The organism is Myroides fluvii (assembly GCF_009792295.1).
Classification (GTDB): domain Bacteria; phylum Bacteroidota; class Bacteroidia; order Flavobacteriales; family Flavobacteriaceae; genus Flavobacterium; species Flavobacterium fluvii_A.
This window is the reverse complement of record NZ_CP039934.1, coordinates 738,530-796,200: the sequence shown is the minus strand read 5'-3', so window position 1 is coordinate 796,200 and position 57,671 is coordinate 738,530. Positions and strand designations below refer to the sequence as shown.

At 36.4% G+C, this 57,671-nt stretch carries 41 protein-coding genes, 8 tRNA genes and 1 pseudogene (2 of these 50 running past the window's edge); 17 read left to right on the top strand and 33 right to left on the bottom strand.

Going from position 1 to position 57,671, the window contains the following annotated elements:
* From FBR08_RS03760 to clpX, 5 genes are all read left to right on the top strand, one after another.
* On the top strand, nucleotides 1–1,222 hold the 3' portion of the coding sequence (locus tag FBR08_RS03760; RefSeq protein WP_158961479.1) for an SGNH/GDSL hydrolase family protein. The gene continues 398 nt to the left of window position 1, outside the view; only the last 1,222 of its 1,620 coding nucleotides appear in the window; its start codon lies beyond the left edge, outside the window; it ends in the stop codon at nucleotides 1,220–1,222.
* Nucleotides 1,223–1,234: 12 nt separating this feature from the next.
* Nucleotides 1,235–1,591 carry a phage holin family protein gene (locus FBR08_RS03755; RefSeq protein ID WP_158961478.1) on the top strand — a complete coding sequence of 119 codons (357 nt, stop codon included), beginning with the start codon at nucleotides 1,235–1,237 and terminating at the stop codon, nucleotides 1,589–1,591.
* Between the two features lie 98 nt (nucleotides 1,592–1,689).
* Nucleotides 1,690–3,015: a trigger factor gene (gene tig, locus FBR08_RS03750; RefSeq protein WP_158961477.1), complete on the top strand. Its 1,326-nt coding sequence runs from the start codon at nucleotides 1,690–1,692 to the stop codon at nucleotides 3,013–3,015.
* Nucleotides 3,016–3,098: 83 nt separating this feature from the next.
* Complete coding sequence (clpP, locus tag FBR08_RS03745; protein ID WP_158961476.1) at nucleotides 3,099–3,758, top strand: ATP-dependent Clp endopeptidase proteolytic subunit ClpP; 660 nt, start codon at nucleotides 3,099–3,101, stop codon at nucleotides 3,756–3,758.
* A gap of 4 nt (nucleotides 3,759–3,762) precedes the next feature.
* A complete protein-coding gene (gene clpX / locus FBR08_RS03740; RefSeq protein ID WP_158961475.1) occupies nucleotides 3,763–5,004 on the top strand; it encodes an ATP-dependent Clp protease ATP-binding subunit ClpX in 1,242 nt (413 codons plus the stop codon).
* Nucleotides 5,005–5,153: 149 nt separating this feature from the next.
* Here clpX and FBR08_RS03735 read toward each other — a convergent pair.
* From FBR08_RS03735 to FBR08_RS03720, 4 genes are all read right to left on the bottom strand, one after another.
* Nucleotides 5,154–5,239, bottom strand: a tRNA-Leu gene (locus FBR08_RS03735).
* Nucleotides 5,240–5,400: 161 nt separating this feature from the next.
* Complete coding sequence (locus tag FBR08_RS03730) at nucleotides 5,401–5,754, bottom strand: hypothetical protein (RefSeq protein ID WP_158961474.1); 354 nt, start codon at nucleotides 5,752–5,754, stop codon at nucleotides 5,401–5,403.
* A 92-nt stretch (nucleotides 5,755–5,846) separates the two neighbouring features.
* Nucleotides 5,847–5,932 (bottom strand) — tRNA-Leu (locus FBR08_RS03725).
* A gap of 13 nt (nucleotides 5,933–5,945) precedes the next feature.
* A tRNA-Gly gene (locus FBR08_RS03720) sits at nucleotides 5,946–6,021 on the bottom strand.
* A gap of 446 nt (nucleotides 6,022–6,467) precedes the next feature.
* Between FBR08_RS03720 and FBR08_RS03715 the strand changes: the two genes are divergently transcribed.
* Nucleotides 6,468–10,919 carry an MBG domain-containing protein gene (locus tag FBR08_RS03715; RefSeq protein ID WP_158961473.1) on the top strand — a complete coding sequence of 1,484 codons (4,452 nt, stop codon included), beginning with the start codon at nucleotides 6,468–6,470 and terminating at the stop codon, nucleotides 10,917–10,919.
* A gap of 109 nt (nucleotides 10,920–11,028) precedes the next feature.
* On the opposite strand, the gene FBR08_RS03710 is transcribed toward FBR08_RS03715, so the two are convergent.
* The 7 genes from FBR08_RS03710 to FBR08_RS03680 form a co-directional block, all read right to left on the bottom strand.
* Nucleotides 11,029–12,420 carry a RagB/SusD family nutrient uptake outer membrane protein gene (locus FBR08_RS03710; RefSeq protein ID WP_158961472.1) on the bottom strand — a complete coding sequence of 464 codons (1,392 nt, stop codon included), beginning with the start codon at nucleotides 12,418–12,420 and terminating at the stop codon, nucleotides 11,029–11,031.
* Nucleotides 12,421–12,430: 10 nt separating this feature from the next.
* Nucleotides 12,431–15,547: a SusC/RagA family TonB-linked outer membrane protein gene (locus FBR08_RS03705; protein ID WP_158961471.1), complete on the bottom strand. Its 3,117-nt coding sequence runs from the start codon at nucleotides 15,545–15,547 to the stop codon at nucleotides 12,431–12,433.
* A gap of 568 nt (nucleotides 15,548–16,115) precedes the next feature.
* Nucleotides 16,116–16,934: a hypothetical protein gene (locus FBR08_RS03700; RefSeq protein WP_158961470.1), complete on the bottom strand. Its 819-nt coding sequence runs from the start codon at nucleotides 16,932–16,934 to the stop codon at nucleotides 16,116–16,118.
* 145 nt (nucleotides 16,935–17,079) lie between these two features.
* Nucleotides 17,080–17,165 (bottom strand) — tRNA-Leu (locus tag FBR08_RS03695).
* A gap of 16 nt (nucleotides 17,166–17,181) precedes the next feature.
* Nucleotides 17,182–17,254, bottom strand: a tRNA-Gly gene (locus tag FBR08_RS03690).
* 209 nt (nucleotides 17,255–17,463) lie between these two features.
* Nucleotides 17,464–20,064 carry a DNA mismatch repair protein MutS gene (gene mutS, locus FBR08_RS03685; protein ID WP_158961469.1) on the bottom strand — a complete coding sequence of 867 codons (2,601 nt, stop codon included), beginning with the start codon at nucleotides 20,062–20,064 and terminating at the stop codon, nucleotides 17,464–17,466.
* A 78-nt stretch (nucleotides 20,065–20,142) separates the two neighbouring features.
* On the bottom strand, nucleotides 20,143–20,655 hold the full coding sequence (locus FBR08_RS03680; RefSeq protein WP_158961468.1) for an FUSC family protein: 513 nt from the start codon (nucleotides 20,653–20,655) through the stop codon (nucleotides 20,143–20,145).
* Nucleotides 20,656–20,851: 196 nt separating this feature from the next.
* Here FBR08_RS03680 and FBR08_RS03675 point away from each other — a divergent pair, with 196 nt between their 5' ends.
* On the top strand, nucleotides 20,852–21,379 hold the full coding sequence (locus FBR08_RS03675) for an RNA methyltransferase (RefSeq protein ID WP_158961467.1): 528 nt from the start codon (nucleotides 20,852–20,854) through the stop codon (nucleotides 21,377–21,379).
* A 37-nt stretch (nucleotides 21,380–21,416) separates the two neighbouring features.
* Here the strand turns inward: FBR08_RS03675 and folK are convergent, their stop codons facing one another.
* A complete protein-coding gene (gene folK / locus FBR08_RS03670; protein ID WP_158961466.1) occupies nucleotides 21,417–22,553 on the bottom strand; it encodes a 2-amino-4-hydroxy-6-hydroxymethyldihydropteridine diphosphokinase in 1,137 nt (378 codons plus the stop codon).
* A gap of 126 nt (nucleotides 22,554–22,679) precedes the next feature.
* On the opposite strand from folK, the gene sppA reads away from it, so the two are divergent.
* The 4 genes and pseudogenes from sppA to FBR08_RS03650 all read left to right on the top strand — a co-directional run bounded on the left by sppA (nucleotide 22,680) and on the right by FBR08_RS03650 (nucleotide 28,248).
* Nucleotides 22,680–24,440, top strand: coding sequence for a signal peptide peptidase SppA (gene sppA, locus FBR08_RS03665; RefSeq protein ID WP_158961465.1), 1,761 nt, complete (start codon nucleotides 22,680–22,682; stop codon nucleotides 24,438–24,440).
* A gap of 89 nt (nucleotides 24,441–24,529) precedes the next feature.
* Nucleotides 24,530–27,175: an AsmA-like C-terminal region-containing protein gene (locus tag FBR08_RS03660; RefSeq protein WP_158961464.1), complete on the top strand. Its 2,646-nt coding sequence runs from the start codon at nucleotides 24,530–24,532 to the stop codon at nucleotides 27,173–27,175.
* Between the two features lie 145 nt (nucleotides 27,176–27,320).
* Nucleotides 27,321–27,929, top strand: a pseudogene (locus FBR08_RS03655) (DUF6088 family protein).
* Nucleotides 27,930–28,050: 121 nt separating this feature from the next.
* Nucleotides 28,051–28,248 carry a hypothetical protein gene (locus FBR08_RS03650; RefSeq protein WP_158961463.1) on the top strand — a complete coding sequence of 66 codons (198 nt, stop codon included), beginning with the start codon at nucleotides 28,051–28,053 and terminating at the stop codon, nucleotides 28,246–28,248.
* Nucleotides 28,249–28,308: 60 nt separating this feature from the next.
* Here FBR08_RS03650 and FBR08_RS03645 read toward each other — a convergent pair whose 3' ends face one another.
* Nucleotides 28,309–29,106 carry a DUF2797 domain-containing protein gene (locus tag FBR08_RS03645; RefSeq protein ID WP_158961462.1) on the bottom strand — a complete coding sequence of 266 codons (798 nt, stop codon included), beginning with the start codon at nucleotides 29,104–29,106 and terminating at the stop codon, nucleotides 28,309–28,311.
* Nucleotides 29,107–29,214: 108 nt separating this feature from the next.
* Between FBR08_RS03645 and FBR08_RS03640 the strand changes: the two genes are divergently transcribed.
* Entirely contained in the window at nucleotides 29,215–30,729 is a 1,515-nt protein-coding gene (locus FBR08_RS03640; protein ID WP_158961461.1) for a GH3 auxin-responsive promoter family protein, read from the top strand.
* 65 nt (nucleotides 30,730–30,794) lie between these two features.
* On the opposite strand, the gene FBR08_RS03635 is transcribed toward FBR08_RS03640, so the two are convergent.
* The 3 genes from FBR08_RS03635 to FBR08_RS03625 all read right to left on the bottom strand — a co-directional run bounded on the left by FBR08_RS03635 (nucleotide 30,795) and on the right by FBR08_RS03625 (nucleotide 35,275).
* Nucleotides 30,795–31,022 carry a hypothetical protein gene (locus tag FBR08_RS03635; protein WP_158961460.1) on the bottom strand — a complete coding sequence of 76 codons (228 nt, stop codon included), beginning with the start codon at nucleotides 31,020–31,022 and terminating at the stop codon, nucleotides 30,795–30,797.
* A 127-nt stretch (nucleotides 31,023–31,149) separates the two neighbouring features.
* On the bottom strand, nucleotides 31,150–33,306 hold the full coding sequence (locus FBR08_RS03630; RefSeq protein ID WP_158961459.1) for a S46 family peptidase: 2,157 nt from the start codon (nucleotides 33,304–33,306) through the stop codon (nucleotides 31,150–31,152).
* A gap of 724 nt (nucleotides 33,307–34,030) precedes the next feature.
* Nucleotides 34,031–35,275 carry a 3-deoxy-D-manno-octulosonic acid transferase gene (locus FBR08_RS03625; RefSeq protein WP_158961458.1) on the bottom strand — a complete coding sequence of 415 codons (1,245 nt, stop codon included), beginning with the start codon at nucleotides 35,273–35,275 and terminating at the stop codon, nucleotides 34,031–34,033.
* Between the two features lie 162 nt (nucleotides 35,276–35,437).
* Here FBR08_RS03625 and FBR08_RS03620 point away from each other — a divergent pair, with 162 nt between their 5' ends.
* Nucleotides 35,438–36,568 (top strand): DegT/DnrJ/EryC1/StrS family aminotransferase, encoded by a 1,131-nt coding sequence (locus tag FBR08_RS03620; protein ID WP_158961457.1) that lies wholly within the window; start codon nucleotides 35,438–35,440, stop codon nucleotides 36,566–36,568.
* Between the two features lie 50 nt (nucleotides 36,569–36,618).
* On the opposite strand, the gene FBR08_RS03615 is transcribed toward FBR08_RS03620, so the two are convergent.
* The 7 genes from FBR08_RS03615 to FBR08_RS03585 form a co-directional block, all read right to left on the bottom strand.
* Nucleotides 36,619–37,800: a multidrug effflux MFS transporter gene (locus tag FBR08_RS03615; protein ID WP_158961456.1), complete on the bottom strand. Its 1,182-nt coding sequence runs from the start codon at nucleotides 37,798–37,800 to the stop codon at nucleotides 36,619–36,621.
* A gap of 72 nt (nucleotides 37,801–37,872) precedes the next feature.
* A complete protein-coding gene (gene fabD / locus FBR08_RS03610) occupies nucleotides 37,873–38,745 on the bottom strand; it encodes an ACP S-malonyltransferase (protein ID WP_158961455.1) in 873 nt (290 codons plus the stop codon).
* A 106-nt stretch (nucleotides 38,746–38,851) separates the two neighbouring features.
* A complete protein-coding gene (locus FBR08_RS03605) occupies nucleotides 38,852–40,945 on the bottom strand; it encodes a peptidylprolyl isomerase (protein ID WP_158961454.1) in 2,094 nt (697 codons plus the stop codon).
* A 289-nt stretch (nucleotides 40,946–41,234) separates the two neighbouring features.
* Nucleotides 41,235–41,435: a hypothetical protein gene (locus tag FBR08_RS03600; protein ID WP_158961453.1), complete on the bottom strand. Its 201-nt coding sequence runs from the start codon at nucleotides 41,433–41,435 to the stop codon at nucleotides 41,235–41,237.
* Between the two features lie 3 nt (nucleotides 41,436–41,438).
* Complete coding sequence (lptC, locus tag FBR08_RS03595) at nucleotides 41,439–41,996, bottom strand: LPS export ABC transporter periplasmic protein LptC (protein ID WP_158961452.1); 558 nt, start codon at nucleotides 41,994–41,996, stop codon at nucleotides 41,439–41,441.
* 12 nt (nucleotides 41,997–42,008) lie between these two features.
* The gene (locus FBR08_RS03590; RefSeq protein ID WP_158961451.1) at nucleotides 42,009–43,274 is read right to left on the bottom strand and encodes a hypothetical protein; all 1,266 of its coding nucleotides are present in this window, start codon (nucleotides 43,272–43,274) and stop codon (nucleotides 42,009–42,011) included.
* On the bottom strand, nucleotides 43,252–44,001 hold the full coding sequence (locus FBR08_RS03585; protein WP_158961450.1) for a type III pantothenate kinase: 750 nt from the start codon (nucleotides 43,999–44,001) through the stop codon (nucleotides 43,252–43,254). Before FBR08_RS03585 ends, FBR08_RS03590 begins: the two co-directional genes overlap by 23 nt.
* A 127-nt stretch (nucleotides 44,002–44,128) precedes the next feature.
* Between FBR08_RS03585 and FBR08_RS03580 the strand changes: the two genes are divergently transcribed.
* From FBR08_RS03580 to FBR08_RS03570, 3 genes are all read left to right on the top strand, one after another.
* A tRNA-Phe gene (locus tag FBR08_RS03580) sits at nucleotides 44,129–44,201 on the top strand.
* A gap of 33 nt (nucleotides 44,202–44,234) precedes the next feature.
* A tRNA-Phe gene (locus FBR08_RS03575) sits at nucleotides 44,235–44,307 on the top strand.
* Nucleotides 44,308–44,334: 27 nt separating this feature from the next.
* A tRNA-Phe gene (locus FBR08_RS03570) sits at nucleotides 44,335–44,407 on the top strand.
* 91 nt (nucleotides 44,408–44,498) lie between these two features.
* Here FBR08_RS03570 and FBR08_RS03565 read toward each other — a convergent pair.
* The 7 genes from FBR08_RS03565 to purH are packed head-to-tail and all read right to left on the bottom strand — an operon-like array spanning nucleotide 44,499 to nucleotide 52,102.
* A complete protein-coding gene (locus FBR08_RS03565) occupies nucleotides 44,499–44,984 on the bottom strand; it encodes a hypothetical protein (RefSeq protein WP_158961449.1) in 486 nt (161 codons plus the stop codon).
* Nucleotides 44,985–45,024: 40 nt separating this feature from the next.
* The gene (gene rodA / locus FBR08_RS03560) at nucleotides 45,025–46,278 is read right to left on the bottom strand and encodes a rod shape-determining protein RodA (protein ID WP_158961448.1); all 1,254 of its coding nucleotides are present in this window, start codon (nucleotides 46,276–46,278) and stop codon (nucleotides 45,025–45,027) included.
* Entirely contained in the window at nucleotides 46,275–48,140 is a 1,866-nt protein-coding gene (gene mrdA, locus FBR08_RS03555; protein WP_158961447.1) for a penicillin-binding protein 2, read from the bottom strand. Before mrdA ends, rodA begins: the two co-directional genes overlap by 4 nt.
* Nucleotides 48,137–48,658, bottom strand: coding sequence for a rod shape-determining protein MreD (locus FBR08_RS03550; RefSeq protein ID WP_158961446.1), 522 nt, complete (start codon nucleotides 48,656–48,658; stop codon nucleotides 48,137–48,139). The genes mrdA and FBR08_RS03550 overlap by 4 nt, the downstream gene beginning before the upstream one ends.
* Nucleotides 48,651–49,484 carry a rod shape-determining protein MreC gene (gene mreC, locus FBR08_RS03545; protein WP_158961445.1) on the bottom strand — a complete coding sequence of 278 codons (834 nt, stop codon included), beginning with the start codon at nucleotides 49,482–49,484 and terminating at the stop codon, nucleotides 48,651–48,653. The genes FBR08_RS03550 and mreC overlap by 8 nt, the downstream gene beginning before the upstream one ends.
* Nucleotides 49,485–49,492: 8 nt before the next feature.
* The gene (locus FBR08_RS03540; protein WP_158961444.1) at nucleotides 49,493–50,521 is read right to left on the bottom strand and encodes a rod shape-determining protein; all 1,029 of its coding nucleotides are present in this window, start codon (nucleotides 50,519–50,521) and stop codon (nucleotides 49,493–49,495) included.
* A gap of 54 nt (nucleotides 50,522–50,575) precedes the next feature.
* Nucleotides 50,576–52,102, bottom strand: coding sequence for a bifunctional phosphoribosylaminoimidazolecarboxamide formyltransferase/IMP cyclohydrolase (gene purH / locus FBR08_RS03535; RefSeq protein WP_158961443.1), 1,527 nt, complete (start codon nucleotides 52,100–52,102; stop codon nucleotides 50,576–50,578).
* Between the two features lie 180 nt (nucleotides 52,103–52,282).
* Here purH and FBR08_RS03530 point away from each other — a divergent pair, with 180 nt between their 5' ends.
* On the top strand, nucleotides 52,283–53,533 hold the full coding sequence (locus FBR08_RS03530) for an ABC transporter permease (RefSeq protein ID WP_158961442.1): 1,251 nt from the start codon (nucleotides 52,283–52,285) through the stop codon (nucleotides 53,531–53,533).
* 589 nt (nucleotides 53,534–54,122) lie between these two features.
* Here FBR08_RS03530 and accD read toward each other — a convergent pair.
* The 3 genes in view from accD to tamL are tightly spaced (at most 46 nt apart) and all read right to left on the bottom strand, a layout consistent with a single transcriptional unit that may run on beyond the window.
* Nucleotides 54,123–54,977, bottom strand: a complete 855-nt coding sequence (gene accD / locus FBR08_RS03525; protein WP_158961441.1) for an acetyl-CoA carboxylase, carboxyltransferase subunit beta — start codon at nucleotides 54,975–54,977, stop codon at nucleotides 54,123–54,125.
* Between the two features lie 46 nt (nucleotides 54,978–55,023).
* Complete coding sequence (gene fbaA / locus FBR08_RS03520; protein WP_158961440.1) at nucleotides 55,024–56,091, bottom strand: class II fructose-bisphosphate aldolase; 1,068 nt, start codon at nucleotides 56,089–56,091, stop codon at nucleotides 55,024–55,026.
* Between the two features lie 46 nt (nucleotides 56,092–56,137).
* Nucleotides 56,138–57,671, bottom strand: the 3' portion of a protein-coding gene (gene tamL / locus FBR08_RS03515; protein WP_449406767.1) for a translocation and assembly module lipoprotein TamL. 1,031 nt of this gene lie beyond the right edge of the window; the window shows 1,534 of its 2,565 coding nt (coding positions 1,032–2,565); its start codon lies beyond the right edge, outside the window — the gene reads right to left on this strand; the stop codon is at nucleotides 56,138–56,140.

Below are 57,671 nucleotides of genomic sequence, written 5' to 3'. Positions count from 1 at the left end.
GCAAAAAGCACAAAAAGCTTTTCACAATGCAGGAGTACCAGGAGCTAAAACCTTTCATTTAATTGCGCCAGGTTATGGTAGTATGAATAATTTATTGGCAGGAAAAGCAAATCCTTATTTTGTGCGTACCGCTACTTCAGATGAAACAACGGTTATGGCGGATGTTATGACGTTAAAACCTACCTTTTTTACGAATTGGATTGGAGCGAATGACGTATTGGCGTATGCTACCTCAGGAGGTGAAGGCTTGGATCAAAATGAACAAGCGAACGGAACGGATCTTACTCAATATGGAGGAAATGATATTACGCATGTAGGCGTGTTTAAAATGGCGTATGAAGGTATTGTCAACACGCTAGTTAGCGGTGGTGCAAAGGGAGTAGTAGCTACTGTGCCTGATGTGACGACAATTCCGTTCTTTACAACAGTGCCCTATAATCCAATAACTGCTGCTGCTGTTGTACAGCCAGGACAGGATCCAGATGAGGTTTTTGGACAGTTGAATATGTTGGTGGGCATGTTTAAAGGAATTTTAGAACAATTTGGACAAGGAGATCGCTTGCAATTATTGGATAAAAACAAAGCAAATCCCTTGTTGATTCAAGATAAAACATTAGATAATTTAGAAGCGCAAATCGAAGGAACGATTAAATTTTTGGTAGCATCAGGAAAGTTTCCGTTCCCTATTACGGATCCTGAAATTGCCTTTATAGCTAAAAGTTTTGGACAAGCGAGACATGCAACAGCAAAAGATTTAATGCTGTTGACAAGTAGAGCTCAAATTGGTGCTTCTTTCAATACAGGTAATCCTGTAATGGATGCGATGTTGAAAAAGGGAATTACCTATCCAATTGACGATAAATTTGTATTGAATGTAGTGGAGCAAGAAAAAGTACAGGCGGCTACCAATGCATTTAATTCAATTATCAAAAATGTAGCAAATGAAAAAGGATTAGCAGTGGCGGATATGAATGATTTATTGCGCAAAGCTGTAAGTGGTTTGAGAGTTGAGGATGGGCAAATTTATACTGCGGATTATTTTAAGGGAATGGGTAACTTAAATACGGTGATGTTTTCATTAGATGGTGTACATTTGAACCCGAGAGGATATGCGTTTATCGCTGCTGAAATTTTACGTGTAATCAACAAGCAGTATAAAGCGAATATTCCGCTGGTGAATCCTGCAGTTTATCCAGGACCAACCTTAGTTTTACAAAATTAAAAAATGAAATAAATGAGTTTTATCGTTCGATTATTAGTTACAACAGCGCTAGTTGTTTTTCTTTGTTGGCTCTTGCCAGGGGTGCACGTTGTAGGGTGGACTTCTGCCTTATGGGTCGCTGTAGTGATGGGATTGCTGAATATGTTCTTAAGACCTGTTTTGGTATTTATGACACTACCCGCTACAATTGTAACCATGGGGTTGTTTCTGTTTGTTATTAACGCAATCATCATCATGTTGAGTGCTTATTTTGTTGACGGATTTCAGGTTAATGGATTTTGGTATGCCCTATTATTCAGTTTAATTCTGGCTTTTTGTCAATCAATCACAAATGGGATTCTGCAAAATGGTGAACCAAGAAAGAGATAAAAAATTTAATAGTTGAAAGACAAACACTTAAAAAGTTGGACGGGTTGTAAAAATAATTTATTTTTGCAACCCAATTTTATATGTAAATACATCAAAAAATGAAGATTACAAGAAATAATGTAGATGCTCTTAATGCAATTGTTACTATTGAACTTGCAAAAGAAGATTACCAAGGTAATGTAGATACTGTGTTATCTAACTATAAAAAGAACGCTAACGTTCCTGGATTTAGAAAAGGTGCTGTACCGATGAGTTTGATTCAAAAACAATACGGAAAATCTGTGTTGTTCGAAGAAGTAAACAAAATGTTGCAAGAGAATTTGAATAACTATCTTGTAGAGGAAAAATTAGATATTTTAGGAAATCCTCTTCCAGCAATGAATGAGAACTTTGACTGGGATGCTGATGTATTAAAATTTGATTTCGAATTAGGATTAGCGCCTGAGTTTTCAGTAGACTTAGAGGGTAAAACAAATGTGACGAAGTTTAATATTGTTGCTGATGAGGCAATGTTAGATGAGCAAGTAGAATATATCCAAAAACAATACGGAAAATTAGTATCAAAAGAGTCAGTGGAAGAAACGTCTGAATTAGTTGGTACTTTTACAAACGAAGAAGAAGGAATCAACAAAGAGGTAACAATCGCTGTTGCTGATTTCAGAACAAAAACGAACCAAAAGAAATTCTTAGGCAAAAAAGTTGGGGATCAGGTTACGGTTAACACAAAAGGGTTATTCGAAGACGACCACAAATTGATGGATGTTTTAGGAATTAATCACGATCAAGTTCACGGATTAGAAGTTGATGTTATTTTTACAATTAACGAAATCAATGAATCTGAAAAAGCAGAATTAAATCAAGAGCTTTTTGATAAATTATTCGGACAAGATGTTGTTACTTCAGTAGAGCAATTGAAAGAAAAAATCAAAGAAGACGCTGAAAAACAATTCGCTTCTCAAGCAGATCAAAAATTCTTAAATGACGTTTTTGAGTCATTGTTAGAAACAACTACATTTGAATTGCCTGCAACATTCTTGAAAAAATGGTTAATGACTGCTGGTGAAACTCCAATGACGGATGAACAAGCTGCTGACGAATACGAAAAATCAGAAAAAGGATTGCGCTACCAATTAATCGAAGGAAAAGTAATGACTCAATATGAGTTGCAATTAACTTTCGAAGATATTAAAGCATACACTACAAAATTAATCAAAGAACAATTGGCTCAATTTGGTCAAACGGAACCAGATGACAAAACTGTTGAAGATATCGTTGCTAGAGTAATGTCTAACCAAGATGAGGTAAGACGTATTTCTGAGCAAGCAATGAATGAGAAAATGTTGGCTTTATTTGCAGACAAAGTAAAAGCAACAGTGAAAGAAATTTCTTACAAAGATTTCGTTAAGGAAATGTACGGAGAATAATTCTTTCCTGAAAAATAAGTATATTTGAGCGTCTATTTGAATGAATAGGCGCTCATTTTTTTAATCATAAAAAGAAATAGTTTATGGACTACGGAAAAGAATTTCAAAAATACGCAACGAAGCATCACGGTATAAATAGCATGTATTACGATAAAATCGTAAGCAGTATGACTCCATACATCATTGAAGAACGTCAAATGAATGTGGCTTCAATGGATGTTTTTTCACGTTTAATGATGGATCGTATCATTTTTTTAGGAACGGCAATTGACGATTATGTGGCTAATATTATTCAAGCGCAATTGTTGTTTTTATCTAGTGTTGATAATGAGAAAGACATCAGTATCTACGTAAACTCTCCAGGTGGAGGGGTATATGCTGGTTTGGGGATTTATGACACGATGCAATTCATTAAGCCTGATGTTGCGACTATTTGTACAGGTATGGCGGCTTCGATGGGAGCTGTGTTGTTATGTGCAGGAGCTGACGGTAAACGATCAGCGTTGCCACATTCACGTGTGATGATTCATCAACCGTTAGGAGGAGCTCAAGGTCAAGCTTCTGATATTGAGATTACAGCAAGAGAAATTTTAAAATTAAAAGGCGAATTATACCAAATCATTTCAAAACACTCGGGACAATCAATGGAGAAAGTACACCATGACAGTGATCGAGACTATTGGATGATTGCTGAAGAAGCAAAAGCTTATGGTATGATTGATGAGGTTTTAATTAGAGGATAAATTTATGGCAAAAGAAGAGATGAGATGTTCCTTTTGTGGGCGTCCAAAATCGGAAACAACTATTTTAATTGCGGGTATTGATGCGCATATTTGTGACCGTTGTGTGGATCAGGCTTATGGGATCGTTTTAGAAGAGGAGGATGCAAAACACTTAGAGGGTCTATCGAATGAATTGCTGCTAAAAAAGCCAATGGAAATCCGTGCTTTTTTAGATGAGTATGTGATTGGGCAAGATCAAACTAAAAAAGTAATGGCGGTAGCGGTTTATAATCACTATAAGCGTTTGTTACAAGAAATGAATGGAGAAGATGAGGATATTGAAATTGAAAAGAGCAATATCTTGATGGTGGGACAAACAGGAACTGGAAAAACTTTAGTGGCCAAAACTATCGCGAAAATGTTGAATGTGCCTTTGGCTATTGTTGATGCTACAGTTTTAACCGAAGCTGGGTACGTAGGAGAAGATGTGGAAGGTATTTTGACTAAACTTCTCCAAGCAGCAGATTACGAGGTGGAAAAAGCAGAACGCGGAATTATTTTTATTGATGAAATTGATAAGATAGCCCGTAAAAGTGATAACCCTTCGATTACACGTGATGTGTCAGGAGAGGGAGTTCAACAAGCGTTGCTTAAACTTTTAGAAGGAAGTGTTGTCAATGTGCCGCCAAAAGGAGGACGCAAGCATCCCGACCAAAAGTTTATCGAGGTGAATACGAAGAATATTCTCTTTATTGCTGGTGGTGCTTTTGATGGAATTGAACGCATTATTTCTAAGCGCTTGAACTTTCAATCTGTGGGGTATGGTTCTATTAAAGAAGGAGAAAAAGTAGATCGCACCAACTTGATGCAGTATATTATTCCTAAAGACGTCAAAGACTTTGGGTTAATTCCTGAAATTATAGGGCGTTTACCCGTTTTAACGTATATGAATCCCCTAGATAGGGAAACGTTGAGAGCAATCCTTACAGAGCCTAAAAATGCGTTAATTAAACAATATGAAAAATTGTTTGACATGGATAATATCGCTTTTTCGATTACAGATGAGGCGTTAGATTATATTGTAGATAAAGCATTAGAGTACAAACTTGGTGCGAGAGGTTTGCGTTCGCTTTGCGAAGCGATTTTAACCGATGCGATGTATGAGTTGCCGAGTAAAGAGAATGTAACAGAATTGATTGTAGATCGCGCTTATACAGAACAAGCATTGAATAAAAACTTGATGCAGCGTTTAGAAGCAGCGAGTTAATTGATTTGGTGTTAATAAAAACAGTTGATAAAGGAATCCGGTAGTTGTACTGGGTTCCTTTTTTTTATGATTTGAAACGACATGCAGGTAACCGGAACACTTCACTTACGAGCAAAAAAAAATCCCAAGCGTTAACTTGGGATTTTTTGTACTCGAGGCGGGACTTGAACCCGCACGAACATTACTGTTCACTGGATTTTAAGTCCAGCGTGTCTACCACTTCCACCACTTGAGCCTTTACTCATCAGTATTAGAACTGTTTTGCGAGTGCAAAGATAGTATAAAAAAAGCTTGCTACAAGAAAAAAAACAATAAAAATGAATATTTTTTTAAGGTGTTGATTTACATTTCTGATAATCAGTATTTTGTTTATTGGAGATTGTTTTTTGTTGTGGGTTAATCTTCGGGGAAATCGCCAAAAATATCCAATGATAAATCCAAGGTTTCTGCGGAAACAAAGTTTAGAATTACCTCTTCAATACCATTTTCAAAACGCAGCTCCGTGTTGAATCGACGACTGGTGCCAAATGTATTGCCTTCGATAACGGTTTTGAAGTAGAATTTTCCACTGGGTGTTTTAAAACGGATGGCTTCAACAGCAGTGAAGTTGTTCTTGAGGTACGCGATGGTCTCGTAAACTTCTTCTTTGGTTAGGTGTTCTTGGCTTGTAAGTAGAGTTCGTCCTCTGCGATGTTCAAATGTGAACTTATACGTCTCATTTTCTTTCTGGCTAATAACGATTGCGCTCATAATAAAAATGTAATAAATTCAAGATTGTTGACGCGAATAGCAATTCGCACGGGTATAAAAAAAAAGTCCCAAGCGTTAACTTGGGACTTTTGTACTCGAGGCGGGACTTGAACCCGCACGAACATTACTGTTCACTGGATTTTAAGTCCAGCGTGTCTACCACTTCCACCACTCGAGCGTAATTAAATTACTGGAGCGAAAAACGGGGTTCGAACCCGCGACCTCAACCTTGGCAAGGTTGCGCTCTACCAACTGAGCTATTTTCGCATGTCTTTGTAAGATCGTGCAGTACTTCTGTATTGCGAGGGCAAATATAGAATAGAATTTCTTGTTTTGCAAGCTTTTTTAAGGATAAAATTGGAGTGTTTTTGCTTCTGATTGATAATGAAAGGGTTGTGTGGTGGTTTTTCAGTGCGTTTATTCATTTTATTTATCAATCAAGATGCTCTTTTTTTTCTCAAGCTCAAGAGGGAAGAGAGATGGGAGTCTATTTATTTGTTTTTTATTAACATTTTTAGTTTTGTTTATTATGTGTAATATATATTGTTTTTTATAAATAATAAAAATAATAGTTGTTTTTTTTGTATATTGTTGTCTGTAATGCTATTTGCTTCATGGCTAACGGGAATTTTATTGTTAATTAGTTAACTAAATTGATGGGGTTCACGTGACGATGTAGTGCTTTTACGGAATGTCTAACCAAATGATCAATTATGAACAACAGTACTTACCTAAATGTTTTAACTATAAAAAAACAAAAAAACAACCGGTGGCTCCAATGGCTACTCTTGTTTCTGATTCTTTTAAGTGGTCCTCTTGCTTTTGCCCAATTTCCTTCCCCTTATTGCGAGGTGGATGGTTATAGTGTGGAAGAGATTACTAAAATTGAAATGGCTGGGGTTGAAATTAACAACACCAACGACTCTGATTTTTTAGTTGATTTTACTACAAGTGTAGCTGAAGTGGCAGTAGGACAGGCTTATACGCTAACGGTTCAAGGAAATACCTATGGAGATGAAAATGATTTTTACGCGTTTATTGACTGGAATCACAATGGTTTTTTAGATGATGCTGGTGAAATCTATTATATCGGACGATTAGATGACTCCGATGGAACAGATGGACAAAATGTTTCATTGAGTATTGTTGTACCCACAACGGCTGTAGCGGGTCAAACTCGTATTCGAATTACGAAAACCTGGATATTTGATGGATTTGACGTGAATCCTGATCCATGTTGGATTAGTGGATATGATGAGGATTGGGAAGAAAATGATGACTCCTTTGGTCAAGCCATTGATTTTACTTTAAATGTAGATTCTGATAATGAAACTCCTCAGCCAAGTGAAAGTTGTGAAATAGAAGTGAAGCTTGCTTTTCCTCAGTATGGTGATGTAACGACTTGGAAATTAATCGATGCAGACGGACGCACTGTTCTCAGTGGTGGTCCTTATGAATCTTGGTCTTATAGAAATTTTGTGATTAATCGTTCGTATACTGGTTCAAACCATCCATATTCGCTGCAAATTACGGTGAATGATGAATTTTGGGGTGGTTGTGATAATATAGTGAATTATGAAGTAACGGTAGGAGGAGTGGTAGATGTCTCAGGTACGGTAACTGCTTGTGAGGAACTTGTTTCAGAAACGTTTCTTATTGGGCCATGTCCGACTTGTGGGCCTCCAACGCGATTGACTAAAACTAATATTACCACTACAGGCTTTACATTGAATTGGACGAGTAGTGGAAATCAATTTGAAATTGAATATGGACCTGTTGGCTTTGTACAAGGTAGTGCGGCGGGGACCATCATACAAAATATTACAGCGACGTCTTATACTTTTACAAATTTAACTCGTTCACAGGCTTACGAGTTTTATGTCCGTCGAATTTGTACTGATGAAGCAGAGGAAAGTGACTGGGCAGGACCTTTGGTTTTTGACGAGATTTTGACGACACCTTCTCCTTGGCATGAAGATTTCAGTGATGGACAAGAATATCCTCTAGGATGGGCTCCGTTAACTGGTGCAACTTGGAGTTTTACTCCTGTTACAACCGACCATGGGAATAGCATTCATACAACTTTATATGATGAATGGATTTTTGGCGGGGTGCTAACAGGTGGTTTTTCAACGATTACGGTAGGGCCAATTCTAGATGGAGATACGTTCTCCTTCGATTATTTATTAACAGATGACGATGACGCTCCTGCTTATGCAGATCTAGGTCATTTTACGGTTGAGTTTTCTACTGATTTTGGACAGTCCTTTTCTACCATAGAAACCATTAATAGTGATGGAACAAGTGGTTGGCAATCGTTTACGTATGATTTGGAGGATTATGTTGGGCTGTATCTGAAAATTAGAATTAAAGCTAATGTAGATGATACCTTTGTAGACTTTAATGTGGCTTTCGATAATTTTGATATTTCAGGAGGGGTGCCATGTGACGAGGTTACGCTTGCAGAAGTTGAAGTGACGGATGAAGAAACAGTCTTGCATATTGAATCGGATGGAACAACTTTTGAAATGGAATATGGACCTGCTGGTTTTGTGCGAGGAACAGGAATAATTGAGACTAATGTTACTTCTCCTTACACATTTACAAATTTAACAGCAGATACAACGTATGAAGTGTATGTACGTGCATTGCCATGTGGAGCATGGTATGGGCCTGTAGCTTTTGAAACCCTGCCTCTGGATAGTCAAGTGATTACAGTAGAAGATGTGGTAAAAGTATATGGTGATGTGCCTTTTCTACATGGATCATCGGATAGTGGTTTAGCTTTAAGTTATGCCGTAGCAGATGAAACAGTTGCTAAGTTCGAAAATGGGAAATTAGCGATTAAAGGTGTGGGAACAACAATCATTACGGCTAGTCAAGCAGGTAATAATGTTTATTTACCCGCAGAAGATGTGTCTTTTGCTTTAACTGTAACCAAGGCTATGTTAACGGTGACAGCAGATAGCAATCAAAGTAAAAGATATGGAAGTGAAGATTCTGTCTTAACGTATACCGGAACAGGATTTAAATATACAGATACTGCGGCCGTTTTAACGGGGACTCTTGCTAGAGAAGCGGGTGAAGAAATGGGGATGTATGCTATTACACAAGGTGATTTGGACGGTGGAAGAAATTATGATATCACTTTTATCAGTACAGATTTCCAGATTATTCAAGCGGAATTAGTAGTAACAGTGCGTAGGCAGACGAAAGTATATGGAGAAGCAGATCCTGTTTTTACTTATGAAGTAACAGGCTTGTTAAACAACGATACGGAAGCGAATGTATTAAGAGGAGTACTTGATCGTATAGCTGGAGAAAATGTGGGGACTTATGCAATTACGCAAGGTAATCTGCAAGTAATGGGTTCAAATTATGAATTGGTTTTCCACGAAGGTGAATTGACTATTACACCGGCGGGGTTAATCATTCTACCTGGCGCAGGTCAGCAAAAAGGCTATGGACAAGTAGATCCTATTTTGACCTTTACTATAACAGGTTTTAAATTTAACGATACTGCAGCAACTGCTTTAACAGGGGTGTTGGGTAGACAAATTGGAGAAAACGCAGGTTTGTATAACTATGCTCTAGGTACATTGCAAGCTTTGTTAGGCAATTATACATTTACTGTAGATCCGCAAGAAAAGTTTGAAATAACACCCGCACCTTTGGAAATAGTGGCGAGAGAAAATCAGTTCAAAAATTATGGAGAGGCTGATCCAATTTTCATGTTCAACGTTATAGGTTTGCAAAGAGGTGATACTCCGATTCAAGTTACTACGGGGAATTTGACACGTGTAATGGGAGAGGATATAGGATTCTATGCTATTCAGCAAGGTACTTTAACGGTAAGAGCAAATTATACGTTAACCTCTTTTACAGGTGCTGATTTTGAAATTAAACAAGGTCAAATAACAGGGGTATCGTTGCCAAATCGAGTTTTTGTTTATGATGGTCAAGTAAAAGCCCTACAAGTAGAAGGAAATATTAGACCTGAGGCAACGATTACGTATACGAATAACAATCAAACTGAAGTGGGAGACTATGCCGTGACCGCTGTTGTAGATTATGGACCTGCATTTGAGACTGTGACCTTACAAGGAATGTTGAAAATTGTGAAAGCAGATCAAGAGATTGATTTTGAAACAGTAACGACCGTGGTAATTGAAGATACACCAACCTTGCAATTAACTGCAACTGCGAGTTCTGGATTGCCTGTTTCTTATCGCATTACGGATGCAATAGATCAGACAGTTGCAACAGTAAGTGAAGATGGATTCGTGCGTTTCTTACGTCCAGGATTCGTAACCCTAACTGCTTATCAGTCTGGAAACGAAAATTATAATCCAGCGATACCTGTTCACAGAACAATCGAAGTAACAAGTCGAGCGGTAGAAATTGAAAACTTAATTATCGATGGGGTTTCTTATGGAAAACCAGAGAAAGAAGTGTATGTTACGATTGGTTGTGATCATGCACAAGATCAGGTTGTCATTGAAGTTCAAGTAGCGGATGGAGTAGTCGTATCGCCTGCCACTTTTATTACAGTAGTAACTAAAGATTTGGGTAGATATGAACAGGTCATTACCGTTACTTCACCTCGTGGTACAGATCATGCAACATATAAGATATACATTGAAAAACGCATGGCCACAGAACGTATTGTTTATCAAAAATACAACAATGTTTTATTGGTAAACAACAATAAACAAACCAATGGGGGCTATGTGTTTAAAGGATATGAATGGTTTAAGAATGGCGTATCTATCGGTGATAAGCAAGCGTATTCTGCTGGAAATAATGTTGGAGATGTATTAGAACCTGGGGCGGAGTATCACGTTGTATTGACATTAAGTAATGGTAAAAAGGTCGTTAGTTGTCCAATTTATATTGAAAATAAAGCAACGGCTGATTGGGGAGTATATCCAAATCCAGTACAGAAAAGTCAAGCTTTACATATTCGCTTAAATGAGGATCAACAACAAGCAGTAAGTTATGTCATATTCAATGTAAAAGGACAAAAAGTAATGGAAGGATCGTTTGTGGAAGGTTCTACAGCTAAACAAGTTGAAATACCTTCGACAGTGGCAGTAGGATCTTATATCCTTGTTCTGAAAGGAACTAATACACAGCAAAGTGTACAGTTTATTGTGAAGGAATAAAAATTGAATTTTTGAAGTAAAAAAACATCGTTTTGTTTTCTTATAGGAAAAGCCCTAAGTATCGTTTTACTTAGGGCTTTTTTATGATGCTATTTTTTTGAATAAAGGATTAATTGCGAGCGTCTAATTCTTCTTGAGGAATGGGAAGTTGAAAACGCTTGTCTAAAGGTGCAATGGATAGTTTTGTTCGGTGATTGCCTATTCGATTAATGCCTCTTACTAGTCGCTTCGCATCAAACCATTCTACCCCACATTCGCCGTATAATTCTTTTCTTCTTTCCAATAAAATAGCTTCGAATAAAGCTGTCCCGTCAACTGTAGTAACTTGAGCGGCTGTATCTCTATTTTGGCGGATTTCATCTAGTAATGCTTGCGCTTTTGGCTCATCACCTAAGTGATAAGCGGCTTCAGCCTCAATCAGAATTAATTCAGGATAACGAATAATAGGAATATCCGATTCAAAAGTAAACGCAAACTTTGATGTTGTGTATTCTTGCCAATCGCCCGCTGGTTTTTCGTAGAAATTACGGAATAAGTTACGCACGTCTGTTGGGCTGAATTGTTGAACAAATGCATCATTGATGAAAGTGCCGTGATAGGCCACAGCAACGTGATCCATCATGGCGTGGGGGTGTGAACGATAGTAGACCGTTTGATCAGTACTTTGGGGTAAAGCCCATAACCATTCTGTTGCTTGGATAGAAGCAAAACCCTGGTTGTATTCTGATGCTCGTAATATAGCTGCAGAATCTCCACCATAAGCTTCTTTGGCGTTTTTCTGAGCCAATTCCCATTTTCCCATATATTGATATGCTTGAGCTAAAAAGGCTTGAGCTACGGCTTTATTGATGTAGGATTTATTTTCTCTATTTTCATTTAAACGAGAGACCGCTCCTTCTAAATCCTCCGTGATTCTATTGAAAAATTCTTCCTTAGTAGCAAAGGGAGCTGGAGTAGAAGAAGGTTTGGTGTAAATTGGAGGAAAGGCATGGTGTTCTGGAGATAAATAGGCATCTCCAAATTCAATAGCCAACTGAAAATAATAGTATCCCCTAAGAGCTAAAGCCTGTCCAATCAATACGTCTTTATCTGCAGGGCTAATTTTGGTGCTTGCTTCTACACCTTGAATCAGATTGTTAACCTGATCGATGATTTTATAAGGCAAACGCCAGGAAAACACAGCTCGTGTGCCTGTACTAACATAGACCTGATAATCGTAATCATCGCCAAACCAAATCTGTTTTTGAATCAAATCCGTTCCTTTTACACTTCGAGCAAATAAAATACTGTGAAGACCTGAAGCCTCATCGTTAATCATAGACATTCTTTGCAATCTTAAAATACCTGATAAAAAAGAAGTCGCTCCTTCGTTGCTTCCAAAAACAATCTCTGGAGCAATGCTGTCTTTAGGCTTTGGATCATCTAAAAAATCAGACGAACAACTGAAGATGGTGCTGACAACTACAGCTAGTAGAACACCTTTTATAAGAAATTGTATCATGTGTATGCGTTTAAAAATTAATATTTAGTCCCACAGAAATTGTAGCTGATAAGGGAACGCGATAATTGGTCACACCATTAATCGCTTGTTCGGGGTCTATTCCTTTGTGGGATTGGAATGTTAATAAATTCTCCCCTTGGATATATACTCTGGCTTGTTTGAGCTTGATTTTACTCAATCGTTCTACAGGAAGGGAATACCCTAAGGTCAACGCTTTCAAGCGGAGATAGTTATTTTTATATAAAAATCGCGTAGAGGTTGCTGCAAAATTATTTGACGCATTCAAGAGGATGGGAGTATTTGTTATATCTCCTGGCTTTTGCCATCGATTTTCAAGATCAGGTGAGCTTTGGTACCCTTTGGAAATACCATCCATTAAACTCGCATAATCATTGTCATAAATGTATCCTCCTAAGCTAAAATTAAAAAAGGCACTAAAATCGAAATTCTTATAGGATAAGCTGGTATTAAATCCTCCAACTACTTGAGGTAAGGCCGAGTGTTTGTAATAACGAGTGGCTTCATCGTAATCTTTGGTAGTTTCTCTGCCAATCACCTGACCGTGAGCATCCACTAAATCTTTATACCACATCCCGTAACCATCATTCGGATCTACTCCTGCCCATTCTCTGATGTAAAAATCATAAAGTGAACGACCCGATTCCCAACGGTTTAATCCACTGATGAAACTATCTTGAGTCAAGGATTTGATTTTGTTGCGATCCATAGAAAAATGGAGGGATGTATCCCATTTCCAATCTGGTGTACGAAGAAGATGAGCGGTTAAACTGACTTCTAGCCCGTAGTTTTCAATGGTTCCTGCATTTGATAATAATTCTAGATTACCCGTTGAAGGCGCTTGAGGAATAGCAAATAGCAAATCAATCGAACGCTTTTTGTAGTAATCTACCGAACCTTCTAAACGATTGTTGAACAAGCTAAAGTCTAGTCCAACGTTAAACGATGCTGTTTTCTCCCAAGTTAAATAAGGATCTGTTAAGTCGCCTAATATAACCCCCGGATTGTCTAATTGATTGTACCCTGTTTCGAACAATCTCAAATAGGGAAAGTACTGGTCTTTTAAATTGTTATTTCCCAATTCTCCATAGGATGCTCTTAGTTTTAATAAGTCGATGTATGAATTATCCGCTAAGAAATCCTCAGAAGAAAGAATCCACGACCCACCAATAGAATAGAAGTTACCCGCTCGTACCGATTTGTCAAAGCGCGTACTCGAATCTCGTCTAAATGAACCTTCTATAAAATATTTGTTGTTGTAGTCGTAAGTCACTCGTCCTAAATAACTCGTCAAACGATCTTCTACTTCATACCCTTCAATACTTTCTAGAGCCGTACCACTGCCTATTTCTGAGTTCCCTGGTAAATAACCTGTTGAGGAAGCATAGAATAAATCTTGTTTGAAGCGGTAAGCTTCTACAATTCCATCTGCTGCTAGATGATGATCTCCAAATACTTTATCGTAGTGTAGCGCATTGATAAAATTAATCGTTTCTGAAGTGTCTTTGGATTTTTGTACGCGTCCTTGTACACTTGAAGCTTGTCCGTATTGTGCATGGTTGTATTCTTTGACGTTGTAATCGTATTTTTCATACGATAAGTTAGACTTAAAATAAAGTCCTTCGGCCAAATCTACCTTTGCAAAACCATTCCAGTTCAGAGATGAACGTCGATTCATGGTGCTATTGTTATAGAGTATGCCCACTGCATTTTCTCCACTCATGATAGGGCGTACACTGTTGGCATCTTTGCTGGATGCATTTCCATAATCGTAAATACGATCTCCTGCGGCATCGTGCACCAATTGCCCTTTAGCATCTCTTTTATATACGGGAAAAACACTGGGCATCGTGTAAATCCAGTTCATCGGACTGTATAAGTTGGTACCACTTTGCGTAGGGAAATTTTGATTGGAGCTGGCATAGGCTGTATTGACTCCCACTTGTAGCCATTGGGCAACCTGACTTTCTATATTTAAACGTACGGTTGTGCGTTCAAAATTTGATGTTTTGATCATCCCGTCTTGGTTGAGGTAGTTCGCAGCTAAGAAATAAGTCGTGCGGTCATTTCCTCCCGAAATGTTGAAATTGTATTCATTTCGGAAGGCTTGATTGCGTTGCAATTCCTTTTTCCAATCCGTTTCCCATAGCAAAGGATCTTTGACGGTCCAATTTCCGTTGTAAGCTACAGGTTGATTGGTTCCAAAAGGATTATAGCCAAAATAACTGACTAGTCCATCGGAAGCATGTTTGCGTGCTATGGCTTCATCTTGTCCCAAAATGTATTGGTAATTGTTTTTTCGACCTTCCCATAAATAGGAAGTATAGCCTTGTGTGTCCAATACCTTATGGGTTTGTACAGCATCAAAGGCAACTCCAGCACTCAATTTAACTTGAACTTCGGGTTCGCTATTGCGCTTGCCCATTTTCGTTTTAATCAAAATAACACCATTGGAACCTCTAGAACCATATAGGGCAGTAGAGGAGGCGTCTTTGAGTATATTGATCGCTTCAACCTGATCCGCACTTATGGAGTTAAGATTTCCTGAATAGGGAGCACCATCTAAGATAATGAGCGGATCAGCTGAAGCATTAATAGAACCGATTCCTCTTACTCGAATTGTAGGACTTTCACCCGGTTGTGAGCTTGAGTTGATAATGTTAACACCTGATACTGTCCCTTGAAGAGCGGTTACCACTGACGTGGCTACCTGTTTGTCTAATACATCGCTTTTGATTTGACTAATTGCTCCTACCACTGCTTTTTGTTTTTGTGTTCCATAAGCGACAATGACGATATCATCTAAATCAACCGCATCTTCAAGTAGAGTTACATCAAGAACCGTTTGTTTGTTTATTTGAATGATTTGGGATTGAAATCCGACATAATCAAAGTGAAGGCTGCTTCCTTCCTGAACGGTTAGGGTATATTTTCCATTTAAGTCGGTTTGTACACCTTGTGTCGTGTTGGCTATAGTAACTGATACACCTGGAAGTACATCTCCATTGTGTTCGCGTACTACACCTGTGATAGTTAATTGCTGGGCTAAAGCTATATTGCATAGCAAGAGCAGGCTACTTAGTAGTAGCCGAAGTTGAATACGTTTCATTTTTACTAAAAATTTGATTATTTTTAGCAGCATATAGAATTGACTATCGTTTTTGCTGCTTAAAAAACGATATAAAAAAAGGAGGCTCTACCAAAGCCTCCTTTTTTGTTTTGAAGAACAAAAAAATAATAAAGCTTTGTTTTCGTTAAGGCATACGCATGCTTGCCATTATCATAGAAAAATAAGACAGTAGAAGTTGCATGTTGATTAGCTTTAAAAAAGGGTTTATTATTTTCTCCATGTTATTTAATTTAGATCAGGAACAACAGTGCAAAGGTATATTATGGTTTTTTTATCTGCAATAAAGAATTAAATAAGGATAAAATAACTTTATTTTGTTGTTTTTAAAGAATAAAATTTCTTTATGGATAAATGTGATTGGTTGAAAGAGAAAAATTTACTGTTTAGGTACAAGGAATGGGTGTTTTTTTGAACGAATCTATGAAGGAAAAAAATCTTATAATTATTAATTTTTATCCTCTTCACTAGTAGAAGTACTAATTTGGAAAAAAAGCCTAATCTATAAGGTATAGATAGGCTTTTGTTTTAAATGATGATTTATATTTTATTAAGGTATTTCTTTTAAATATATTTTTACTTCATTAGATGTAGTTTTTATCCCTACCTCATAAGTTATTCCATCTTTTTCAAATTGATAAGTATCTTTAGAAGGACTACTATCACTTATAGTTAAACATATTTCTCTTGTATTTAAGTTATATAACATTACTTCATCAAAGACCGAGTCCTTATAAGGTAATTCTTTCCATCCTGATGGAATGGATTGAGGATCAAACCAATGATAGAAATTTAGTTTTACTTTTTCTTTCTTTGCTAAAAACTCTTTTCTTTTACTATCAAAAATATCAAATTCAATAAAATATAGCTTTCCACTTTTCCATAAAAAGTCCCTTTCTACATTATTAACAACACTTCCAAAATAGTTAAACATAAACGGAACCACAAGATAACCAATACCTGTATTTGTACGAGCATAGCTGGAAAGTAGAACATCTGTTGCAGCGACGAAATTTCCATATTTGTATCCATTAGCTGTCAAATTAGGCGAATAATATTGGCCAGTAAATAAATTATAATGACCAGTTGTATTTTCCCAAAATACTTCACTATAAGGAGCTTCATCATACGAGCCATAGCTAAAATAGGGGGTTATCCTGAAGTCAAAATAAGTGTCATTTTCAAAAATGTATGTAATTTGATTGCCATTATATTGACCATTTGCATCGTAATCAAAAGGCGATTCGTATCCAATATTAGCATCTATTGTTTCAACCTCTTTATTTGATTGAGGATCCACAACTAGCTTATCTTCTTTCGAACATGAGAAGATGGTAAAGGCAAGGCTTAAAAATAAAATTTTTTTCATAATATATAAGTTTTACCTAAAGTAATAATTAAAAATTAGCATGTAATGCAATAAAACTGTACTAATTGTTAATTTTGTATCTAGCCCTTAACTTATTTACTTAATCCTAAAAAAAAAGTCCCAAGCGTTAACTTAGGACTTTTTGTACTCGAGGCGGGACTTGAACCCGCACGAACATTACTGTTCACTGGATTTTAAGTCCAGCGTGTCTACCACTTCCACCACTCGAGCTTGAAAAAAACTCTCGAGCGAAAAACGGGGTTCGAACCCGCGACCTCAACCTTGGCAAGGTTGCGCTCTACCAACTGAGCTATTTTCGCAAGCGTTTATGATCGTGTGCATTATTTCGGTAATGCGAGTGCAAATGTAAAACAATTTTTTACTTGTACAAATACACAATCCCATTATTTTTCGAGTCTTTTTTTAAGCGTTTGGTAGTCAGGAAGTAAAAAGAAGTTTTTTTTTATAAAAAAATCGACTTAGCTGTTGAGGTAAGTCGATTAAGCGCTGTTTTTCTATTTATTTTTAGTTATTGCATCATTTTTTTTAGTTCATGTAGCTTCATCAAGGCCTCTACAGGTGTTAACGTATTGATGTCAATGACCGATAATTCATCTTTAAGACTTGCCAAAAGTGGGTCATCAATATTAAAAATACTCAATTGTAGATCTTGTTCCGCAGGTTTTAAACTCGTTTCCTCCTCATTTCGATGTGTTTTTTCGAGTTGTTTCAGCATTTTTTGAGCTCGATTAATAACGATTTGCGGCATTCCGGCCATTTTGGCTACGTGAATACCAAAGCTATGTGCACTTCCACCAGGTACTAATTTGCGAATGAATAAAACATTGTCCTTTAATTCTTTTACCGCAACATTGTAGTTTTTCACGCCTTCAAAGTGTTCTTGCATATCGTTTAATTCGTGATAATGCGTCGCAAATAACGTTTTGGGTTTGGATGGATGTTGATGTAGAAATTCCGCAATCGCCCAAGCAATTGAAATTCCATCATACGTACTGGTTCCACGGCCAATTTCATCCAATAATACCAAGCTGCGATCCGAAATATTATTCAAAATAGAAGCGGTTTCATTCATCTCGACCATAAAAGTTGATTCGCCCATGGAAATATTATCCGAGGCTCCCACGCGAGTAAATATTTTATCCACTACCCCCATGCGTACGGATACAGCAGGTACAAAACATCCCATTTGAGCTAAAAGAACAATCAAAGCAGTTTGACGCAAGATGGCAGATTTACCCGACATATTCGGTCCGGTGATCATGATGATTTGTTGAGTAGCATTGTTCAAAAATACATCGTTGGTAATATAAGGCTTGTCAAAAGGCAATTGTTTTTCAATGACTGGGTGACGCCCTTCTTTAATTTCTAAATCATAGCTATCATCGAGTATAGGACGGACATAATTGTTTTCTAAGGCCAATTGTGCAAAAGAAGACAAACAGTCTAATTGAGCTACTAAATGAGCGTTGAGTTGCACAGGTTGAATGTATTGCCCACACCAATGAACAAATTCTTCATAAATGCGCCCCTCGAGTTGGCTGATTTTTTCCTCAGCTCCAAGTATTTTGTTTTCGTATGCTTTTAACTCCTCTGTAATATAGCGCTCTGCATTAACTAAGGTTTGTTTGCGAATCCATTCGGCAGGAACTTTATCTTTATGTGTATTGCGCACTTCTATATAATATCCGAAGACATTGTTGAAGGCAATCTTTAAAGAAGGAATACCTGTGTTTTGACTTTCGCGTTGTTCCATTGCATCCAAATAACCTTTTCCGGTAGAGGAGATGTTGCGCAATTCATCGAGTTCTTCACTGATGCCAAATGCAATGGCATTTCCTTTGCTGATGGCTACAGGTGCATCAGGATGTATCGTTTGAGCAATGCGCTCTCTCAATAATCCACAATCGTGTAGCTGATCTCCAATAATTTTTAGCGAATCATTCTTGCTTTTTAACGCTTGTTCTTTTAGTGGAATGATAGCATCTAAGGATTCTTTTAAATACAAAAGTTCCCTTGGTGATACTTTGCCTGTGGCTATTTTAGAGGTTAAACGCTCTAAATCGGATATCTTCTTTATTTGTCCTTGAAAGTGGGTAAGAACTTCTTGTTTTTTGGTAAGTAATTCGACAATTTCATGGCGCTCAACAATATTCTTCTTCTTTTTTAAAGGAAGAGCTAACCAACGTTTGAGCAATCTTCCTCCCATAGGTGAGAGGGTTTTGTCAATTACATCTAAGAGCGTAATCGCATTAAAATTGCTACTTTGATAAAGTTCTAAGTTGCGAATGGTAAAGCGATCCATCCAAACATAAGCATCTTCTGCGATGCGCTGAATATTTGAAATGTGTTTGATGCGCGTGTGTTGAGTCTCTGAGAGGTAGTGTAATACCGCCCCACAAGCAATTACGCCATCTGCTAAATCTTCAATTCCAAACCCTTTTAAGGAGTTTGTCTGAAAGTGTTTCGTCAGTGATTCAAAAGCAAAATCTTCTTTGAAAACCCAATCGTCTAAAAAGAAGAGGTTGTAGGTTGATCCAAATTGTTGTTGAAAGGTAACTTTGTTGTTTTTCTGTACCAGAATCTCACTGGGATTGAAGTTTTGCAGTAATTTATCGATGTATTCTTCATCCCCTTCCGCAGTGAAAAACTCTCCTGTTGAAACATCTAAAAAAGCAATACCCAATGATTTTTTGGCAAAGTGAACGGCACATAAAAAGTTGTTGGATTTGGATTGTAAAACTTCATCGTTCAACGCTACACCAGGTGTTACTAATTCCGTAACCCCTCTCTTTACAATCGTTTTCGTCATTTTTGGATCTTCCAGCTGATCGCAGATTGCTACGCGAAGTCCAGCTTTGACTAATTTTGGTAAATAGACATTAATGGAATGATGAGGAAAACCAGCGAGTTCAGTTTCACTAGAAGATCCAGCGCCGCGTTTGGTTAAGGTAATACCTAAAATTTGAGCGGTTCGAACGGCATCTTCTCCAAAAGTCTCATAAAAATCCCCCACGCGAAATAATAAACAAGCATCAGGATACTTGGCTTTTATGTCATTGTATTGCTTCATTAAGGGAGTTTCTTTTGTCGCTTTCTCTTTCGCAGCCATATTTTGTGTTTTTAGGTATTTAGACGAAGTTACAAATATACAGTAAGATTAACGAGATAGCTAAAAGCAACAAATTTTTTACGACAAAGGAAGGTCGTAATAACGCTTCAATTGACGAATGGGAATGGACGTTACAATCACAACGATTAATCCGATTAAACATCCTATAGTCACCGCCAGAAAACGCATCAAAGGCGTCATTTCCGTTAGTCCCGTAATGGGCTGAACCAAAATAATCACTAAAGCGACCAGTGCTACACGAGCCATATTGAGGATTTTAAAGAAGTAGCAAATTAAGATAGTTAAGACAATGCCAAAGAGAATGACAAACAGATTTGGCGTGTGAATTTCCAAGCAGATCAATCCAACAACAGAACCAACTAAATTGGATTTAAATCGCTCGATGGATAGTTTTTTTGAATTTTGACCCTCTGGAGAAATAACCAATATAATGGAGATTATGGTCCATAGCGTTTCGTGATCCTTAAAATGAATAAAAAGATAGTAACCAATGCAGAAACCGATCAGGCAACGAACGGTATAAATGAGAACAGCAGAGGTTATCATTTTTTTTATTAATTCGTGAATCATATTCAATTTTTAACTTACAAAAGTATTGAACTTCATAAGGCTTAGCAATTAAAGGGTATAAAAGATTAGTTAAAAAAAGATTGTCATTCTCCCTGTAGTACAAAAGCAACTAGAGGTTTGTTTTTAATTTTCGTAGATTAAATAGTAGACTAGTATTGGTATAATCAATACTTTTGCAGAAATATAGTCCTTTATTATGCGAAAATTAGCCAATAGCGAATTAGATAGAAAAAGTGTTGACGAGTTTAAAACATCAGAAAAGACACCCATTATTGTTGTGTTAGATGATGTGCGAAGTTTACACAACATTGGATCTGTTTTCAGAACATGTGATGCATTTTTGGTAGAGAAAGTGTACTTATGTGGTATAACAGCAACCCCTCCCAATAAAGAAATACACAAAACAGCTTTAGGAGCAACGGAAACAGTAGCTTGGGAATACGTGAAAGATGTAGTTGAGGTAGTAGAGCGATTGAGAGCAGAAGGAGTATCTGTTCAGGCGATTGAACAAGTGGAAAACAGCGTTATGTTGAATGATTTTCAAATTGAAGAAGATAAAAAATACGCCTTAGTATTCGGAAATGAAGTCAAAGGGGTTTCGCAAGGCGTTGTCAATTTGAGCGATGGGGTGATTGAAATACCACAGATCGGAACAAAGCACTCCTTGAATATAGCAGTAAGTGCAGGAATAGTTGTTTGGGATTTATTCCAACAAATGCAATAAAGCGAAAAGCTCCAATACGCAAGCGTTGGAGCTTTTTTTATGTTGTCAATTTTGTTGCAATTTGATTGAGTACATGAATATAATCCGATTGGTTAGCGACAAAGTCTAAATCGGAAATATCGATGAGTACTACCTTTTCACTAGGGATAGTTTTTATGAAATTGAAATAACCTTGGGTTACTTTATCCAAGTATTGACCTGAAATGTCACTTTCATATGAACGCCCTCGTTTTTGAATATTTTCTAATAAACGATCTGTGTTTTGATAGAGAAAAACATACAAATCAGGTTTAGGAGCTTCTTTGTACATGATATCAAAAATATTTTGATAGAGGCGAAACTCATCTTCCTCTAATGTGATTTGAGCAAAAATTAACGATTTAAAAATGTAGTAATCCGCTATAATAAACGCTTTGAATAAGTCAAATTGAGCTAAGTCGTCTGAAAGTTGAGAATAGCGATCGGCCAAAAATGACATCTCCAGCGGAAAGGCATAGCGACTAGCATCCTGATAGAACTTGGGTAAAAAGGGATTGTCTGCAAAGCCTTCAAAAATACTTTTCGCGTTAAAATCTTCTGCAATACGATTAGTTAAGGTTGTTTTGCCTGCTCCAATATTTCCTTCAATCGCCACAAAGTTTAATTTTCGAAGTGGATGGGATTGTAATTCAACAGGGAGTACATCTACTTTTTTAAAAGTAGTTTGATCCGTACAATCGTGTATTAATTGAATACAGTTTTTTTTGAAAACGGGGTGAATCCAATCCAACTGTAAATCTACCATCGGTTGTAATACAAAAAGGCGATCCTGCATCAATGGATGAGGAACCACTAAATTAGGTTCATTGATGATCTCCTCGTTAAAAGCAATGATATCAATATCAATAATTCTAGCTGCATAACCCACTTGTTCCTGACGGATACGGCCAAGTTTTTTTTCCGTCTCTAAGATTTTTACAAGGGCCGTTTGTGCATCTAAAAGGGTGTGAATGACCAAGGCACAGTTAAAAAAGGGCTCACTTTCAAAACCCCATGCAGGGAATTCATAGATAGGCGAAGCTGTGATGACAGTGCCTACTTCATTGTGTATGAGATTTATAGCTTTATTAAGGTTTGCTTTTTTGTCGCCTTGATTGGTTCCAAGGGATAAAACCAGCGTGTTCTGCGTATTCATGAGACAAAAGTAAGTAAAAGAAATTTTAAATAATGCTAACTTTGTAGGAGATATTGAATGAAAATAAAATACTTATTTTGTAACATTTGTTCGATAGGAACTACTAATGAAATAAAACGTAATACTATGAAGTTTTTAAGAAATTTATTGGCAACAATCGTGGGATTATTTATCTTTTTCGGATTGTTGTTTTTTATTTTTATCGCCATTGCAGCAGCGGCAGGAAGCACTGAGAAAGTAGTGGTGAAAAATAATTCAGTACTTACTTTGGATTTATCAACTGTTCAATACGATTATGGTGGGAAATTCAGTTATAAAGATTTTAATTTTTCTGATGAAAATAAAGACGGAGTATCCAATGTTCTGATGGCAATTGAACAAGCCAAGGATGATGATCGCATTAAGGGAATCTCTATTCTCAATAACGTTTCATCTCTAGGTTTTGTGCAACGCAGAGAAATTAGAGAGAAATTACAAGACTTTAAACAAAGTGGTAAATTCGTACTATCTTATGCAAATGCGTTTACTCAAGGAGAGTATTATTTGGGGTCAGTTGCCGATACGGTTTATGTTAATCCAGTTGGAGCTGTTGATTTTCGCGGATTGTCAACTGAAATTTTATACCTAAAAGGACTACAAGATCAAACGGGGGTTCACATGGAAGTAATCCGCCATGGAAAATACAAAAGTGCAGTTGAGCCTTATTTAGAAAAAGAAATGAGCGAAGCGAATAGAGAGCAAATTACGGTTTTCTTAAATTCTATTTGGAGCACCTTAGTGAATGATATTTCAAAAAGTAGAAATATTAGTGTAGATAGTTTAAATGCCATTGCTACCAACTTGGCTGCAAGAACACCTGAAAGAGCGGTACAAGTAAAACTAGTGGATAAAGTTGCCTATGAGGATGAGTATCACGCAGGAATTAAAAAAGCATTAGCAGTCGCTCAAGATAAAGAGTACAACAAAATTGATGTATTAGAATATATTAAAGCAGATGTATCAAGTGCGAAAAAATCAACTACAGATCAGATTGCTGTGATTTATGCACAAGGACAAATCCTAAATGGAGAAGGAAATGTGAGCTTTATAGGAGAGGGATCTATCAATAGAGCCTTAAAAAAAGCACGTCAAAATGACAAAGTAAAAGCTATTGTATTGCGTGTAAATAGCCCAGGAGGTAGTGCATTGACTTCAGAATTGATTTGGAGAGAAATCGAATTAACGAAAAAAGTGAAACCTGTAATTGTTTCTATGGGAGATTTAGCCGCTTCAGGTGGATATTATATCGCTTGTGGTGCAGATCGTATTTTTGCTGATCCGGCAACGATTACAGGATCTATTGGCGTATTTGGTATGTTGCCAAACTTTAGTACGCTAGCTACGAAATACGGAGTAAATGCAGAACAAGTGAAAACACATCAAAATGCCACTTCATATAGTCCATTCCGAAAAGTGGATGAATCATTTAAAACGGAAATTACTGAAAGTATCGAATTTATCTATGAAACGTTTGTAAATCGAGTAGCTGCTGGTCGTGGTATGACGTTTGAAAAAGTAGATGAAATTGCACAAGGACGCGTTTGGACCGGTGTAGATGCTTTAGAAAAAGGATTAGTGGATGAACTAGGTGGTCTAGATGCTGCTATTGCATACGCAGCGAATAAAGTGGAAATCGATAACTACAACGTAGTAAGTTACCCGGAATATGAATTAAAATTTAATGATTTATTGCGCAATTTCTTAGGTGCCTCAATCATGCAAACACAGGATGAATTGTTGAAAGAAAAAATCGGACAAGCGAATTTTGAAATGATAGAGCGATTAAATTATTTCAATTCACTGAAAGGAGCACAGGCGATAATGCCTTTCGAAATTAAGATTCAATAGGTTAAGATTTACCTAATATATGGAAAGAGTCAACTCATCTCATTTGAGTTGACTCTTTTTTTTGTTATTTTGTATAAAATTAGATGATTATGAAAAAGAAAATTGCATTATGGGTCGGTGGAATTATAGTGGGACTATTCCTACTTTTACTTGCCGCACCCTTTTTATTTAAGGGTAAAATTCAAGATTTAGTACTGAAAACGATCAATGATAACCTAACGGCAACGGTGTCTTTTGACAAGGTGAATTTGAGTTTACTCAAAAATTTTCCCAAAGCAACAGTAACCATTGACGGATTAACCATTGTCAACAATGAGCCTTTCGCAGGGGATACTTTATTGCATGCTCAGACTATTGGATTGCAAATGTCCGTCATGGAGTTGTTTAATGGGGCAGATAAACCGATGAACATTCAAGAAATTCTATTGAAAGACGCGGCAATTAACGTTTTAGTCAATGAGCAAGGAATTGCCAACTACGATATTGCATTAAAAGACGAGGACGAAAAAGACGAGGAGGAAGAGAAAGAAGATAAACCTTTTTCACTGGCTTTACAGCATTATCAAATTGAAAATACCAAGATTACCTATACGGATCTAAGCTCGAAAATGAAATTTATCATAGAGGAGTTCAACCACGAAGGAAAAGGAAATTTAACGGCTAATGTTCTAGATTTAGATACGAAATCCAACGCAAAAGTTTCTTTTGTTATGGATGGAACCTCTTTTTTAAATCAAGTGCAGTTGTCTTTGAATGCGATGATTGGCATGGATATGGATCAACAAATCTACAGCTTCAAAGAAAATACAGCGTTGATCAACCAACTGCCTTTGCAATTTGATGGAAAAATTCAATTGTTAGAAGAAGGGCAGGCTTTTGATTTGTCTTTTGCTACACCAGATTCAGACTTTAAAAACTTTTTGGGACTCATTCCCGAAGCGTACGCAGGGGGACTAAAAGGGGTAACAACAACAGGGGAATTTAAAGTAGCAGGACAGGTGAAAGGGAATTTAACGGAAACGACTATTCCTACATTAGCGATTGAAATGGCGGCAAACAAAGCTTCATTTAAGTATCCTGACTTACCTAAAGCTGTAGAGCAAATTGTTTTGGACATGCAAATCATGAATAAAACAGGGTTGGTGAAAGATACTTATGTTGATTTGAATAAATTGTCTTTTAAAATTGATCAAGATGTTTTTAATGCGAGCGCAAATATTAAAAATTTGACCGAAAACCCACTTGTGGATGCGAAATTGAATGGGGTGATTAATTTAGCCAATGTGTCTAAAGCGTATCCTGTACAATTAGATGTGCCATTGACTGGAATTTTAAGGGCGAATGTGACAACCAATTTTGATATGAATTCGGTAGAGAAAAGCCAATATCAAAACATCAAAAATGCAGGGGATATTAGTTTAACCAATTTTCATTTTGCGTCAGATGCGATGGCAAAACCTTTGGATATCAAAGAAGCTGCTCTTGCGTTTAATACCAATCACGTGAGCTTGAATAAATTTATTTTAGCTACAGGTCAAACAGATGTAGCTGCCGATGGACGCTTGGATAATTTATATGGATTCTTATTCAATAAACAAACGTTGAAAGGAAATTTCAATGTTCGATCGACTAATTTTGTGTTGGCAGATTTACTAAAAGAAGAAGCAACAGCTCCTACCACAGAGAAAGATAAAACAGATAAAGCAAAACCAGTAGCACAAGGTGAGGCTTTAAAGATTCCCGCTTTTTTAGACTGTACCATTAATGCAGATGCCAAAACGGTTGTTTATGATAATCTAACACTTAAAAATGTAAAAGGACGACTAGTTGTAAAGGATGAAACGGCGCGTTTAGAAAATATGACGACGGATCTTTTTGGTGGAAAGTTGGCGTTTGCAGGTGATGTGTCGACTAAAACAGCTCAACCCAAATTCAATATGGATTTAGGCTTGAAGACCTTGGATATCAAAGAAACGTTTACGCAATTCGAGTTCTTAAAAAAGATTGCCCCTATTGCTGGAATTATTGCAGGGAATATCAACGCTACCATTAAATTGGATGGGCAGTTAGAAGGAAGTGATTTTTCGCCGATTATGAATACGCTATCTGGAGATTTAACAGGAGATATCTTGAATTCACAAGTGAATGTAGCCAATTCGAAATTGCTTTCTTCTTTAGATTCAGCCGTGAAATTTGTTGATTTGAGTAAATTAGATTTAAACAATAAACGCATTCATTTAAAATTCAAAGATGGTAAAGTACAAGTTTCTCCCTTTGACTTGAAAGTAAAAGATATGAATGTTCAAATTTCAGGAGAACACGGTTTTGACCAACAAATGAATTATGCGTTAGATTTCAAGGTGCCAGCGAAAATGCTAGGATCAGATGTAGCGAACCTATTAGCTAAATTAAGTCCACAAGAAAGCGCTAAATACGATGCTATTCCAGTAAAAGTAGACTTAACAGGTAATTTTAGTGCGCCGAAAGTAGGAACTAATATGAACGAGGTAGTGACGAACTTAACCAAACAGATTGCCGAAGATCAAGCGAATAAATACCTTGATAAAGGAAAAGATGCGTTAAAGGATTTGTTGACTGGAGGAAATAAAGGGAAAGAAAATGCAAATGGAGAGTCAACCCCAGAAGAGGAAAAAAAGAAAAAAGAAACGGAAGAAACCGTTGATAAGATAAGCAAAGGATTGAAAGATCTATTTGGCAAAAAGAAAAGTGAGTAAATAAAAGAAAAGTAAATAAAAGGAGTGAAGTATTAAAGTACTTCACTCCTTTTTTAATGCGGTATACTTAAGTACTTTAATGTTTCTTTTTAACTTATTGTGTCACAAAAAAAACTTGTTTTTGTGACATAATAAGCTAGGTGAAATGGAAAATTCAGTTCAAAATCAAATCGAAAACAAAATTGTACAATCCTATAAAGGACATGTTTTTTTTGCGGATGATTTTACCGCTTATGGTACCGCTGATAATATCCGACAAGTGCTTTTTCGATTAGAGAAGAAGCAAAGTATAGAACGAATTGCACAGGGTATCTACGTCAAGCCTAAAGAAGATCGTTTGTTGGGAAAGCTATATCCCAGTATAGAAGATATAGCCATAAAAATTGCAAAACGCGATAAAATTAAAATTGCACCTACAGGAGTTATGGCGCAATATTTACTAGGATTAACTACTTAAATCCCTTTGAAAGTGGTGTATTTAACCGATGGTTCACCTAGAGAAATTACCATAGGCACGAGAACGATTTATTTTAAACGCACGGTGCCTAAGACATTTTTGATTAAGGATAAGTTATTATTTCTCCTTGTACAAGCATTGAGAGCAAAGGAAAAAAAAGAAATTAGCCCTTCTTTTCTCAATTTACTATTGCCTGCTGTAAAGCAGGTGGATCAAAATGCACGAATGACTCAGCTGAAACACGCCCCAAGATGGATTCAAGAAATAATTAATCAACTTTACTCATCAGCGGTGTAGGTGGAATGACTTGAAAAAAGAACAAAAAAAGTAATCATAGAACAAACTAACCTTTCCTTAGGGTCTACTCGCTATTGCAGATGATAGGTTATTTGATCTATTAGTAGAACATCGACAACGAATGACACCAATAAGAGGATTAAATTACAGCAATCATAAAAAGGGTAAACTTCGTATTTTGCCACCAGAAGAAGTGACGAGTCGTTGGAAGGCTGATTACGCTACTATGCAAGAATATATGATTATGGGAGAGAGTTTGTCTTGGAGTGAATTGTTGAAAAGGATAAAAGATATTGAAAATCAATTGAACAGAAAATGAAGTATAAAAAATACCCCAAAAAGAGTCTAACTTTTTGGGGTATTTCTAGTGCTTCCTTTTTTATTCAATGTCAATTTGAACGACATAACCTTCATACGTTCTAATATTGAATACCGTACCGTCTTCAAATAGTAAATACTGCCCTTTTATTCCCTTTAAAACACCTTGATAAGCTGGCGTTTTATCTAGGTTTAAACTTTTTATTTTAGTTGGAAATTCTAACACGGGATAATTTAATTGACATAAATCTGCTGAGGTAGAGGCAAAGTAAGGTTGCACTTCTTCAGGAAGTTTATCTCCTAATGTATTTCTAATGGATAACAAATCAGTGTCGATGATATCATTTTGCAACATTTTTCGCCAATTTGTTTTATCTGTAAATAAATCTTTTAAAGCGACTTCTGTAATTCCTGCCAAATAGCGGTTGGGCACTTCAATAATGGGAATTGCACTTGAAGCCCCTTGGTCAATCCAACGGGTAGGAACTTGCGTTTTGCGCGTAACCCCTACTTTCACATCGCTAGAAGCTGCTAGATAAACAATATGCGGTTGTAATTGAACCTTGCTTTCATAAGCTAAATCTCGATCTGCAATTCCCAAATGGGCCGTGCTTAATTCTGGACGCATAATCCAATCTCCCACAGCAGGGCTCGCATAAAAACAGTCGTAACAAAACCCTTGGCGGAATATTTTTTTGTGTAAGCCACAGTTCAAACATTGGTAATCGACAAATGAAATTTTTAGTCGACGATCTAATACTTGATTCAAATTGATGAAGTTATTTTGAAAGACCAAATAGTATTCAATTGGGCTACTCCATTCCGTTTGCATTTTGTTTAAAACTCCTTCGTATAGCATAAATAAAATTGTTATTTTTGGGTAAGGAGTAAAAGTACAAAAACAAAATTTATTGTTTAGATTCTCTTTTTGCAGAAAAAAGGAGTTTACTTTATTAATAATGTATATATGGCACTGACAATTGTTAATTCTATTGCTTCATGGATTCTGAAAAAGAGAATTCATCAAATAGATTTATTTCGAAAATACCCCAATGAGGTTCAAAATGATGTTTTTTTAAGCTTAATTAAGGCGAATGAAAAAACTTTACTAGGAAAGCAATATGATTATGCGAGTATTAAAAGTTATGAAACGTTTGCAGAACGTGTGCCTATTTATACCTATGAAGAGTTTGAACCTTTTATAGAAAGGGCTAGAAGAGGCGAAAATAATATTTTTTGGTCTGAGCCTATTCGTTGGTTTGCTAAATCAAGTGGTACAACCAATGCGAAGAGTAAGTTCATTCCCGTTAGTAATGAAGCTTTAGAGAACTGTCATTATAAAGCAGCTAAGGATTTACTTTGCTTGTATCTCAACAACAATGAAAATTCCCAGTTATTTACAGGAAAAGGATTGCGATTGGGTGGAAGTAAACAGTTGTATGAAGATAACAATACGATTTTTGGTGATTTATCTGCTATTTTAATCGATAATATGCCTTTTTGGGCGGAGTTTAGTAGTACGCCTTCCAATAAAACTTCGTTGATGGCAGAATGGGAAACTAAAATGAATGCGATTATTAAGGAAGTGCAAAATGAAAATGTAACGAGTTTTATGGGTGTTCCCTCCTGGATGTTGGTTCTTTTTAATAAGATTATGCAAGAATCAGGAAAAGGAAGTTTATTAGATTTATGGCCAAACGCAGAAGTTTATTTTCACGGCGGAGTGAGTTTTGAGCCCTATAGAGAGCAATACCAAAAATTACTGCCTAGTGGTGACTTCAAGTATTACGAAATCTACAATGCTTCAGAAGGGTTTTTTGCTATTCAAGATCAAAATGGCTGCAATGAATTGCTCTTGATGTTAGACTATGGTATTTTCTATGAGTTTATCCCTATGGATACTTTTGGTACGAGTGCTCAGCGAATCATTGCTCTAAGGGATGTTGAAATAGGAAAGAACTACGCCATGTTAATTACTACGAATGCTGGTTTAGTGCGCTATTTGATTGGAGATACGGTTCGTTTTACGAGTTTATTGCCCTATCGAATTAAGATCACCGGAAGAACGAAGCATCACATTAATGTATTTGGTGAAGAGTTGATGGTAGAAAATACAGATCGCGCTTTGGCGAAAGCTTGTTCTTTATTTCAAGTAGAAATGGCCGAATATACAGTTGCCCCTATTTTTATGGCAGGAACAGAAAAAGGAGCACATGAATGGATTGTAGAGTTCACTAAAGCTCCTCGCGATTTAAATAAGTTTTCAGAAGTATTAGATCAATGTCTTCAAGAAGTCAATTCAGATTATGAGGCTAAGCGATATAACAATATGACCTTAAATCCATTGGTTTTACATCAGGCGCGTCAAGGATTATTTTACGATTGGTTAAAGGGAAGTGATAAATTAGGAGGACAACACAAAGTACCTCGTTTATCGAATGAAAGAAAAATTCTAGAAGAATTATTAGTCTTGAATAAGTAAAAATGGAAAGGATATAAAAAAGAAAAGCTCCCACCTTGTGGGAGCTTTTTTATTGCTAGCTAAAATTATTTAGCAACTTCTTCTGTAGCTGGAGCTTCTGTAGCAGGAGCTTCTTCTGTAGCAGGAGCCTCTTCAGTTACAACTTCTTCAGTTGCAGGAGCTTCCTCGATTGGAGCTACTTCTTCTGTAGTTGTTACTTCTTCTTGAGCTGGTTCTTTTGCAGTGTCTTTACAAGAAACAAAAGATACTCCCATCATAGCTACTAAAGCAATGCTTAATGCGATTTTTTTCATTTTACTAAAGTTATAAAAGTTAATTATTAATTCGATACAAATATAGAAAATATTTCATTCAATTATTTGTTTTTGTAAAATATTTTTATATAAAAAAATAATTCGTAATTATCAGTAAATCAGCGTATTATTTTTTATCTTTTTTAGGATTCACTAATTTCATCTCATTTATTAGGTGTTTTGCATCTGCAAACTTGTCAATAATAAATAAAATGTAGCGTGCGTCCACCATAATGTTTCTACAAATTGCAGGATCATAGTAAATATCGCTCATGGTTCCTTCCCAAACGCGGTCAAAGTTTAATCCTATTAAATTTCCGTGTGCATCAATAGCTGGACTTCCAGAGTTTCCTCCTGTTGTGTGGTTGGTCGCAATGAAGTTTACAGGTAGTTTACCATCTTCTGCATACGCACCATAGTCTTTTGCATTGTATAACTCAATAAGTTTAGCAGGAACATCAAACTCATAATCTTCAGGAACGTATTTTTCCATAATTCCGTCTAAGTGAGTAACAGGTTCATAATAGATAGCGTCTTTTGGAGCATAACCATCTACTTTACCATACGTAACGCGTAGGGTACTGTTGGCGTCAGGGAAAATTCTCGCATCTGGATAAAGCTCTAATTGGGCTTTCATATAGGTACGTTGTAAAGCTTTAATCTCTAAGTCTAGCGCTTCGTATTTAGGAAGAATATTTGCTTGATAGTTTTCAATTAAGCTTTTGGCAAATACGTATCCTTTATCAGCTAGTAAAGCCTTTTTTACTTGGTTTGCGTCTCCGTTTAGTAATTCTTTTAATCCTTCATAAGAAGTTAATTTACTTTGACTGTAAATTTCTTCTGTTAAAGCAGAAATGTCAGCTTGCTTTAATTCAGCAGCTAAGTATGCTTCAGGAGCATTGTTCTTATACAAGGTTACAATTGCCTTGAAGACGTCTTTGTCCACGGCCTTATTGTAGTTTTTGTAAAAACGCTCTTGTGATTGCAATAAATTTGCCTTTCTACTTTGAAACTGTGCTTCGTTGTTTGCAGCATTCTCTACCGCAGTAAGTCTCCAAGCAGCTGCTAATAATTCTCCATTTCTCAAGGCAACCTCCATAAAGTAATCTCTGCTTAATGAATAAGGAGCGATTTCTTGGTATAATTTTTCGAATTTAGGTAAGATAGCAGTGTATTCTTTTGCGTTTTTACTCTTCTTCGCGCGTGCAATAAAATCTTGTTCGAATGCTTTTTTAGCCGCTACAGCGTTGCTTTTTTTCAATCCTTGGCTTTCTCCAATCCACTTTTTCCAGTAGTTTGCAGTTCCTGCATATTTAGAAGCATATTGAATTTTAATTGCTTGATCATTGCGCATGTATTCATCCGTTATTTTTAACGCGACGTCTCTTACCCCAATTTTTGCTGGATTCAAATCATTGATGATCTGTTCAATAGCAAAAGAAGGTAAATATTCTTGTGTTTGACCAGGGTAACCGAATACCATAGTGAAGTCATCTTGCGCTACTCCATCTAGTGAAATAGGGAAGAAGTGTTTCGGTGTGTACGGTACGTTGTCTTTGGAATAAGCAGCAGGACGATTGTTCTTATCTGCATAAATGCGGAACAAAGCAAAATCTCCTGTATGACGTGGCCATACCCAGTTGTCCGTATCTGAACCGAATTTACCGATAGAGGAAGGCGGTGCACCAACTAAACGAACATCTTTAAAGGTTTCGGTAACAAATAAGATGTATTGATTTCCTTCGTAAAAAGATTTAATCTTGTTTTCTTGCCACTCTTTTTTAGGGAAAGTAGCAACAGTACGCGAGATATTTGCATTGATTTTTTCTTGCTTTTGGATTTCAGTATCCTTAGCTTTTATTCCATGCATGACAGCGCTTGTCACATCTTCAATGCGCACAATAAAGGTAACTTCCAAATTGTCGTTTGCCAATTCTTCTGCTTGTGATTTCGCCCAGAAACCATTTGCGAGATAATCGTGTTCTACAGAAGAGTGTGATTGAATTTGACCATATCCACAGTGGTGATTTGTCAATAATAATCCTTGAGGAGAAATAACCTCTGATGTACATCCACCGTTAAAGTGTGGAACAGCATCTTTCATGCTTGAGTTGTTTACATCGTAAATATCCTGAATGGACATTTTCATTCCTAGGGTCGTCATTTCCTTTTCATTCATTCCCTCTAGCAAAGAAGGAATCCACATACCTCCTTGTTGTGCATAAACAGGAACAATAAGAAGTGCAACGAGCAGTTTAAATGCGTTTTTAAGTCTTAAGTTCATAAAAGTGTTCGTTATTTTTTTATTTCGGGCAAGATACAACTATTCATGTAAAAGGTACTACGGTTTATGCCTGCATCCCTCATTTTAAGTGTATTTTCAGAAAAATAAACAAGGCGTTAAATGATGGTGTGTCGATTTATGTGATTTTTAGGAAGGAGTACTGAAAAAAGGATAATAAAATTGGTGATTATGTAATTTTCTTCTAAAAGGAAGGATGTGGCGATCTATACTTCTTCTGTTTTGCCTTTTCAGCGAACAAAATAGCAAAGAGTGACAGAGAGGAATAAACAGTAAAGTGAAAAAAAGATAAGGATGTTAAAAAAAAGTGGTTTTACCAAGCCTTTATAAGATATGTAAAGGATGTAGGAACCTCCCTTGTGATTGAGGTGTTTAAAAAAATAAATACTCTTAAGGTATGAGTTTCATTTAACAAATAGTCCTGAAACTATTGTGGCAATCAATATTTTGCCTTATATTGCTCGTTCGGTATTGTTATAATTTTTATATACCTCTAACTTTCTATAAGTTACCTATAGTGTAATTATTAATTCATATTATAAAAGGTAAGTAAACAAAAGCGTTTACTTACCTTTTTTTATTTTTTAGCGAATATTTTACGCTATTTTTATTTTGGTTAATCGAGTTATCAACAAATTAAATGCAAGGGTGTATAGTGAAATGTTGATAACTTTTAAATGATGTAAAAAGTATTTATCTGTTTTAACTAATTGAATACGTGGTTTATAATCTTTTGTGTTGCCGCTTTATTGGCATGGATAAAGGTGGAACTGATTTGATTTAATTCACAGCGAAAAGTATCATTTGTTAATAACTTACTTAAATTGTTGATAAAGTCGTCTTCATTGTTAATAACTATACAACTACCCAATTGAATCAGGTCTTTTGCTTCTTGAAATTTCTTGTAGTTGGGTCCAATCAAGATGGGAATTCCAAAGGTAGCTGCTTCTAAAATATTGTGTATACCAGCTCCAAATCCACCTCCTACATATGCAATTGTTGCATAACTGTACGCTTTGGTCAATAAACTATAGGCATCGATAATGTAGACTTGCGTTTGGGATACGTCTGTCACTCCTGCCTTGTAATTGGAATGGAGTTGTTTGGGCTTTGCAATGGCTTTGTAAAGTTGATTAATCTGTTCGGGTTTGATATTGTGAGGGGCAATCACGAATTTTATTTCTTCATCTTGTGTCTGATTGATGTAGTCAATGATTATCTTTTCATCTTGTGGCCATGAGCTACCCACAACGATTGTTTGTTTGGTTTTACCTTGTGTCAATTCTTCTAAAAACGGCAGGGTATTATCGTTTTCTAGAATTTGACTTACACGATCAAAACGCGTATCCCCGACTACTTCGCTATTATTTAATTGAATAGAGGAAAGAAGATCACGTGATTCTTCATTTTGTACAAAGAAATAAGTAAAGGCTTGTAAGGCATTTCTGTAGAAACCGCCATACCATTTGAAAAAAACTTGATTGGGTCTAAATATTCCTGAAATCAAATAGGTTTCAATTTTTTGTTTCTTTATTTGATGGAGGTAATTGGGCCAATATTCATATTTTACAAAAAACACCTTTTCTGGATGGGCAAGTTTTAAAAAGGTGTTGACATTTTTTTGCGTGTCCATCGGTAAATACAACGTGGCATCTGCTAGGGTATTATTCTTTTTTACTTCATATCCAGAAGGGGAAAAGAAGGTTAATACAATTTTGTGGTCAGGGAATTTATCTTTGAGAGCTTCCATAATCGGTAAGCCTTGTTCATACTCTCCCAAAGAAGCAACATGCACCCAAAATACGCGATCTGTGGGTTGAATGTGTTGCTTTAAAATGGTAAAAGACGCTTTTCGGCCCTGAACAAATAAGGTAATCTTTTTATTGAATAAGGCAATAAGAGGCAAGACTGCAGTAGCGATATGAATAAGTAGATTATATAGAAATAGCATATAGAATTGTTTATCTAGCGAAATTACGTTTCTTTTAGTAAAGAAAAGATTTTTGAAGTAAAGAAATTAGTATTTTTGTGGCTGTAAAACATATCGACAGTCGAGTTATTTAGCTCTAAAATAAGGAGGAGCCAAAGACTTAGAGATACTAAATCCAATGTGATGAAACAAATTCAAATGGTTGACTTAAAAAGTCAATATGAAGGAATTAAAGAAGAAGTAAATCAATCTTTTCAAGAAGTTTTAGAATCTTCTGCATTTATCAACGGACCTCAAGTACATACTTTTCAAGCCAATTTAGAGAAGTATTTAGGGGTAAAGCATGTGATTCCATGTGCTAATGGAACAGATGCACTGCAAATTGCCATGATGGGACTGGGATTACAACCTGGTGATGAAGTAATCACAGCTGATTTTACTTTTGCTGCTACGGTTGAAGTAATTGCTTTGTTGCAATTAACGCCAGTTTTGGTGGATGTTTGCCCAAATAGCATGAATATTGATGTAGAAGCTATTAAAAAAGCAATCACTCCTAAAACAAAAGCCATCGTACCTGTACATTTGTTCGGTAACGTAGCGAATATGGAGGAAATTATGAAAATTGCTAAGGAACATAATTTATATGTGATTGAAGATAACGCGCAAGGTATCGGGGCTAGTTATACATTTTCAAATGGCACTAAAGTCAAAACGGGAGGAATTGCTCATATTGGGGCAACGTCTTTCTTTCCATCTAAAAACTTAGGTTGTTACGGTGATGGTGGTGCTATTTTTACGAATGATGACGAATTAGCACATAGTATTCGCGGGATTGTAAATCACGGAATGTATGAGCGTTACCACCATGATGTAGTTGGGGTTAACTCTCGTTTAGACAGTTTACAAGCAGCGGTATTAAACGCGAAATTACCGCGTTTAGATCAATATAATAAAGCGAGAAGAGATGCTGCTAATCAGTATTCAGCAGCTTTGGCGAATCACCCGAATGTGATCACACCAAAAGTTGAAGGAGATGCTGATAGCCACGTATTCCACCAATATACGTTGCGTATTGTAAATGCAGATCGCAACGGGTTAATGGCTCATTTACAATCAAAAGGTATTCCTTGTGCGATTTATTATCCAATTCCATTGCACAACCAAAAGGCGTATTTGGACCCTCGTTATAAAGAAGAGGATTTTCCTGTGACTAACCAATTGGTAAAAGAAGTGTTGTCCTTGCCGATGCACTCTGAATTAGAAGAAGATCAAATTCAATTTATTACGGATGAGATTAAAGCCTTTTTAGGATAGTCTGTTTCATACATAAAAAAAGCCTCGACATGTCTAGTCGAGGCTTTTTTTTATGCTTTTTGAGTTAATGTATTGATAAGGAGCGAACACAAGGCGCAAGCCGCTAATGAGAGCGCCACAATATACATGGAACCGTCGTTTAAAGTGTTTAATAAAACAGAGGTTAAGAAGGTAAAGGCCAATTGAGAAGCTCCGAATAGAGCAGAGGCAATACCTGATTCTGCTTTAAAAGGTGATAAAGCTAAGGTGGTTGACGTCGGGAAAATCATTCCCAAAGGCAACACAAAAAAGAAAAGAGGAACCAATTGATAATAGATAGAGGTCTCTAGTATAATCAAGCCAAATAAACTAAGTGCAGAAAATAGCTGAATGCTCGTGCCTAGGGTAATTATTTTCTTCGGTTCTAAGCGTTTCCTCAAAAAAGAAGAAGTGAGGAAGGAGCCTATCATTAATCCACAAGAATTGACCATAAACACGATGCTAAAGGCTGTGCTGCTCAATCCGCCAACTTCCATTACAAGTACCGGGGAATTGGAGATGTATAACATCAAACAGCTGAAGGCAATACTTCCAACAAAGGTATAGGTGATAAAGGTTTTATTTTCAAAGAGCTTCCTGTAATTTTGAAGAATGGATTTCACTTCTAATGAAGGTAATCGATTTGAAAAGTCTTCTTTTAGAAAGGTAAAGGTCATGGCGATACTGAATAGAGCAAATACGCCCATAGCAGTAAAAATGTGAGGCCAATCAAAGTATTTAAGCACAGCATTTCCCAAGATAGGAGCGACAATAGGAGCAACTCCTCCAACTAAGGCCAAAATACTGAATATCTTTAAGGTTTTGTCTTTATCGAATCGCTTGTTGACAATCGATCGAGCGATTACAAGTCCACCACTACTTCCGAAAGCCTGTAAAAAACGATAGGCCCACATCATTTTGATATCAGACACATACATACAAGCAAAAGAGGTTAAGATGAAAATGCTCAAGGATAAGATAATGGGTTTTTTAGCTCCATATTTATCGGATATGGGGCCCCAAAATAATTGTCCGACAGCTAAACCACCTAAGAAGGTCGATAAGGAAATTTGAACATAGCTTACTTCTGTTTGTAAGTCAGTAGCTATTTTGGGAAAAGCGGGTAGATACATATCGATGGCGAGTGGTCCTAAAGCGGTTAAACTAGCCAATGTGAAGATTAATACCCACTCTTGAAGTGATAATTTTTCCACGGTTTTAAAGTAAATAGAAAATCCTTGATGTTTTGGGATCAAGGATTTTTGGATATAGAAGTTGTTTGAATTTTAGAAGTTGAAAGTTTCGGCGTCTTTGTCAATTTTTTTGATTAAACCGGTCAAAACTTTTCCAGGACCAACTTCAGTGAATGAAGAGGCTCCATCAGCGATCATCTGTTGTACAGATTGTGTCCATTTTACAGGAGCTGTTAATTGTACAATCAAGTTGTTTTTAATTACTTCGGGATCACTTACTGCGCTTGCAGGTACGTTTTGGTATACAGGACAAGAAGGTTGGTTGAATGTTGTTGCTTCAATAGCAGCAGCTAGTTCTGTTCTTGCAGGTTCCATCATAGGCGAGTGAAAACCTCCACCTACAGGAAGTAGCAAGGCTCTTTTAGCACCAGCTTCTTTTAATTTTTCACATGCTTTTTCTACTGCAGTCGTTTCTCCAGAAATCACTAATTGACCTGGGCAATTGTAGTTAGCTGCTACAACAACACCGTCAATTTCGTTGCATACTTGCTCTACAATAGCGTCTTCTAAACCTAATACAGCTGCCATGGTTGAAGGAGTTATTTCACATGCTTTTTGCATGGCCATTGCTCTTTGGTAAACTAATTTTAAAGCATCTTCAAAAGCGAGTGTACCATTGGCAACTAAAGCTGAAAATTCACCAAGTGAATGTCCGGCAACCATTTCTGGATTGAAGTTTTCAATTGTTTTAGCTAAGATCACAGAGTGTAAAAATACAGCAGGTTGTGTTACTTGTGTTTCTTTTAATTGCTCTGCAGTTCCCTCAAACATAATGTCTGTAATATTGAAACCAAGAATATCGTTTGCTTTGTCGAATAGTTCTTTTGCTATTGCTGAACTTTCATATAAATCTTTACCCATTCCAGTGAATTGAGCACCTTGACCAGGGAAAACGTATGCTTTCATATGTATCGTGTTAAATATAGAATTCAGAGCAAAAATAAGGTATTTTTCTTAGTTAAACGAGTAGGAATAAAAAAAGCCATCTAATCGTAGATGGCTTTTGATATGATTATTGGATCATTCCAATTCTGTTGTCTTTAATTTTAGCTTGATCTTTTAAAGCTTGTAATACTTTAGATGAAGCACTTGAGCGAACTACAGTTTCTGTTTTGTTTTTGTAGTTGTTGTAGTTGTCTAAGTCTGGTGCTAAAGTAATGCGGGTAGGTTTTACCATGTAAACTCCATTTGCTCCGTCAATCAATTTTGAACTTTGGTTTAATGCAGTTCCGAAAGCTGTTCCTACTACTAGAGGCTCATTTCCAATATTTGTAATTAATGGATTTTGTCTTGTAACATCCATAACTAAGGCTACAGAAGCATTCGTTTGTTTAGAAACTTCTTCTACGGTAGCAGCTGTCATTTTTTGTTTAATGATTTGAGCTTTTTTCTCATTCATTAAAATTGGCTCAACAATTTTTCTAGCTTCTTCGATTGGAAGTAAACCTGTATTGTTTGTTGAAGCTAAAGTAGCAACAATATATCCGTCAGGAATATCAAAACGCTTCACATCTCCGTCTTTTGTTTCGTTGTTAAATGCCCAAGAAACAATCTCGCTTCTTGATCCAACTGCTTGTAAGTATTCGTCAAATGGACGAACAGTTACGTTTTGTTGTACTACTGCATTTGCTTTTTCAGCTTCTGCTACTAAGTTTCCTGAAGCGGCTGCTGATTCAATATTTGTTGCTTTAGCGAACACTTCGTCTGCTGTTGCTTCTGAAGGTTCAACTTTTCTAGCTAAAGTAGCAATTTGTACACCTTCTGATTTTCCTAAAACTTGGATTACGTGGAATCCGTAATCTGTTTCAACTACTCCAATTTTACCTGTAGCGTTGTTGAAGATGAAATCCTCGAAAGGTTTTACCATTTGACCTTTAGCTACATCTTCGTATTTACCGCCGTTTGCTTTTGATCCTGGATCTTCTGATTCAGCTTGTGCTAATTCAGCAAAGTTAGCTGATGTCGCTTTTTTCAAGATTTCATCCGCTTTTGCTTTTGCTTCTTCTTTTGTTCTTGTCGCTGCACTTTGTGGAGCACCAGCATAAGAAATTAAGATGTGAGCAGCATTTACTTTTGCTCCAGCTTTCTTACCTACCATACGAGAAATACAGTAGTGGTCATTGAATAAATAAGGACCAAATACTTCTCCAGTTGGCAAGTTGTATAATTGCTCTTGGAACTCTAATGGCAAATCTTTTTTCGCATAATAAACACTGTCAAATTTTACATCTGAGTTTGCGTTTATATAAGCTACTAAGTCTTTAGTTGCTCTAAAACCTGCAATTGTATCGTTCTTTTTTGTTTCTGCGTTATATTGAACCGTTGGTCTTAAGAAAGCCTCAACAGTTTCTTTTACGTCTTCTTTGTCTTTGTTTGAAGGTAAGCTTTCAACAAATGCATACGTCAATTCACGTGTAGGTTCAGATTTGAATCTATTTTCGTGTTTTTTCATATAATCTGTGATTTCTGAGTCACTCACTTTCGCTTGATCATCATTCACTGTGCTATACGGAACAGATACATAGTCAAAAGTTACTTTGCTATTCTCGCCGTGGTATGAATATTTAGCTTCTGTTTGAGTCGTGTATACACCACCTTTTACCAAAGCATTATACATCTGTTGTAAACCGAATTTCTCCAATTCTACCTCATAGTTCAACCAAGCTTGCCATTGTTCTGGTCCTGCTTGTTTCATTGCCATTACCCAAGTATTGAACTTAGCCATGTCGAATTGCCCTAATTGATTTTGGAATTCTGGACTATTAGCAAACATAGGGTTGGTTTTTACTACGTTGATTAATTGGTCCTTTCCGATTTGTAATCCTAATTTTTCGAATTCCGTTTTTAGCAGTATATTATTTACTTCGGTATTCCAAACCATTTGATAGGCTTGATTTCTACTCATTTGATTCCCTTGCTCTGCTTGGGAAACTTTCTGTTGAAAAATCTGCGTATTGATATCTTCACCATTTACGCTTCCAATGTTTCTTGAAGAACCAGCACCGCCGCTTCTAACTACGTCACCAATAACGAATGCTAATAAAGCAATACCAATTACTGCAATTAACAGCGCCGACTTTTGTCTAATTTTTGATAAAACTGCCATGTTTTTTTATTATGTGTAATTTTTTTCAGAGAGCGAAAATACAATTATCTCTTTAATAATAAAAGGGGTAAACCTATTATTTTGAAGAAAGAATGTGTTTCTGGATGATTTTTACTGTTAAAAAACAGAATTTTTTACTTAATGCTTGATTCAGCAACAGTAAAAAGGGGAATAATGGGGGAGGAGGAAAAATTATAAAGCAAAGGTGAAATCAAAAAAGAAGTACCTAGATAAATAAAAAAAACGCAGGGTTTAAAAGAATCCTGCGTTTTTTATCTGTAGTTAATGCTTATTTTTTGTTGTAATGATCGACCATTCTCTTGCTGTATTTTCTGCGGAAAAAGAACATGAAAATTGCTAAACCTGCAACGAGAAAACTTGTCCAATAGTTGGAGAAGGGTTCACCTGCTAGGATTTTAGTTGCTGCATCATAAATAAATAAAATAGCAACAAATAGATATAGAAAAGGTATAATCTGTAATGCTTTCATAAGTTAATTTTCTTTTTTAATACTTTCTGCGTAACTGTTTCTAGCTTTAATTACATTTAACTTTCCATCGAAGTCAACACCTACGCCTTGAGTGAAGTTTTCTTTATCTGTGGAAGCTTTGTATTTGCCGTTGGTATAGAACCAATCCAACCGTTGGTTATAGTACAGCTGGTCGGATTCTAATTTTTTATTATCGTGAGTCGTGATGACTACATTTCCTCTTAAATCAATAAGTTCTGTAGCGGTATATTGAATGGCATAATCTGCTACAACCGTGTTTTTATTGTTATTGTTATCGAAGAAAGTCAAGTGAATTCCATCTGGAAATTCAGTAAACTTATATTTTACAGTAGAGAAATCCAACATTTTGTCACTGATTAAAATCGCTTTTACTCGACCAGAGTCAATGTATTGACCTTGCATCTTTTCTGCTATACCTGCCGGGTAAAAAGGAGCTTTATCGTGTATTTTTTGGATGTCTCTAAATTTACTTTCGCATGCGGTAAGACCAATCAAACTAAGTAAAAAAACGATGTACGGTGTTTTTTTTGGTAACAACATGTGTGAGTTGAATTAGTCAAATTTGCGTTTTAAGAACCAGAAATCATTCAATGATAATCCAATTGAAAGGTTAAAGTAATTTTCTTTAACTAGTCCACTGTTCTTTGTTCCTTTGTTTCCGTATTCAAGTCCGATATTAATATTCGATAAAGTGCGTCCAAATAGTGGAAGACCTGCGCCAAGTGAAAAGGCATAATCGTTAATTGATTCATTCTTTAAAACCAATCCAGTATTTTCATAGCGGAATCCAGCGCGGTAGACTACGCGATCAAAATAGCTGGTGAAAGAATTGTATTTCGGAATGTAGAAACCTCCAATAGCATAGCGTTTAGTGTCTTCAAAACCTGCATATTGAGCGGTATTCCAGCTAGATGCTAATTTGCTATTCTCGATGTAAGTGAATTGACCTGATACAAACCATTTTAAGCTTTTACCAATTCCGGCACCAATTGCTAATTCTTGCGGTTTTGTTAACTTGATACTTTCATTGAAAATTTCCTTTGCATCTACAATAGCGCCATTTGAATTAATCACGCGCAAATTGGTTAGATTATCCGCTGTTAACTTTGTTTCTGGGCTATACGTTAGATTAGCTTGCCAATCGTAGTCTTTGTACTTTCCTTGGTATTGTAAGGCTGCTCTAATTTCGTATCCTTTGTAATCAATCTTTCTCTTTTCATTGGTACTCGATATTAACCCAAATCCATCTCCTGTGTCTAGGATAGAAACTTGGTTTGTGTTATCTGTACTACCAAAAAAGTAACTGGCTTGAAGACCTACTTGAACGTTTTTGGTGATTTCATATCCTGTACCTAAAAATACACGGTTGATACCTCCGCTTCCCTCAAGTTGATTGAATTTTTTCTGATTCAATTCATTGATTTGTTCTCTTTCGATTTTGTAACCAACAGAAGAATAGGGCTGAAGTCCGAAGATAACGGCAGATTTTTTAGAAATCGGCAATCCTACAACGAAATAATCAATCGTTTGACGTTTTATATTGTCATTGCTTTCATTTGATTTGAAGTTGTAGAACTTTGAGGTGGATCCAACAGTGAATGTTGTAGTCTTTAATTGACTAATAGCGGCTGGGTTCAATAAGTTTAGGTGCAAACTATCTGCATAGACACTAGTACCTCCCATAGCTTTATATTCATTTGTACCATTGTAACCTAAATCTCCAATTCCGTAATACGAATAAGGAGAAGCGGTTCCTTGCTGAGCGAAAGCTTGAGCGGATAAAATAAGGCTAAAGCTAAGAATGATTCTTTTTATCATTTTCAATTATGTATTGATATATATTGTTCAGACTTTCAGAAAGAAAGTTTGGATTAGCAAATATTATATTTTTTAATCTTTTAGCCAAAAAAACTGTATCCCCTCCCGTTAAAATTATTGTTAAATCGCGATAATCTTTTTTATAACGGTCTATAATATTGTCTATTTCTGCAACAATTCCGTTGATAACCCCTGATTGAATGGATTGATTTGTGTTTTGTCCAATAAAATAATCAATATCTTCGGTTTGTAAATACGGAAGTTTTGCCGTGTAGTCATTTAATGCTTTATAGCGCAATTGCAGACCTGGCGAAATAGCCCCGCCTAAGTATTCGTTGTTGGCGTTAACAAAGTCATAGGTGATACAAGTTCCGGCATCAATAATCAAGCGAGAAGTGTTCGGATATTTGATGGTTGCTCCTGCGGCTACCGCTAAACGATCAATACCCAAGGTATGTGGTGTTTGGTATTTGTTGATTAAAGGCAAGGGGGTGGTGTGGCTAATTTGGGTAAAATCCGTATGCGTTTGGAGCCAATTGAGCAAGGTAGGATCGAGATGAACCACGCTTGCCAGTACAATTTTGGGCTTTATTTTATTTTTTTTTAAAAAAAATAAAAGTTCTTCTGTAAGATTTTTTGTCGAAAGATATTCGGTTTTTAGCAAGCTATTGTTTTCAAACATAGCGAGTTTCGTTCTGGTGTTTCCGATATCAAGAGTGTAAATCATGTTTCCATTGCTTAGGGTAACAAAGATAAATAAAGAAAAATTGCTAGAGAAGTTTTGGAAGAATAAAAAAGTATTATATATTTGCAACCGCTTAAGAGAACAAAAGTTCACTTACTAAAAGCCAATTGGTGCCTTAGCTCAGTTGGTAGAGCAAAGGACTGAAAATCCTTGTGTCCCTGGTTCGATTCCTGGAGGCACCACAAAATTAGCTTTTAGTTTCTTAGTTTAAAACTGGTGCCTTAGCTCAGTTGGTAGAGCAAAGGACTGAAAATCCTTGTGTCCCTGGTTCGATTCCTGGAGGCACCACAAATTTTAAACGATGAATAAGCAACTGGTGCCTTAGCTCAGTTGGTAGAGCAAAGGACTGAAAATCCTTGTGTCCCTGGTTCGATTCCTGGAGGCACCACACCAGAAAAAAACCGATAACGAAAGTTGTCGGTTTTTTTGTTTCCTGTAAATTGTAAATAAAAAAGCGAAACCGGAGTTTCGCTTTTTTGTTATTTCGTTAAATTTTCGTATTTGTATTCTTCTGCTTTAAGTGCAAATTCTAAATTGGCAATTTCCGTTTGATATTTGTGCAATTTAGTTTTGATTTTCAACTCTTGAACGGGGGCTATTTTTCCTAAAGCCATATCGCGGTTAAAAGTATCATTTTCTTTGTTGTATTTCGTTTTTGTCTTGTTAAGCTTCTCCGTTGTCTTTTGGATCTTCTTTTGCGTTTTAACGATCTCTTTTTGCTTTTTAAGCGCTGCTTTGCGCTCTCGCTCAATTTGCTTTTGTTCTTGTTTGAAAGCCTTTAGCTCTTCTTGTGTCATGATTGGAGCTTCTTCTACAGCGGTCGTTGTTATAGATGGAAGAGGCTCCTCAACAGCTGTTAGTTCACTTTCAATCGAGGTAGTCTGTGTTTCTTTTTGTACTTCTTGCGCCTGCATAGCTGTTGAGCCAAGGATCAACATACCGGCAATTAAAAACGTTTTTTTCATTTTCTTTTTCTCTATTTTGATTCTATTGTTGTTCGTGTTTTTACCATTCATTAATTCTATTGGCATCCAATTTCAAAAAGATGAATAGCAGCAATGTAAAGGCGATTAAACTCGATCCTCCGTAGGAGAAAAAGGGAAGAGGTACTCCAATAGTAGGGAATAAGCCTACTAACATGGTAATATTAAAAGCGAAGTGAATGAATAGAAAACTCACCACACAGTATCCGTAAACTCTATTAAATCGCTTCTTTTGCTTTTCTGCTAGGTATATTAAGCGGAAAAATAAGCAAAGGAATAAAACGATAATCGTGCTAGAACCAACGAATCCCCATTCTTCTCCAACGGTAGTGAAAATATAATCCGTATGTTGCTCTGGTACAAATCCTCCCTTGGTTTGGGTTCCTTGTAAATAACCAGTGCCATACCAGCCTCCTGATCCAATCGCAATTTTGGATTGATTTAAGTTGTATCCTTCTGCCTGAAGATTTACATTTTCACCGAGTAAAACGTTTATTCTGTCTTTTTGGTGGGGTTCGAGTACATTGTCGTACACGTAATCCACAGACAGAACAAAACCGCACATTACGGTGGCTAAAATAAGGTAAATAAAGGGGTTTCTATTGATATTTTTGTTAAAATAGTAATGCAGTAGTGTTAATAGTGCAATAGAAGTGATTATGAGTGAGGGTTTTACTATTAATGCCGCAACAAATAAAGCGATGGTTATAAAAGCGGACCATAGGTACCACGAAGGTAATCCTTCGCGATATAAAACAAAGATGAGGGAAGCAAATAACATGGCACTTCCTGTGTCGTGTTTTAAAATTAACAAGGTTGGAATACCGATAATCAAAAAAACCGTTACCTGTTCTTTCAGGGTCTTTAACGTTCCTTGATTGTCTGAAAAGTACTTGGCTAACAACAAGGCTGTTGTCGTTTTTACAAATTCAGAAGGTTGAATACCTAATCCTCCGATTTGGTACCAGTTGGTTTGTCCTTTTACAGACTTACCAAAGACAAATAAACCGAGAATGGAGAGAATACCCAAGATGTAAAAGATAAGGGCGTATTTCTCATAAAACTTGGTGTCTAAGGCAAGGATGAGAATAATTAAGGGAATGCATGTCAAAATAAAGACGAGCTGTCTACCATAGATCTGGCTAAAATCAAAAATATTGGTTTCTTCACTAGGTAGTGAGGTGGAGTAAATATTTATCCATCCGGCAACTACTAGTAGCAGGTATAATAAAATAGTTATCCAATCAATATGTTTTTGTACGCTCCCGCTTCTCATTGTTTTTTCTGCTTATCTGCTAAATTAAATAGTTGTAAAACCTTGTTGTATTCACTTTCTAAACTTCCTTCGAGCATTCGCTTTTCTAAATCTGGGCGAACAATTTCGGGGAGTAAATATTTTTGAAGCATTAAACTAGTAATAGGAGCTGCCCATCGGGCTCCCCAAACACCATTTTCAATAAAAACGGCAATGACAATTTTAGGATCATCTACAGGTGCAAAGGCAACGAATACAGAGTGATCGGCTAATTGGTAGCGCTTTCCATTGATACGCGTAAAGTTTTCTACTGTTCCCGTCTTTCCCGCCATTTCCAATTGTGGAACGGCCACACTACGCCCTGTACCAATGTGGAATACTTGATTCATTCCTTGGATAATGGGGTCAAAGTGTTTTGGGTCAATTGTAGTTACTTGTTTGGTAACGAACTTTTTGTCAATATTGTGATCTTCAATATCTTTGATGATATGAGGCGTGTAATAATAACCGCGATTGGCTACGGCTGCTGCCATGTTAGCTAACTGCATGGGAGTCATAATGACCTCGCCTTGTCCAATAGAATTAGAAATTGTCGTGGTGCTTTTCCATCCTTTGTTCGGATACCAACGGTCGTAATATTCCGAATTGGGAATGTGACCTTTTCGACCTTCAGGTAAATCATATCCTAGAAATTGACCAAGTCCAAAGCTCTCTAAGTGTTTGCTCCAGCGATCAATTCCTTCTGAAGGGGTTTTGTATTTCTCAATAATCTTTTTATACGTCTGAGCAAAGTAAGTGTTACACGATAGCGCAATCGCATGTCGCAGACTCCAAGTTCCTGTATCGTGGCAACCCATCCAAGCCCCTCGTCCATAGTAAAAACCTCTACTGCATGAAAAGGCAGAGTGTTCTGTAATAACTCCTTCTTGTAAGCCTATTAAACCTGTTAGGATTTTAAAAGGGGATCCTGGTGAATATTCTCCAGATAATACGCGATTGTATAGTGGTTTTGCTAATGAGTCATTGTATAATTTGGTGTAGTTCTTTGAGCGTTCTCTCCCTACTAATAAGGCAGGGTCATAGGATGGCGCATTGATAAGTGCAAGAATTTCACCCGATTTCGGTTCGATGGCAACAATACCCCCTCGTTTATTTTGCATTAAAAGCTCTCCATAGGCTTGTAACTCATAATCAATGGTCAAAGTAATATCACTTCCTTTGATCGAGATGGTGTCGTAAACCCCATCTTTAAAAGAACCGATTTCTCGATTAAAGCGGTCGCGTTGGATGTATTTTACTCCTTTTGTTCCGCGTAAAATATCTTCGTATTGTTGTTCAACTCCTTGAATACCAATTAAATCTCCAGAACGATAGTAAGGGTTGTTTTTGATGTTGTCTTCGTTTACTTGGCGTATATAGCCAAAAACATTAGCCCCAGCATTTACTTGATAATCTCGCAAGGAGCGTTTCTGTACGTAAAAACCATTGAAATGGCGAATCTTCTCTTGGAAGGCTGCATATTCGGCTTTGCTCAATTGGGCTAAAAATACAGAAGGCAGTCGGGGACTATACACCGTTGCTTTTTGTAATTTGGTATTGAATTCATCGAGGGTGACATCGAGTAATTTACACAAAGCAAGTGTGTCGATATCTTTAACCTCTCTTGGTATAACCATAATGTCATACGAAGGTTGATTCGCAACTAGTAATTTTTTATTTCGATCGAATACATAGCCTCGTTCAGGATATTCATAAACGATTTTTAAGGCATTGTTTTCTGATTTTTTGATATAGGTGTCATCCACGACTTGTAAGTAAAACAGTCGAATAAGAATGGTTATAGTTACTGCAACTATGAGGATAGGAAGTAATAACTTTCTCATCGTTTAGATGGTTTGATCAGATAGAGGATTAAGATGCAACTCACTAATGTTGCTACCGTTGTTAGTAAAGTTCGCAATAAGATTTCCAAAATAAAATTAAAACGCAGAAATTCGAGTGCAAATAAAACCACATGGTGAATCACTACCATAATAATTAGATACCCCAGGACTTCCATAGAAGAAAATAAATCCTTGGTTACTTTTTTATAAATATTGAGGTTGTGATATTGATAACTAATACCAAAAGAAAATTTTAATACCAAAGGCCTACTGAACGCCAGTAGGAGTGAGGCGGCAGCATGTACACCACCAGAGTTTTCAAACATGTCTATGGTTAGTCCCAAAAGAAAACTAGAGATGTAAAATAACGCTTTATTGCCATCTGTTGGATAGAGTACGATAAAAAGTATATACGGAAATGGATTAATAAAGGAGAATAAATCCAAGTTGTTAAATACTAATACTTGAATAATTAGCAAAATAACAAAACGCGTAATATTGGATATAGCACTATTCATTGCGTGTAGCTTCTTCTAGTTCGTTAATTTCTTCAATGTCGTTATTTTTAATCACATAGACGTACCCTAAGTTAGTCATGTCATTAAAAAGCTTGACCTCAATGGTAAAGTAATTGGAGCTTTCAGTAGTATACGCTTTTTCAATGGTGCCGATTGGAATATTTTCTGGAAAAATATCCGAAATACCTCCAGTGACAATGGTGTCGCCTTGGAAGAGTTCAGCTAGACGCGGAATGTCATTTAATTGAACATAGCCCGTGCTTTTACCATCCCATTGTAAGGTTCCAAAGTGATTGGATCCTTTAATTTTGGCATTGATTTTAGATTTGGCGTTTAAGATACTCTGTACCGTCGAATATTTGGTGGATGATTTTTGAATAATACCTACAATTCCGTTGCTATTGATTACTCCTAAATCTTTTGTAATACCCTCTCGTTCTCCTCCTTTGATGGTTAAATAGTTTTCCTTGGTGGTAAACTCATTTTTAATCACTTTGGCTACAATAACGTTGTAGATTTCTTCAGAAGTAGTGAGAATTGGTAATTCAATAGGAATAGAATCCGTGATAACAGCACTATTGAAAGCTTGTTTTTTCAAGAGGGCATTTTCCAGAACTAAAGCGTCATTTTCTGTTTTAAGACGCATGTATTCCTTTAAATCATTTACATTTTCATAGACGTAACCTGTCACACCATTTGCCGAACTAATAAACGAACTCTTGTGAAAAGTATGCGTTCGTAGTACTAAGACAAATGATATAACTAAAAGCAGCAAAAACAGTAACTTAGTACTGTTTTTTATAAAAAAATTAATTATCTGCTGCATAGGTTAGTTTATTTTATCAATACACTTTTGTATTTGTCAATATTTTTGATGGCAAGCCCCGTTCCACGTACAACTGCACGTAATGGATCTTCTGCAATATAAACAGGTAAATCTGTTTTTTGAGAGATTCGCTTGTCTAGTCCTCTCAACATAGATCCTCCACCTGCGAGGTAGATTCCCGTATTGTATATATCAGCTGCTAACTCTGGAGGCGTTTGAGATAACGTTTCCATTACAGCATCTTCGATACGTTGTATTGATTTGTCTAATGCTTTTGCTATTTCGCGGTAAGAAACTGTTACCTGTTTTGGTTTTCCCGTTAACAAGTCACGTCCTTGAACTAGCATATCTTCTGGAGCAGTTTCTAAATCTTCTGTTGCAGCTCCTATTTGAATTTTAATCTTTTCTGCTGTACTCTCCCCAACAAATAAGTTGTGTTGTGTACGCATATAGTAAATGATGTCGTTTGTAAATACGTCACCCGCAATTTTTACGGATTTATCACACACAATACCGCCAAGAGCAATAACAGCAATTTCTGTTGTTCCTCCTCCGATATCAACAATCATGTTTCCTTTGGGTTGCATAATGTCTACACCAATACCAATAGCAGCAGACATTGGTTCATGTATTAGATAAACCTCTTTACCATTTACACGCTCACAAGATTCTTTTACAGCACGCATTTCAACCTCCGTAATTCCGGAAGGAATACATACAACCATGCGCAAAGCAGGTGTAAACATTTTTTTTCTTAGAGCAGGAATGCTTTTGATAAAGAGGCTTATCATTTTTTCTGATGCGTCAAAATCAGCAATAACTCCGTCTTTTAAAGGGCGTATCGTTTTGATGTTACCATGCGTTTTTCCTTGCATCAAACTCGCTTCTTTTCCAACGGCTATAATTTTTCCCGTTGTCCTATCTCTAGCAACGATTGATGGATTGTCAACGACAACTTTTCCATCGTGAATGATAAGGGTGTTCGCAGTACCTAAGTCAATTGCGATATCTTCCGTCATGAAATCAAAAAATCCCATAGATATAAAAGGCTTTTAGAGTTAATATTTATGTTGTTCTACAAAATTAGTAAATTAATGTTTAAAATGGCGAATTCCAGTGAAAACCATTGCGATTTTATTTTCATCACAGTACGTAATACTCAAATCGTCTTTAATTGAACCACCGGGTTGGATAACCGCTGTAATTCCAGCCTGGTCAGCAATCGCTACACAGTCAGGGAAAGGAAAGAAAGCATCACTTGCCATTACAGCTCCTTTTAGGTTGAATTCGAATGAATTAGCTTTCTCAATCGCTTGACGCAAAGCATCTACTCTTGATGTTTGTCCTGTTCCTGAAGCGCAAAGTTGCCCGTCTTTCACTAAAACAATTGTATTTGATTTGGTGTGTTTGCAAATTTTAGAAGCAAATAATAAATCTTCTACTTCTTTGTCAGTTGGAGCTACTTTAGTAACGGTTGTTAGATGGTCTTTATTGTCAGTTACATGATCTTTATCTTGTACTAAGATACCATTTAAACAAGTGCGTACGTGTTTTTTAGGCAACTCAATTTCATTTAATACTAAGATAATTCTGTTTTTCTTTTCTTTTAAAATCTCAATTGCTGCAGTTTCGTATGCAGGAGCAATAACAACTTCGCAGAATAATTGGTTGATTTCTTGTGCTGTAGCAACATCAATCAAACCATTAGCGATTAAAACACCACCAAATGCAGAAGTAGGATCTCCAGCTAAGGCATCTACATACGCTTCTTTCATCGTGTTTCTTTGCGCTAGACCACAAGCATTATTGTGTTTTAAAATTGCAAAAGTCGGTTGTTCTCCTTTGAATTCATTCATTAAGTTTACCGCAGCATCAACGTCTAATAGGTTGTTGTACGACAATTCCTTTCCGTGTAATTTCTCAAATAATTGATCGAAATCTCCAAAGAAATGCCCTTTTTGGTGAGGGTTTTCTCCGTAACGCAATTCAATTCCCTCAGCATGGCTGATTTTCAACGTGTCATCCGCTTCATTGAAATAGTTGAAAATTGCCCCATCGTAATGAGAAGAAACATGAAACGCTTTAGTCGCTAGTAAACGTCTTTGTGCTAATGTTGTTGAGCACTTGTTCTCAAGCAACATTTGTAAGAATAAATCGTATTCATTTACTGAAGGTACGATAACTGTATCTTTGAAGTTTTTAGCCCCCGCGCGGATTAATGAAATTCCACCGATATCGATCTTTTCAATGATATCTGCTTCACCAGCGCCAGAAGCAACCGTTTTTTCAAATGGATATAAATCTACAATGACTACGTCGATTTGAGGAATTTCGAATTCTTGCATTTGTTGAATATCTCCCTCGTGATCTTGTCTATTTAAGATTCCACCAAAAATTTTCGGGTGTAAAGTTTTTACTCTACCTCCTAAAATAGAAGGATATGACGTAATATCTTCAACAGGAACAACTGGAATGCCTAAATCTTTAATGAAAGTTTCTGTACCTCCTGTAGAATAAATAGTTACCTCGTTTTTGTGTAGTTCTCGTACAATAGGTTCTAATCCATCTTTGCTAAAAACAGAAATTAAGGCCGATTGAATCTTTTTAGTTGTGTTCATTGTGTGTTATTATTTAAACGGCAAAAATAACTAATGTCTAGGTATTTATAAAGTTAATAGAGAAGTTTTTATTTTAATTTTAAGAGACGTAAATTGTCTTGTTTTTTCAGAAGAAAGTAGAAGGGAAGTGTAACTTTTAAGCGCTTATTCTACTAATAGAGAAAAGGAGAACATATTGCTATGGTACTATATTTTAGGTTATTACTCAGTAGTTTTCAATTTGCTATCAATGCATTGAGAACAAATAAACTAAGAACCTTGCTTTCGCTCTTAGGAGTGACCGTTGGGATTTTTTCTATCATCGCTGTTTTAGCAGCTGTTGATTCAATGGATCGTACCATCAAATCCGAGTTAAGTGGGTTTGATCGCAATATGATTTATGTTTTTAATCACTCCTTTGGGCCTTCGGAAATTCCGCGTTGGAAGATCGATCAGTTTCCCAATGTTACTTATGAAGAATATGATTATCTAAAGCGAAATTTAAGGGATGTTGAATATGCGTCCTTTAATATTTTTGTGCGCAATGAAAATATGAAAGCGGATCGGTATTACGCTAACGATGTTATTGTGCGCCCCTGTAGTTCTGATATGCAATACCTGGATAACGTAAAGATGGCGAGTGGTCGTTTTTTTAATGAATCTGAAGCTGTAAATGGAAGTGCGGTTGTGGTGATTGGAAATGAAATTGCCAATACACTTTTTCCTGGCCAAGATCCATTGGGAAAAGAGGTGCGTTTGTATGGCCGAAAATTTGTGGTTATTGGAGTTTTAGATAAACAAGGAGCCATTTCAATCGGTGGGGGACATGATGAAACTGCTTATATTCCCATTAATTTATTTCGACAAATGTTTGGGGATAACATTAAGGCGTATACACCCGTTATTGTATTAAAACCTTATGAACAAGCAGATATTAAGCTTTTTGAAGATGAAATTACGGCAAAATTACGTTCGTTTAGAGGGCTCAAAGTAGGGGAGGATATCAACTTCTTTGTTAATGTATTTGGCGGAATGATGGAGTTTTTAGACAATATTATCGCGCAAATGAATGTGGTGGGTTGGATTATTAGTATGTTTTCTTTGTTGGTTGGTGGATTTGGAATCGCTAACATCATGTTTGTTTCGGTTAAAGAACGCACCCATTTAATTGGCATTCAAAAGGCAATAGGTGCCAAGAGGCGTATTATTTTATTGCAGTTTTTATTTGAGTCAATTATCTTAGCGCTAATCGGTGGAATGGTGGGAATTATTCTGGTTTGGACGATTGCTAAAGGAGTAAGTATATGGCTTGATTTTGCGTTTGTACTTAGCCTCATTAACATTGCTGTTGGATTGGGCTTGTCTATTGTAATTGGTTTGATTTCGGGCTATTTACCTGCTCGATCTGCTGCAAAGTTAGATCCAGTAGAGGCAATTCGATCGGGAATGTAAGATGGTTTACAGTTGACAGTTTACGGTTTACAGTTAACCGATAACCTTTAGATTGGTTTTTTCGTTTTTTCGCCAGTTGCTTTTTCGCCAGATTTTCGATTAAAGAAAATATGTTTAGGAGGATTAGATGGTTTACAGTTGACAGTTTACGGTTTACAGTTAACCGATAGCCTTTAGATTGGCTTTTTCGTTTTTTCGCCAGTTGCTTTTTCGCCAGATTATCGATTAAAGAAAATATGTTTAGGAGGATTAGATGGTTTAACCGATTAACCTTTCAACCCATAACCGATAACCCATAACCGATAACTGATAATTGATGACTTTTTCGTTTTTTCGCCAGTTGCTTTTTCGCCAGATTTTCGATTAAAGAAAATATGTTTAGGAGGATTAGATGGTTTAACCGATTAACCTTTCAACCCATAACCGATAACCCATAACCGATAACTGATAATTGATGACTTTTTCGTTTTTTCGCCAGTTGCTTTTTCGCCAGATTATCGATTAAAGAATATATATCCTTAAATCAGAAAATTAACCGATAACGGTTAACCGATAACAAAAAAGTCTTCCATTTTGGAAGACTTTTTTGTTATCTAATTGGACGATTTGAAATTAAATCTAGGTATAGATTCACGTTTTTCTTTAATTCCTTACGGTGAGTAATAAAATCTAAGAATCCGTGTTCCAATAAGAATTCAGAGGTTTGAAATCCTTCTGGTAAATCTTTTCCTGTGGTATCTTTTACAATTCGTGGTCCAGCAAATCCGATTAAGGCACCTGGTTCTGCGATATTGATATCTCCTAACATAGCGAAAGAAGCAGAAATACCTCCTGTTGTTGGATCTGTACAAAGTGAAATATAAGGAATCTTAGCGTCACTCAGTTGTGTCAACTTAGCAGAAGTTTTTGCCATTTGCATTAATGAAAAACCAGCTTCCATCATACGTGCTCCTCCTGATTTAGAAATCATTAAAAAAGGAATATTGTGCTTTAAAGAATAATCAATTCCCCTTGCGATTTTTTCACCTACAACAGATCCCATTGATCCACCGATAAAGGCAAAGTCCATAGCAGCAACAACAAGTTTTTCTCCTTTTGAATTTCCAACAGCTACACGAACAGCATCATTCAATTGCGTTTTTGAAGTAGCTTCTTTTAAGCGATCTACGTATTTTTTTGTATCCTCAAATTTCAACATATCTTTTGAAGATAAACTCTTTGCTATTTCTTTGTAATCGCCATTATCAAAAAGAATTTCAAAATACTCCTTACTGCCAATTCGAACGTGGTAACCGTCTTCTGGACTCACCCATAGGTTTTTTTCTAGCTCTTCAGAATCTATAATTTTACCTGTTGGTGATTTGTACCATAAACCTTTTGGTATATCCTTTTTGTCCTCAGTTGGTGTTTGAATTCCTTTTTCTTTTCTTTTAAACCAAGCCATAAATGTCTGTTTTGTTTATACTATGTTAATAGGTTTGGAGCAGAAATTACAATGTATTTACATTGTTTAAGTCTTTAAATGCCTCTTCTAAACGAGTATTAAAAGTGATTTCTCCCTGTCTAACCCATGCACGAGGATCGTAGTACTTTTTGTTTGGTACATCTGCTCCTTCAGGGTTTCCTATTTGTGTTTTTAAATATTCGATTTTTGAAGTCATATAGTCTCTAATTCCTTCAGTATATGCAAATTGCATATCCGTATCGATGTTCATTTTGATGACACCATAAGAAATAGCTTCTCTAATTTCTTCTAACGATGAACCAGAACCTCCATGGAATACAAAATCAACAGGATTGTGTCCTAAATTGAATTTCTTCGCCACAAAATCTTGTGAGTTTTTCAAGATGATTGGTGTAAGTTTTACGTTTCCAGGTTTGTAAACTCCATGTACGTTTCCAAAAGCAGCTGCGATGGTAAAACGAGAACTTACTTTGCTCAACTCTTCATAAGCGTAGGCAACTTCATCTGGTTGTGTATATAGTTTTGAAGAATCAACATCTGAGTTATCCACTCCGTCTTCTTCTCCTCCTGTAATACCTAATTCAATTTCTAATGTCATACCCATCTTGTCCATTCTTTCAAGGTATTTCTTAGAAATTTCAATATTTTCTTGGATAGGTTCTTCTGATAAATCTATCATATGTGAACTAAATAACGGTTTTCCGTATTTAGACATATGTTCCTCACTCGCATCTAGTAACCCATCAATCCAAGGTAATAAGTTTTTTGCACAGTGATCCGTATGTAAAATAACAGGCACACCATACGCTTCAGCTAAAGCATGTACGTGTTTTGCCCCTGCAATAGCTCCTGCAATAGCAGATTTTTGATTCTCATTTGATAAACCTTTTCCTGCCATAAAAGAGGCACCACCATTCGAAAATTGAATAATCACAGGTGCATTTAGTTTTGCCGCTGTTTCCAATACACCGTTAATTGTACTAGAACTAGTCACGTTAACAGCTGGTAAAGCAAAACCTTTCTCTTTTGCATAATTGAATATTTCTTGCACTTGATCACCAAATGCTACTCCAGGTTTAATATTGTGTGCCATAGTCGTGTGTTTAATTTATTGGACAAAAATACTAATTATTATTTGATTAGAATGGATAATTAATACCAACATTCAAGACAGACTCTTTGAAGCTAAATTCCCCAAACCATTTGCGTTTAGAGTAAATAGAAGGATCATACGTTTTGAATCCCATATCTAATCGGAAGACAAAGAAACTAAAGTCGTAGCGAATTCCAAAACCAGAACTTACTGCTAAGTCTTTTAATGAACTTACTCCGTTGAAGGTGTAGTTTTTATCTTCTATATTGTCAAATACATTCCAAATATTACTTGCATCTACAAAGAAAGCACCATTCCATTTCCCGCTGATGTTAAAGCGGTATTCTGTACTGAAGAAGAGCTTCATGTTGGCCTCGTTAAAATCATTAATCCCTCCGCTTTTTCCTGGTCCTAATCGATACGATTGCCAACCGCGGTTGTCATTGGAGCCTCCTGAAAAATAGCTGCGGGAGAATGGAATAGAGTTTGCATTGCCGTAAGGAATTGCTAAACCTCCAAATAAGCGGATAGCAACAACTTGCTGGCGTCCTATATCCCAATATTTGACAAAATCCAATTCTGTTTTAACGTACTGAGAGTACTCTACATCAAATAGCGTTCTTTTACCCGTATGACCTTCTTTATCACTTACGTTATTCATTACCAAATCAAGTAAACCACCTGCAGCTTCTACCTTTGTTCGAATAGTGTAAAAACTATGGTCGTTAATTCCCGTTCTTGTTGACGAATTGAACGTGATATTGGAGGCTAATATTAAGTTGTTTTCTGATAAACGTACTTTACGCTCTTGAATACTGCGTATTTCACTATAGTCTTCCGGTGAAATGCCTAAGGGATTATTTGATGCTAATGCATCATTGATAAAGCGATTAGCTCCTTCTCCTTGTATGGTCAAATTGCCACTATCATCTACATAGTCTCCAGGTACTTCATACTCCTGTGCAATTTGATTTAAACTGTTGTACGAAGATTTATATACACTAAAATAGTTGTTGGGATTCGTGTTTCTCACATATTGAATGTTAGCAACATCCACACTAAACGAGTTGGTGCGAGAAGGATACCAACTGTAGTTGATGATTCCTGTAAAATTGTCTTTGTCTAAACCAATGTTGCGTTGTCTGGCAAAACCGAAGCTCATTGCCGTTGTAGGTAACATGGTTTTTGGTATGATTTTATTAGAAGCGAAAGGAAATAGGAAACGCGGAAACGTTAGTTTAATATCTGCTCCATATTCAGTAACGTTAAAAAATACATCATTGGGATTGCTCATTTGTCGAGAAGATCCTATCGTTCCTCTTAAGCCAAATTCTACTATTTCTGCTCCTCTAAAAACATTTCGAAACAATAATCCCATACTCCCCCCAATACCAAAGTCTTGTATATTCGAATGCGTAACATCCAACGAGGGATTGAATGTCATTTTTTTACGAGAAGTTAAATAGATATTGCTAATTAACGTATTGCCCTTAGGATCATTGGTGTCTTCAACATATTCAATTACAGGATAATTGAAGATGCGCAAGTTGCTGATTGAACGGGAAGTTAATATTCGTCTT

Coding starts and splice junctions, on each gene's coding strand:
- FBR08_RS03755 (WP_158961478.1), top strand. CDS start 1,235: ATGAGTTTTATCGTTCGATTATTAGTTACAACAGCGCTAGTTGTTTTT.
- tig (WP_158961477.1), top strand. CDS start 1,690: ATGAAGATTACAAGAAATAATGTAGATGCTCTTAATGCAATTGTTACT.
- clpP (WP_158961476.1), top strand. CDS start 3,099: ATGGACTACGGAAAAGAATTTCAAAAATACGCAACGAAGCATCACGGT.
- clpX (WP_158961475.1), top strand. CDS start 3,763: ATGGCAAAAGAAGAGATGAGATGTTCCTTTTGTGGGCGTCCAAAATCG.
- FBR08_RS03730 (WP_158961474.1), bottom strand. CDS start 5,754: ATGAGCGCAATCGTTATTAGCCAGAAAGAAAATGAGACGTATAAGTTC.
- FBR08_RS03715 (WP_158961473.1), top strand. CDS start 6,468: ATGAACAACAGTACTTACCTAAATGTTTTAACTATAAAAAAACAAAAA.
- FBR08_RS03710 (WP_158961472.1), bottom strand. CDS start 12,420: ATGATACAATTTCTTATAAAAGGTGTTCTACTAGCTGTAGTTGTCAGC.
- FBR08_RS03705 (WP_158961471.1), bottom strand. CDS start 15,547: ATGAAACGTATTCAACTTCGGCTACTACTAAGTAGCCTGCTCTTGCTA.
- FBR08_RS03700 (WP_158961470.1), bottom strand. CDS start 16,934: ATGAAAAAAATTTTATTTTTAAGCCTTGCCTTTACCATCTTCTCATGT.
- mutS (WP_158961469.1), bottom strand. CDS start 20,064: ATGGCTGCGAAAGAGAAAGCGACAAAAGAAACTCCCTTAATGAAGCAA.
- FBR08_RS03680 (WP_158961468.1), bottom strand. CDS start 20,655: ATGATTCACGAATTAATAAAAAAAATGATAACCTCTGCTGTTCTCATT.
- FBR08_RS03675 (WP_158961467.1), top strand. CDS start 20,852: ATGCGAAAATTAGCCAATAGCGAATTAGATAGAAAAAGTGTTGACGAG.
- folK (WP_158961466.1), bottom strand. CDS start 22,553: ATGAATACGCAGAACACGCTGGTTTTATCCCTTGGAACCAATCAAGGC.
- sppA (WP_158961465.1), top strand. CDS start 22,680: ATGAAGTTTTTAAGAAATTTATTGGCAACAATCGTGGGATTATTTATC.
- FBR08_RS03660 (WP_158961464.1), top strand. CDS start 24,530: ATGAAAAAGAAAATTGCATTATGGGTCGGTGGAATTATAGTGGGACTA.
- FBR08_RS03650 (WP_158961463.1), top strand. CDS start 28,051: ATGACACCAATAAGAGGATTAAATTACAGCAATCATAAAAAGGGTAAA.
- FBR08_RS03645 (WP_158961462.1), bottom strand. CDS start 29,106: ATGCTATACGAAGGAGTTTTAAACAAAATGCAAACGGAATGGAGTAGC.
- FBR08_RS03640 (WP_158961461.1), top strand. CDS start 29,215: ATGGCACTGACAATTGTTAATTCTATTGCTTCATGGATTCTGAAAAAG.
- FBR08_RS03635 (WP_158961460.1), bottom strand. CDS start 31,022: ATGAAAAAAATCGCATTAAGCATTGCTTTAGTAGCTATGATGGGAGTA.
- FBR08_RS03630 (WP_158961459.1), bottom strand. CDS start 33,306: ATGAACTTAAGACTTAAAAACGCATTTAAACTGCTCGTTGCACTTCTT.
- FBR08_RS03625 (WP_158961458.1), bottom strand. CDS start 35,275: ATGCTATTTCTATATAATCTACTTATTCATATCGCTACTGCAGTCTTG.
- FBR08_RS03620 (WP_158961457.1), top strand. CDS start 35,438: ATGAAACAAATTCAAATGGTTGACTTAAAAAGTCAATATGAAGGAATT.
- fabD (WP_158961455.1), bottom strand. CDS start 38,745: ATGAAAGCATACGTTTTCCCTGGTCAAGGTGCTCAATTCACTGGAATG.
- FBR08_RS03605 (WP_158961454.1), bottom strand. CDS start 40,945: ATGGCAGTTTTATCAAAAATTAGACAAAAGTCGGCGCTGTTAATTGCA.
- FBR08_RS03600 (WP_158961453.1), bottom strand. CDS start 41,435: ATGAAAGCATTACAGATTATACCTTTTCTATATCTATTTGTTGCTATT.
- lptC (WP_158961452.1), bottom strand. CDS start 41,996: ATGTTGTTACCAAAAAAAACACCGTACATCGTTTTTTTACTTAGTTTG.
- FBR08_RS03590 (WP_158961451.1), bottom strand. CDS start 43,274: ATGATAAAAAGAATCATTCTTAGCTTTAGCCTTATTTTATCCGCTCAA.
- FBR08_RS03585 (WP_158961450.1), bottom strand. CDS start 44,001: ATGATTTACACTCTTGATATCGGAAACACCAGAACGAAACTCGCTATG.
- FBR08_RS03565 (WP_158961449.1), bottom strand. CDS start 44,984: ATGAAAAAAACGTTTTTAATTGCCGGTATGTTGATCCTTGGCTCAACA.
- rodA (WP_158961448.1), bottom strand. CDS start 46,278: ATGAGAAGCGGGAGCGTACAAAAACATATTGATTGGATAACTATTTTA.
- mrdA (WP_158961447.1), bottom strand. CDS start 48,140: ATGAGAAAGTTATTACTTCCTATCCTCATAGTTGCAGTAACTATAACC.
- FBR08_RS03550 (WP_158961446.1), bottom strand. CDS start 48,658: ATGAATAGTGCTATATCCAATATTACGCGTTTTGTTATTTTGCTAATT.
- mreC (WP_158961445.1), bottom strand. CDS start 49,484: ATGCAGCAGATAATTAATTTTTTTATAAAAAACAGTACTAAGTTACTG.
- FBR08_RS03540 (WP_158961444.1), bottom strand. CDS start 50,521: ATGGGATTTTTTGATTTCATGACGGAAGATATCGCAATTGACTTAGGT.
- purH (WP_158961443.1), bottom strand. CDS start 52,102: ATGAACACAACTAAAAAGATTCAATCGGCCTTAATTTCTGTTTTTAGC.
- FBR08_RS03530 (WP_158961442.1), top strand. CDS start 52,283: ATGGTACTATATTTTAGGTTATTACTCAGTAGTTTTCAATTTGCTATC.
- accD (WP_158961441.1), bottom strand. CDS start 54,977: ATGGCTTGGTTTAAAAGAAAAGAAAAAGGAATTCAAACACCAACTGAG.
- fbaA (WP_158961440.1), bottom strand. CDS start 56,091: ATGGCACACAATATTAAACCTGGAGTAGCATTTGGTGATCAAGTGCAA.